The following is a 56759-nucleotide window of genomic DNA, read 5'->3' as shown; positions in this document are numbered from 1 at the left end:
CCCTGACAAGGAAGGTAGCAGCCCTAAATCGGCAGATCGCCAATGCGGGTCGGAGGAGGAAATCTCTTCCGGCCCGTCCATGCTTGGATACTAAAATCTGTGGCTTCAGTCTAGCTCACTGCACCCTATTAGCGTTGAGCTACCTCCGCCGCCTCTCCCCCGCCCCCTTCGGCCGCGATTCCGGCACCGGGCCCATCTCGTCGAGCGTCGGCTTCCGCACCCGTGAGGTGCCGGTGAGCAGCGGGTTCGGCTTCTCGCCGGCTTTCGGCTTGCCCTCGCCGCCGCCCCAGTTATGCGGGCCCATGCCCTCGTCCGTGGGTTTGCGGGCGCGGGTCGGCGGCAGGTTGGCGCTGGAGCCGTAAGAGCGCTCGCCCTTGTACTTGCCGGCGGAGGCCTCGACATCGCCCTGCCGGGCGAGCGGATCGTCCGCGATCGCCAGCTCCGTCGCCTGCAGGCGCTTGATCTCGTCGCGCAGGCGGGCCGCCGTCTCGAATTCGAGATCGGCCGCGGCCTCGCGCATGCGCTTCTCGAGATCGGCGATCGCGGCCTTGAGGTTGTGGCCCGAGGCCGGCGCCACCAGCCCCTTGTCGACCGTGACATGGTCGCGCTCATAGACCGAGCCGAGGATGTCGCCGATATTCTTCTTTACCGTCTGCGGCGTGATGCCGTGTTGCTCGTTATAGGCGACCTGCTTCTCGCGGCGGCGGTTGGTCTCCGCCATCGCCCGCTCCATCGAGCCGGTGACGTGGTCGGCATAGAGGATGACCTTGCCGTCGACGTTTCGCGCGGCGCGGCCGATGGTCTGGATCAGCGAGGTCTCGGAGCGCAGGAAGCCCTCCTTGTCGGCGTCCAAGATGGCGACGAAGCCGCATTCGGGGATGTCGAGGCCCTCGCGCAGCAGGTTGATGCCGACCAGCACGTCGAAGGCGCCGAGGCGCAGGTCGCGCAGGATCTCGATGCGCTCGATCGTGTCGATGTCGGAGTGCATGTAGCGCACGCGCACGCCGTTCTCGTGCAGGTATTCGGTCAGGTCCTCGGCCATGCGCTTGGTCAGCACGGTGACCAGCGTGCGGTAGCCGCGCTCGGTGACCTCCTTGACCTCGTCGAGCAGGTCCGCGACCTGATGCTTGGCGGGTCGGATCTCGACCGGCGGGTCGATCAGCCCGGTCGGGCGGATGACCTGCTCGGTGAAGACGCCGCCGGTCTGGTCCATCTCCCAGCCGCCGGGCGTGGCCGAGACATGCACCGACTGGGGCCGCATCGCGTCCCATTCCTCGAAGCGCAAGGGCCGATTGTCCATGCAGGACGGCAGGCGGAAGCCGTATTCGGCCAGCGTCGCCTTACGGCGGAAGTCGCCCCGGTACATGCCGCCGATCTGCGGCACGGTGACATGGCTCTCGTCGGTGAAGACGAGCGCGTTGTCGGGCAGGTATTCGAACAGGGTCGGCGGCGGCTCGCCCGGCTTGCGGCCGGTGAGATAGCGCGAATAGTTCTCGATGCCGTTGCAGGAGCCGGTGGCCTCGATCATCTCGATGTCGAAGGTGCAGCGCTGGTCGAGACGCTGCGCCTCCAGGAAGCGGCCCATGCGGTTGAGCTCGTCGAGGCGGGCCTTGAGCTCCTCCTTGATCGACTTCACCGCCTGGGTCAGCGTCGGGCGCGGCGTGGTGTAATGCGAATTGCCGTAGACCTTGATGAATTCGAGCTCGCCGGTCTTCTGGCCGGTCAGCGGATCGAACTCGGATATCGACTCGACCTCATCGCCGAACAGGCCGATGCGCCAGGCGCGGTCCTCATAGTGGGCCGGATAGAGCTCGATGACGTCGCCGCGGACGCGGAAGGTGCCGCGAGCGAAGTCGTGCTGCGTGCGCTTGTACTGGAGCGCGACGAGATCGGCGATGAGCTGGCGCTGCTCGATGCGCTCGCCGAGCTTCACCGAGAAGGTCATCGCCGTATAGGTCTCGACCGAGCCGATACCGTAGATGCAGGACACCGAAGCGACGATGATCACGTCGTCGCGTTCGAGCAGGGAGCGCGTCGCCGAATGGCGCATGCGGTCGATCTGCTCGTTGATCGAGGATTCCTTCTCTATATAGGTGTCCGAGCGCGGGACATAGGCCTCCGGCTGGTAATAGTCGTAATAGGAGACGAAGTACTCGACCGCGTTGTCGGGGAAGAAGCTCTTGAACTCCCCGTACAACTGGGCGGCCAATGTCTTGTTCGGCGCTAGGATCAGCGCCGGGCGCTGCGTCTCCTCGATGACCTTGGCCATGGTGAAGGTCTTGCCCGAGCCGGTGACGCCGAGCAGCACCTGATCGCGCTCCTGCCGGCGGATGCCGTCGACGAGATCGGCGATCGCGGTCGGCTGGTCGCCTGACGGGGAGAAGTCGCTCTTCATCGTGAAGGCGATGCCGCCTTCCGATTTCTCGGGGCGCTCGGGCCGGTGCGGCGTCCAGGGCTTGCCGGGCTGGATGAAGGGGCTGCCGGTTTCGAGCAGGTGCTGCAGCGAGCTCGCCGTCGCGGCCGCCGCGCCCTCGGCGCCGATGAAGGCGGAATCGGCCTTCTTGGAGAGCTTGCGCTTCGGCCTCTCCTCGCCGCCGGGACGTTCCAGCGCGTAGCTCGGGCTCGCCTCATAGCCGGCCTGCGGCCTGTCGCTGAAGCCGGACGCGCCGCCCGGCACCGCCGTGCCGCGGTTGATCGCGGGATTCAGCAGGTCGGCGAGATAGCCTTCGAGCGGCTTCAGCTCGGGCTTGGTCGCCTTGGAATTCGGCGTGCGCGCCGAAGAGGGCTTCTTCGCCGCTTTGGGCTTGGTCGCGGTGGTGTCGGAGCTTTTCGGCATGGCCGCAATATGGGGCGGAACGCGCGCTGATGCGAGAGGGCGCGACGCCCTGCCGGCATGATTGGTGACAGGAGATGGCAGGAAACAGCAGCGGGCGTGATGTTTCGCACGGCCCCACTCAAAGCCCGGTTGACGAAAGGAACGTCAGAAAAAGTCAGAACAATCTCACATATGTGATTTGCCCTTACTGAGATTTCATGCGCTCCTGCCCAATCTCCCTAATTGCGTTTTCTTGTTGCGTGATTTTGCGTCGCAGCAACCTTGCGATCCATCTTTACCTGTGTGGGGGACGCACGCCAATGGAGAAGGTGCCAAATTTAAATCGAAACAGAAACACACTCTACGAAGACAAATCCATATCAGCAGTTAATTTATGGAGAATCATCAACAGAGCCTACTTAAGCATGCAGATCAACGAAGGAACAACTTTATATAACGAATCAGATTGCGATTCAACTTACGATAAAAATGTAATACTTGCTGATGAAGCCCTTATCATAATTCCAACAACATGGATGGGCGTTCACAATTTTATAACAATGCTCCTTGACGACTTTATGTCTGACGACGCCGAACGACTACTGATCGGGATAAAGACCCTGTCGACGGCCCTTCAAAGACTCGCTCCAATCAAAGCTTGAACGCCGCTCCTCCGAGAGATGGCGACCAGAAGACCATCACGCCACCGACGAACAGATCGAGACACGACGTCGATCGGACCCGCTTGAAAGGGCGAGCTTAGCTTTGATCTGGAACGAGCCTCTATCGCTCGATCCAGATCATTACAGGCCTACACCACTAATAACCGGCTAGCAGGCGCCTCCAAAACGCTGGAACAAAACTTGCTTTGAAGGCGGCCGCCTCCGCGATCTTCGGCGCATTGCTGGCGCGGGCCGGTGAAATATCCATGCTCGATAGCGGATACCGCTTCGCGCGGGCTGGCAGCGAATGGCTCAGGCTCCGAGAACGACGGCCTGCCGACGCCCTACGGTCTCGCCAGCCACGTTTCGATGCCAGCCGCGGCTGCGACGCCCGTCGCGAAGCTTGCCTGCAGCAGGTACCCTCCGGTCGGCGCTTCCCAATCGAGCATCTCGCCGGCTGCGAAGATGCCCGGCAGGCGCTTGAGCATGAAGCCTGCATCGACCTCATCGCTGACGATGCCGCCTGCCGTCGAGATGGCACGCGCGATCGGCATGGGGGCATCGAGCCGCAGCTCGGCCGCCTTGATCAATCCCGCGAGCGCCTCCGGCTCATCGGGGAGAGCCGCCCCGGCCGCGTCCCGCAGCAGGGCGATCGCGACCGGCGCCAGACCTGCCGCCTTGCGCAGGTGGTTGCTCAGCGTCTCGCCCTTGCGGCGCCTCGCGAGGCGGACGGCAAGCTCCGGCGCCGTGAGATCGGGCCGCAGATCGATGCTGATTGCGGCGCGGCCATTGCGCGCGATCGCCTCGCGGATCGGTGCCGATAGCGCGTAGATCGCGCCGCCTTCGATGCCAGCGGCATCGATCATCGCCTCTCCGGCCGTCGTTTCGTCCCCGCACCGGATGACGATGCGCTTCAAGGGCTGACCGGCGAAACGCTCCTTCATCTGCGGCGACCAGGCGAGCGTGAAGCCGCCATTGGCGGGCCGCAGCGGTGCGATCGCGACGCCGCGCGCGGCGAGCATGGAAACCCAGCTGCCATCGGACCCGAGGCGCGGCCAGCTCGCGCCGCCCAGCGCGAGCAACGTGGCATCGGGGCGGGCCGTCTCGGTCTCTCCGCTCGCGAGGCGAAATGTCAGGGCTCCGTCAACATCCCAGCCGGTCCAGAGCCGGCCCGATGCCAGCCGGACGCCCAGCCCGTCGAGCCGGCCGAGCCAGGCGCGCAGCAGCGGGGACGCCTTCATCGCGCGGGGAAAGACGCGGCCGCTGGAACCCACGAAGGTTTCCGCTCCGAGTCCATCGGCCCAATCCCGGAGCGCCTGCGGTGGGAAGGCGCGCAGAGCCGACTCCAGCCAATCGCCCGCTTCGCGATAGCGGCCGAGGAACGCATCGAACGGCTCGGAATGGGTGAGGTTGAGGCCGCCGCGGCCGGCGAGGAGGAACTTGCGGGCCGGCGAGGCCATGCGCTCGTAGATCGTGACGCGATGCCCGGCGCCGGCCAGCCGCTCGGCCGCGATCAGGCCTGCGGGACCCGCGCCGATGATGGCGATATCGGACATGAGTTCTTCACTCCTCACCGGTCATCCCGGGCGACCGAAGGAAGACCCGGGATCCATTCCGGAACCTTTCCGAGGGAGGTTCAGGCATGGATCCCGGATCGACGCGGCTTCGCCGCTTGTCCGGGATGACCAAGTCTTTCCGTCTTGCGTAGCATGGCTTTAGACTGGTGGCCTCTGACCCGAAAGCCCTGAGCCCTCGCCGCCGTCATGCCGACCATCGCCGCCTATATCGGCGCCGCGCTCTTCGAGATTGCCGGCTGCTTCGCTTTCTGGGGCTGGCTCCGGCTCGGCAAGCCGGTCTGGTGGCTGTTGCCGGGGCTGGTCTCGCTCGGGCTCTTCGCCTGGCTCTTGACGCTGGTCGAGAGCGCCGCGGCCGGGCGCGCCTTCGCCGCCTATGGCGGGGTCTATATCGCCGCCTCGCTGGGCTGGCTCTGGGCGGTCGAGGGTATCAGGCCGGATCGCTGGGATCTGACCGGCGGCGTGATCTGTCTTGTGGGCGCGGCGATCATTCTGGCTGCGCCGCGCTGATACGAGCCACTCCATAGCCGTCATGCTCGCCCTTGTGGCGAGCATCCACGTCTTGAACACCGCATGGCTCTAAGGAAGACGTGGATGGTCGGGACAAGCCCGACCATGACGGAAAAGTGCGTTCGGAGTTTCTCACCCGCCCGAATGCGCGGCGGGGATGAGCACGGAGGGCATCTCGCGCTGCTCGGCCGCGGCCTTGGTCTCGCGCAGGCGGCTCTCGCGCAACTCGTTGGCGCTCTCCAGGATCGGGTAGGCGATCGAGACGATATGGCCGTGGATGCGCTTGAGATCGCGGATGATGTCGAGATGGATCGCGCTGGTCTCGATCGATTCCGGCCGGCCCGAGCGCAGGCGCTGGAAATGGCTGTCGGTGGCGCGGCGCTCGGCATCGCGCATCGCCGCCTTGTCGGCGAAGAGCTGGCGGGCGAGCACCAGATCGCGCGTCGCGAAGACGTTGAGCGCCAGCGCCAGCGCCGAGGCGACGCGGTGATGGAAGTCGCGGATCTCGGCCAGCCCCTCCGGCGAGAAGGAATAGCGCTTGCGGATCTTCTTCTCGGCGAGCTCGCGCAGGTTCTTGTCGATGATGTCGCCGATATGCTCGAGATTGGTGATCAGCGTGATGATCTCGAACAGGCGCCGGCTCTCCTCCTCGGAAAGCTCGTTGCGGGAGACCTTGACCAGATAGAGCTTGATCGACTCGTGGATCGTGTCGACGCCGTCATCGGCCTGGGCGATGGCGCGGGAGAGCTTGAGCTCGTCCTTCTCCAGCAGCGTCATCGTATCGCGCAGCATGCCCTCGACGCGGTCGCCCAGGCGCAAGGCCTCGCGCATCGCGCCGGCCAGCGCCTCGGTCGGGCTGTCGAGCGCGTTGGGGTCGAGATAGCGCGGCTGCACGGCCTCCGCCTTCTCGTCCTTGCCCGGCATGAAACGCTCGACCAGCGCCGAGATCGGCCCGACGAAGGGCAGGAAGACCAGCGCGCCGACGATGTTCAGCATGACGTGGAATTCGATGGCGAGCCGGGCATCGGCCGAGGGCAGGCTGATGAGCCAGGCCGAGAGCGGGCCGACGAAGGGCAGCACGGCGAGAGCCAGGATCAGGCGCGTGACGAGATTGCCGACCGCGGCGCGGCGCTGGGCGGCGGGCGCGCCGAGCTGGTCGAGCACCGGGATCAGCGCATTGCCGAGATTGGCGCCGATGACCAGCGTCAGCGCCGTCGCGGGCGGGAACAGACCCGAGGCCGCGAAAGTCGCGACGAGCAGGATGATCGCGATCGAGGAATGCACGATCCAGGTCGCGGCGATGGCGGCGAGGATGCCGAGAAGCGGCTCCGAGCCCATAGCGGCAAGGACGGTGCGGAAAGTCGGCGACTGCGCCAGCGGCGCCGCGGCGGTGTTGAGCTCGATCAGCGAGAGCAGGATCAGGCCGATGCCGACCAGCACGCGGCCGATATTGCGCGGGCGCTCCATCGCCTCGCTGGAGAGATACATGGCGACGCCGACCGCGACGCAGAGCCCCCAGAGCCAGCCCAGATCCATCGAGATGACGAAGGCCGCGAGCGACGTGCCGAGATTGGCGCCGAGCAGGACGGCGAGCGCCATGGCCGGCACGATGAGCGCCTGACCAGCGAAGGAAGAGACCAGCAGCGTCGTCGCCGTCGAGCTCTGCAGCACCATGGTCACGACGACGCCACTGCCGAAGGCGGCGAAGCGATTGCGGGTGAAACTCTGCAGCGCCTGCCGAAGCTGGGAGCCGAAGGCGCGCATCGCGCCGGTTCGCACCAGCCTGACCGCCCAGATCAGCAACGCGACGCCACCAACAAGATGGATCAGGATGGTGGTTGCGCTCTCGCCCGTGGCCATTTTCGTGCGGTCTTTCCCCGATTCAGGTGACGATTGTCAGCTGAATCTATCAATTTTTGATTAGCCAACTCAACAGAAATACACAGTGAAAGTGCTGAGAATGCGGCAGCCGCTGCTGCATTCTCCGTCTGCAAGCACCGAAACTCGGCTTCCAGCGTCGCTCAGGCCGGCGGAATCAGCGTCACGCCCTTGTTCGCGAAGGCAACGGAGACCGGGCTGCCCGGCTCCAGCATCTCGCGCCCGCCATACTGGACCACGAAGAGTTCGCCGACCTCGGTCTCGACCATGATGTCGAGATGGTTGCCGAGATAGGCGCATTTGCGGATCGTGCCGGGCAGCGAGCCGCCCTGCCCCGCCTCGCCGAGCAGCAGCGCCTCCGGCCGGATCGCCACCTTGGCCGGACCGACACCGAGCCCACGCGCCGGCAGGCTGACCGTGGCCGAGCCGATCGCGACATCGGCGCGGCCATCCGCCACCGCCTTCACGGTGACATCGACCAGATTGGCGTCGCCGATGAAGTCGGCGACGAAGGCATTGGAGGGCTGCTCGTAAAGGTCGCGCGGCGCGCCTTCCTGCGCGATCCGGGCGTTCGACATCACGATAATGCGGTCGGAGACGGCCAGCGCCTCCTCCTGATCATGGGTGACATAGGCCACGGTCAGGTTGAGATCCTGCTGCAGCTCGCGGATTTCCTCGCGGACGCGGCGGCGCAGCTTGGCGTCGAGATTGGAGAGCGGCTCGTCGAAGAGCAGCACCTGCGGCTCCAGCACGAGCGCGCGGGCAACCGCCACGCGCTGCTGCTGACCGCCCGAAAGCTCTGACGGATAGCGGTTCTCGAAGCCCTTCAGGCCGACCAGCGCCAGCTTCTCCAGCGCCATCTGCTTGGCCTCGTCCTTGCCGAGCCCCTTCACGGTCGGGCCATAGGCGGCATTGTCGAGCACGCTCATATGCGGGAAGAGCGCGTAGGACTGGAACACCATCGAGACGTCGCGGTCGGCGGCCGAGAGCTTGGTGACGTCGTTGCCGCCGATCAGGATCTGCCCGTCGCTGGCGATCTCGAGGCCTGCGATCATGCGCAAGGTCGTGGTCTTGCCGCAGCCGGAGGGGCCGAGCAGGGTCACGAGCTTGCCGGCCTCGATGGTGAAATTGATGTTGTCGACCGCCGTCACCGCGCCATAGCGCATGGAGACGTTGCGGAATTCGACGGAAGCGGGTCCGGCCTTGGCCATCTTAAGTCTCTGTCCTTATCCGATCGCGGGAGCGGGGGCCGGTGCGGCAACGGTGGCGGTGCGGGCCCGCCGGCCGAGCTTGCGCTCGCCGACGGTGAACTGGATGAGCGCGATGCCGAGCGCCATGAAGACGATCAGGACCGAGGAATAGGCGATGGCGAGGCCGAATTCGCCCGCCTCGACGCGCCCGACGATATAGGCGGTGGAGAGGTTGTACTCGGCCGAGACCAGGAAGATCACCGCGCTGACCGCCGTCATCGAGCGCACGAAGGAATAGACCAGCGCCGAGACCAGGGCGGGCTTCAGCAGCGGCAGCACCACGCGCCAGAGCGTGGTGAAGCTGCGGGCGCGCAGCGTGGTCGAGGCCTCGTCCAGGCTCTTGTCGATCTGCGACAGGCCGGCGATGCCGGAACGCACGCCGACCGGCATGTTGCGGAAGACGAAGGCGATGACGAGGATCAGGCCCGTGCCGGTAATCTCGACCGGCGGCACGTTGAAGGCAAGGATATAGGCGACGCCGAGCACCGTGCCGGGAATGGCGAAGGACAGCATCGTCGCGAATTCCAGCCCGGCCCGGCCGCTGAAGCGCTGGCGCGTCAGCAGATAGGCGGTGAGCAGGCCGATCATCGCCGTCAGCGGCGCCGAGATCGCGGCGACCTTCACCGTGGTGAAGAAGGACGGCCAGGCCGAGCCCTGGAAATAGATGCCGTTGCTGAAGTCGATGGCGAAGCCGGTGAGGTAATGCTGCAGCGTCGGCGTGAAGTCGCGGCCCATGTTGCGGACGAAGCCGCCGACGAGGATGACGACGTAGATCACCAGCGTCAGCGCGACCCAGGGCACGATCACTGCGGCCGAGAGCCAGGTGATGCGGCGCGGCAATGGCGTCGGCAGGCCGGCGTCGCCCTTGCCGGTGACCGTCGTGTAGGATTTGTCGCCGAGCCAGCGCTGCTGCACCCAGAAGGCGCCGAGCGTGAAGGCGAGCAGCACGATGGCGAGCACCGCAGCCTGCCCCTGATTGTAGGAAGCGCCGACCACCGCGAAGAAGATCTTGGTCGAGAGCACCTCGAAATTGCCGCCGAGCACCAGCGGATTGCCGAAATCGGCCATGCTCTCGACGAAGCCGAGCAGGAAGGCATTGGCGATGCCGGGCTTGAGCAGCGGCCAGGTCACGGTGCGGAAGGTCTGCCAGCGCTTGGCGCCGAGCGTCTGCGAGGCTTCTTCCAGGCTGGGCGAAATGCCCTGCACGACGCCGATCAGGACGAGGAAGGCGATCGGCGCGAAAGCGAGAACCTGCGCCAGCAGCACGCCCGGCAGGCCGTAGAGCCAGCGCGAGCGCGGGATGTCGAACCACTCGTAGAGCAGGGTCGAGACCGCACCGGCGCGGCCGAAGAGCAGGATCAGCGCAAGGCCGATGACGAAGGGCGGGGTGATGATCGGCAGAACCGTCAGCGCCCGCATGACGCGTTTGCCGGGCATGCCGGTGCGCAGGATCAGCAGCGCGCAGGCAAGGCCGAGCAGTGTGGTGATGACGCCGCAGAGCACGGCGAGGACCAGCGTGTTCCAGGCGACGCCACAGTTGGTGTTGCTGGTGACGCAGCCGAGCCCCCAGATCGAGGAATCGAGGAAGCGCTCGACGAAGGCCGCCGGCGCGAAGGCGCCATTCTGGTCGACCAGAGCGCTCTTCAGGATGATCGCGACCGGGAAGAAGATGAAGATGCCGATCAGCAGGACGACGAGGCCGATCGTCGAGGTCGTGAAGAGGTCGCCGCGGCAGACGCCGCGATAGGCAAGGCCGTGGCAGAGCAGGAAGAGCAGCGACAAAAGCGTCAGGAAGGCGCCGCCGCCGATGCCGCGCTGGGCAGCGCCGGCGCCGCCGAGCAAGGCGGCAAGCCAGGAAATGCCCTGGTCCTTCAGCACGATGGAGAAAGCCTGAGCGAAGAACAGGACCATGCCGAGCAGGCCGGCCCAGACCAGCACGCTGGCCGTGCGCTGCCGGTCGGCACTGCCCCAGAACGCCGTCGCGGCTGCGAGCGCGACGCCGACCGGCAGGAGCCAGGGCGTCTGGCCGGACAGCGAAAGCGCCAGCGCGCTGCCCGCCTTGCCGAACGGGTATTCGGCGAGCCAGGCCCAGTTCGTCAGGCTCATGCCCTCGACGAGATACCAGGGCATCAGCGCATAGCCGAGCCAGCCGATCAGCAGCACGAGTCTCGTCGCTGGCGCCATGGTTGCCCTGTTCCCTTGCCCTGATGCGGCCGACCGTTGTCCCGGTTCTGAAGGCCACGGAATTCGTTTCGCGATGGAACCGCGCCGTCATCCCGGGCTTGACCCGGGATCCATCGAAGGGCGTCGCGCTCTACGATGGATCCCGGATCTCCGCTACGCTGCGTCCGGGATGACGGCGGTGGTTCAGGAGTAATTGCCGATTTTTACTTCGGCAGCGCCTTGACTTCCTTGTCCCACTTGGCGAGCAGGCGGGTGCGCTCGGCCGAGGAGCCGTATTTCACGAAGTCGTAGTTGATCAGCTTCATCTGATCCATCTTCGGCGACTGCGCCGGCACCGGCGAGGCCTTGTTCGACGGGACCTGATAGGACTTCGCGGGGGCGGCGAGCGCCTGCGCGGCCGGAGTCAGCGCCCAGTCGTAGAACTTCTTGGCGTTCTCCAGATTGCGCGCGCCCTTGACGATCGACATCGAGCCGATCTCGTAGCCCGTGCCCTCGCAGGGCGCGACCGGCTTGATCGGGTCGCCCTGCACGGCGAAGACAACCGCGTCATGGATGAACACGATGCCGACGGCGGTCTCGCCGAGGCTCGCGGCCTTGGCCGGGGCGGCGCCCGACTTGGTGTACTGGCTGACGTTCTTGTGGAGCTGCTTCAGATACTCGAAGCCCTTGTCCTCGCCCATCAGCTGGATGACCGTCGCCAGCAGGTTATAGGCCGTGCCCGAGGAGTTGGGATCGGCGACCTGGACGTCGTCCTTCAGCTTGGCATTGAGCAGGTCGGCCCAGCATTTCGGCTCGGGGATGCCCTTGGACTTGATCTGCTCGGTATTGAAGCCGAAGCCGAGCGCGCCGGCATAGATGCCGACCGAACGCTGCTTGGCCGCCTTCCACTGGTCGAGCGCCCAGCCGTGCAATTCCTTGTTCTTCGGCGATTCATATTCGAGGGTGAGCCCCTCCTCCGCCGCCTGCAGATGCGGATCGCCGGTGCCGCCCCACCAGACGTCGCCGCGCGGATTGGAGGATTCGGCCTTGAGCTGGGCATAGATCTCGCCCGCCGACTTGCGGGTCATCGCGACCTTGATGCCGGTCTCCTTCTCGAAGGCCGTCGACATGGCGCGGCACCATTCTTCCTGGACGCCGCAATACATGACGAGCGAGCCTTGCGCCCGGGCCGGAGTGGCGGCGAGAGCCGCAGTGGCGAGCACGGCGAAGAGCCCCGCCTTGAGCCATGATTTCGTCTGCATGTGAACCTCCCTGTTCGGATCTTTCGTTTCTTGTCGCTTGAGACGAAGCTGAGATGAATTTTGTCGAAAGATCAATGAAATATGGTGCTGGCTAAACGATTCCGGTGATCTCCCGCAAAGGTGCGGCGAGTGCCGGCGTGCAGCACAGGATCGGGTTGCCCTTCGCGATCCCTTCGCCGGCGAAGAAGTCGTTGATCTGCGCGCCCGCCTCGCTGGCGATGACGATGCCGGCAGCGACGTCCCAGGCATTGATATGCAATTCGGCATAGGCGTCGCTCGAGCCATTGGCGACATGACAGAGGCCGAGCGTGCCCGAGCCGCCGCGCTTCATGGCGGCGCCAGCGGCATAGTTGCGCTCGATCACCTTCACATAGTTCTGCGCGGGAATGCGGGTCGACCAGCCGAGTTCGACCGAAGCGCGGCCGATATCGGTCGTATCGGACACCTTGATCGGATCGCCGTTCAGGGTCGCGCCGGCGCCGCGCCGCGCGGCATAGACCTCGCCCAAGGCCGGCGCCGCCACGACGCCGATCTCGGGCTTGCGGTTCGCGAGGAAGCCGATGGAAATGCACCAGTTGCGATCACCATGGGCGAAATTCGCGGTGCCGTCGATCGGATCGAGAATCCAGACCGCGTCCGACGCCTGACCACCGCCCTCCTCGCCGATGACGGTGTCATGCGGGAAGAGTTCGGAAAGCCGGCGGCGCAGGAAATCCTCGACCTTGCCGTCGGCGACGGTCAGCCAGTCCTGCGCGCCCTTCATGGTGATGCCGAGGGACTCGCGCTTGTTGAAATAGCCCAGCGCCAGATGGCTCGCCTCGCTGGCCAGGCCAAGCGCCGCACAATAGCGCAGGTCGCGCTCGGCCGGCGTCATCACTTCGTCTCCAGATCGACGCGCACGGGCTTGCCCGTCTGCGCGGATTCGGTCGCGGCATCGGCGAGGATCTGTGCCTTCAAGCCGTCGAGCCCGGTCGGCGAAGCCGCAGCCTTGCCGTTGCAGGCGGCGATGAAGGCGTCGAGCTCGGCGCGATAGGCCGCGGCATAGCGCTCCAGGAAGAAGTTCTGCACGGGGTCGGCCCGGAAGCCCTGCCCCGTCGCGATCTCCACCGTGGTCTCATGGATATTGCCGGCGCGCAGCATGCCCTTGGAGCCATGGACCTCGATGCGCTGGTCATAGCCATAGGTGGCGCGGCGCGAATTCGAGATCTGGGCGATCCGGCCCGAAGCCGTCTTCATGATCACGGCGGCAGTATCGACATCGCCGGCTTCGCCGATCGCCTTGTCGACGAGGGCCGAACCGAGCGCGAAGACCTCGACCGGCTCCTCGGCCAGGAGGAAGCGCGCCATGTCGAAATCATGGATCATCATGTCGCGGAAGAGCCCGCCCGAGCGCTTGACGTAATCGACCGGCGGCGGCGAGGGGTCGCGGGAGATCACCGTGACGATCTCGATCGCGCCCGCCTCGCCTGCACGCAGGCGCTTCTCCAGCGCGGCGAAATTCGGATCGAAGCGGCGGTTGAAGCCGATCATCAATGGCTTGCCGGACTTCTCGACCGTCGCGAGGCAGCGGCGAATGCGGGCGGCGTCGAGATCGACCGGCTTCTCGCAGAACACGGCCTTGCCGGCGGAAACCGCCTGCTCGATCAGATCGGCATGGGTGTCGGTCGGCGTGCAGATCAGCACGGCATCGATGGCAGCATCGGCGAGGATCGCCTCGGTGGTCGTAGCCTTGGCGCCTGCAGCGGCGGCGAGCGAGGCGGCAGCCTCCGGCATCGCGTCGGTGACGGCGACCAGCTCGGCATCGCCGCGCGCGGCGACGTTCAGCCCGTGGATGCGCCCGATGCGGCCGGCGCCCAGCAATCCGATCTTCATGGCCTTCGTCATTCCCGTGGTCGCGTCTCGTCAGGCAGTCTTGCGGCGCTGGCGCCGCGGTGGAAATCCGGCGCTAGTCGTGCGCGCCCAGGATGGTCTGGTCGAAATCGATATTGGAGCCGGTCATCAGCCCCGATTCGGCCGAGGCGAGATAGGCGACGGCCTTGGCGACCTCGCGCGGATCGATCAGGCGACCGAAGGGCTGCGAGGCGTTGGCCTCATCCAGCCAGCCGTCCTTGGCGTCATGGCGCAGCTTCATGATCGCATCCTCGCCCGGCGTCGCCATCCAGCCGATATTGAGCCCGTTGACGCGGATGCGGTGCTTCAGCAGGCCATAGGCCGCATTCCTCGTCAGCGCGGCGAGCGCGGCCTTCGAGACGCTGTAGGCGGAGAGGAAGGGCTGGCCGCCATGGGCCGACATGGACTGGATGTTGACGACGGCGCCCGGAATATCCTGCCGGCGCATCAGGTCGGCGGCATCCTGAATCAGGAAGAAGGGCGCGCGCAGATTGACCGCCATGATGCGCTCGTAAAGCGCGGGCGAAGTATCGAAGATGGTGCCGCGATCGGTGTCGCCGGCCGCGTTCACGAGAATGTCGAGATGCCCGAAAGCCTGCTCGGCTGCCGGCACCACCTGCCTGACGGCCTCGAGATCGGCGAGATCGACCTGATGGAAGCGCGCATCGCAGCCGGCCTTCCGCAGGCTCTCGGCCACAGCCTCGCCACGCTGCGCATTGCGCCCGGTCAGGAGAAGGCCACGGGCGCCGCGATCAGCGAATTCGCGGGCGATCGCCTCGCCCAGACCCTGGCTGCCGCCGGTGACGATGGCAACCTTGCCGTGGAGATCACGGCTGAACGAACCGGCTTGCGACAAAGACCCGCCTCCCGAAGCGAATGGCAGGAATTTTTTAGATCTCCCGCTAGTTGGAATAAACATTCCATTTCTGGCACGGGTGAGTCAAGACGAGCCGACAGGCGCTCCACCGGCGCCGCCAGGGCATTCCCACAAGGACGACGCCAGGTCGCTCACGGGGATAGGTCGGAAAGATGACGGCCCCGCGCGCGGCTGCCGCGGCGATATCGTTCTCAACGAAAAGAAAGCTGTCGTCTTCAGGGCGATCTCGGCATAAAATTGTGATCGCGACTTAAAAATGGGCATATTCATGCAACAATGCCCGTTTTGGGAAACCCTGCATCGCAGCAAACGCGCATCGGCCCTGCGCTGCACAGTTGACGCTTTCGTTGGCACATGCCTTGCTGGGCCCATCAACGAGAACACGGCGCGAAGGCGCCGGGGATCAATTTTGCTTTAAGGTGGAGGCTTTGATGATTGAGCAGGAAATCCGCGGCCTTGTCGCGGATGTGAAGGAAGGCACGCTGTCGCGTCGCTCCTTCATGCAGAGAATGGCGGCCGTCGGCATTGCCGCGCCGCTGGCAACCCAGATCCTGATCTGGAACGATGTCGCGATGGCGAATGCCACGCTGCAATACAAGCCGACCAAGGCCGGCGGCGGCGGGCCGCTCAAGATCCTGCTCTGGCAGGCTCCGACCCTGCTGAACCCGCATTTCGCTTCGGGCACCAAGGACCAGATCGCGTCGCGTATCTTCTACGAGCCGCTCGCCGGCTGGGACAAGGAAGGCAACCTCATCCCCTGCCTCGCGGCCGAGGTTCCCAGCAAGGCCAATGGCGGTCTCTCCGCCGACGGCCTGAGCGTCACCTGGAAGCTGAAGCAGAACGTGAAGTGGCATGACGGCAAGCCGCTGACCGCCGACGACGTCGTCTTCACCTGGGAATACGCCAAGGACCCGGCGACCGCCGCCTACACCACCGGCTCCTACAAGGACATCAAGGTCGAGAAGGTCGACGCCCACACCGTCAAGGTGATCTTCCAGCAGCCGACGCCGTTCTGGGCCGACCCCTTCGTCGGCACCGTCGGCCAGATCCTGCCGAAGCACCGGTTCGGCGACTATGTCGGCGCCAAGTCCCGCGAAGCCCCGGACAACCTGAAGCCCGTCGGCACCGGCCCCTACAAGTTCGTCGACTTCAAGCCGGGTGACGTCCTCACCGGCGAGCGCTTCGCCGACTACCACATCAAGAACCAGCCGCATTTCGACACGATCGAGGTCAAGGGCGGTGGTGACGCGGTCTCGGCGGCGCGCGCCGTCCTGCAGACCGGCGAATACGACTATGCCTGGAACCTGCAGGTCGAGGACGAAGTCCTGAAGCGCATGGAGACCGGCGGTCGCGGCAAGATCAGCGCCGTGGCTTCGGGCGATATCGAGTTCATCATCCTGAACACGACCGATCCGTGGACCGAGGTCGACGGCGAGCGCTCCAGCACCAAGACCAAGCACCCGTCCCTGTCGGACCCCAAGGTCCGCGAGGCAATCAACCTGCTGATCGACCGCGACTCGATCCAGAAGTTCATCTATGGCCGTGGCGGCACCGCGACCGCGAGCTTCGTGAACGAGCCCAAGCAGTTCAAGTCGGCCAAGCTCAAGTACGAGTTCAACATCGACAAGGCCAACAAGATCCTTGACGACGCCGGCTGGAAGAAGGGCTCCGACGGCATCCGCGAGAAGGACGGCAAGAAGCTCAAATACGTCTACCAGACCTCGATCAACGCTCCGCGCCAGAAGACCCAGGCCATCATCAAGCAGGCCGCCCAGCGCGCCGGCATCGATCTTGAGCTGAAGTCGGTGACGGCCTCGGTGTTCTTCTCGTCGGACGTCGCCAATCCCGACACGTACACCAAGCTCTATGTCGACATGGAGATGTACACGACCACGCAGCCGCAGCCCGATCCGGAGCGCTTCCTCAACCAGTTCGTCTCCTGGGAGATCGCCAACAAGGAGAACAAGTGGCTGGGCCGCAACGTCTCGCGCTACTCGGACCCGGCTGCCGACGAGGCCTACAAGGCCGCTCAGAAGGAGCTCGACCCGGTCAAGCGCGCTGCGCTGCTGATCAAGGTCAACGAGGTCTTCTGCGAGGCCAACGTCATCCTGCCGATCCTGTCGCGCACCCGTGTCGCGGCGTCGCTGAACAACCTCTCGCACGATCACTCGGGCTGGGACGTCGACAGCTGGAACATCGCGGCCTGGTATCGTAGCTAAGCCCGATCGTCCGTCACCGCGGCTCGCGCCACGGTGACGGAAGACAAACGTGCCGGCCCGCCCCCGCGGCTTCCTCAGCCACAGGGGCGGGCCGGCCGTCATCAACTCCAGTTCGCGGCCCGGCCGTGCGTACAGAGACTATTTCATGGCGACATATCTCATCAGGCGGTTATTGATCGCCATTCCAAGTCTACTCGGCATCAGCGTGATCCTGTTCACGATCCTGGCCCTGGCGCCGGGTGATCCGTTCTCGGAAATGGCGACCAATCCGAACGTGCCGCCTGAAGTGCGCGAGGCACTGCGCGCCAGCTTCGGCCTGAACGATCCGGTCATGGTGCGCTACCTGCGCTGGCTGTCGAACATGGCGCGGGGCGACTGGGGCTTCTCCTTCGCCAGCCGCATCAATGTCGACGACCTGATCCTGCAGCGCCTGCCCACGACGCTGTTCGTCGTCGGCTCGTCGCAGATCCTGGCGCTGTGCGTCGCACTGCCGGTCGGCATCTACGCGGCGACCCGGCCCTATTCGGTCTTCGACCAGATCGCCAACACGCTCGCCTTCGTCGGCTTCTCCCTGCCGACCTTCTTCACCGGCCTGCTCTTCATCCTGGTCTTCTCGGTCACGCTGGACTGGTTCCCCTTCGTCTACCGCTCCGACATCGCCGCCACCGGCTGGCGCTGGTACTGGGAGATGTTCCGGCAGGCGATCATGCCGATCACCGTGCTCGGCCTGTTCCAGGCGGCCTCCTATACGCGCTATGTCCGCTCGGCCGTGCTCGACGTCATCCGACTCGACTACGTCACCACGGCACGTGCCAAGGGCCTGAGCGAGAAGCGGGTCACGCTGCGCCACATCACGCGCAACGCGCTGATCCCGGTCGTGACGCTGGTCGCGCTGCAGATGCCGGCCGTGTTCGGCGGCGCTCTCGTCACCGAGCAGATCTTTCGCGTCCCCGGCATCGGATCGCTCCTGATCGACGCGATCCTGGCCAACGACACGCCGGTGATCATGGCCGTGACGTTCGTCTTCTCGTGCCTGGTCGTTCTCTTCAACCTCATCGCGGATGTTCTTTATGGCTGGCTCGACCCTCGCATCTCCTTCAGCTGATCCGGCTGCGGGCGCTGCCGTGAGCCAGGTTTCGGTCTCGCCCGGGCGTGAGACCTGGCGCCGCTTCCGCCGTCACCGCCTGGCCATGGCGAGCACCTTCGTGCTCGGCCTGCTGGTGCTGGGCGTCATCGTCGGCCCCTGGCTGTGGCCGGTGGCGATCAACGACATCGACTTCTCGGCGCAGCTCCAGGGCCCGTCCTGGTCGCATCCGCTGGGAACCGACGACCTCGGCCAGGATATCCTGGCGCGCATGATGTATGGCGGGCGCATCTCGCTCGCCGTCGGTCTCGCGGCGATGGTGGTGGCGACGATCGTCGGCGTCCTCATCGGCGCGCTGGCGGGCATGTCGCGCAAATATGCCGACCCGATCCTGATGTGGGTGACGGACCTGTTCCTGTCGCTGCCGCAGCTGCCGCTGCTGCTGCTCATCATCTACCTGTTCCGCGAGCAGCTGAAGGCGGTCTTCGGCGTCGAGGGCGGCGTCTTCGTGCTGATCGTCATCGTCATCGGCGGCCTGCGCTGGATGCCGGTGGCGCGCCTGGTGCGCGCGCAGTTCCTGTCGCTGCGCGAGAAGGAGTTCGTCGAGGCCGCCCGTGCCCAGGGCGCGACCAAGATGCGCCAGATGTTCCGGCACATCCTGCCGAACGCGCTGGGCCCCGTCATCGTCGCCTCGACGATCGAGGTGTCCTCGGCGATCATCGCCGAATCGACGCTCTCCTTCCTCGGCCTCGGCTTCCCGCCGGACATCCCGACCTGGGGTCGCCTGCTGTTCGACGCCAAGGACCAACTCGACACCGCGCCGCACTGGGCCCTGTTCCCGGGCGCCGCGATCTTCCTGACTGTGCTTTCGATCAACTTCATCGGCGACGGCTTGCGCGATGCGCTCGACCCGCGTCGCGTCATCTAGGGTCTGTCCTCATGATGGACGTTGTTTTGACGCGAGGCATTTTGGTCGGCGGGCAGGAGCGTGGCCGCAGCAAACCGTCCGGTTTGCAAGGCCGCGCGACGCACCGGCCGCCCAAAAGGCCCGCGCCCCTGCGGGGGCGGGCGAAAACGGCCGATAGCCGCGTCGGTCCTTTGCCCGATGCCCATGGCATCGGGCTGCAGGCTCCTCCTTGCTCTCGGCCGTTTTGGCCCGATCAGAACATCGCCCATCATGAGTACAGACCCTAATCCAGGGAAGGACTAGCCATGACCTCACCGATCCTGACCGTCTCGAACCTCACGACCTCCTTCCGGGTCGAAGGCCAGTGGAAGTCGGTCGTCCGCAACATCTCGTTCGATATCAAGCCGAAGGAGACCCTCGCGGTCGTCGGCGAATCCGGCTCCGGCAAGAGCGTGACCGCGCTGTCGATCATGCGCCTGACCCCGCCCGGCTCGAGCAAGATCGAGGGCTCGATCAAGCTCAACGGCAAGGAACTCCTGACCTTGCCGGATGCGGATATGCGCCATATCCGCGGCAACGAGATCGCGATGATCTTCCAGGAGCCGATGACCTCGCTCAACCCGGTGCTGACCATCGGCTTCCAGATCGCGGAAGCCCTGATCCTGCATCGCGGCCTGTCGCGCTCGGAGGCTGAGGCCGAGACGGTCCGCCTGCTGGAGAAGGTCCGCATCCCAGCGGCGAAGTCGCGCTTCCACGAATACCCGCACCGCTTCTCGGGCGGCATGCGCCAGCGCGTGATGATCGCGATGGCGCTGGCCTGCAAGCCGAAGCTCCTGATCGCCGACGAGCCGACCACCGCGCTCGACGTGACCATCCAGGCGCAGACGCTGGAGCTGATCAAGACGCTGCAGGAGGAGGAAGGCATGTCCGTCCTCTTCATCACCCACGACATGGGCGTCGTCGCCGAAATCGCCGACCGCACGGTCGTGATGTACAATGGCGACGAGGTCGAGACCGGCGCGACCGAGGACATCTTCGCCAGCCCGAAGAAGCCCTATACCAAGGCGCTGATCTCGGCCGTGCCGCGGCTCGGCTCGATGATCGGCAAGGGGCGCCCGATGCGCTTCCCGGTCGTCGACCGCAATACCGGCGAGTCCGACGTGCCGACCGAGGTGCCGGACACCGTCAAGGCGGCCGAGCGTCCTGTGCTCGAGGTTGCCGGCCTGACGACCCGCTTCGAGATACGCGGCGGCCTGCTCTCCTCGGTCAAGGGCCGGGTGCACGCGGTCGAGAACGTCTCGTTCAGCCTGAAGGCCGGCGAGACCCTGGCGTTGGTCGGCGAGTCCGGCTGCGGCAAGTCAACGACCGGCCGCTCGGTGATGCGCCTGATCGAGCCGCTCTCGGGCTCGGTGCTGCTCGACGGCGTCGACGTGCTGAAGCTCAGCCAGACGGAGCTCCGCGAGCAGCGCAAGCGGATGCAGATGATCTTCCAGGATCCGTTCGCCTCGCTGAACCCGCGCATGAACGTGGGCACGGCCGTCGCCGAGCCGCTGCTGATCAACAACCTCGCCACGCGCAACGAAGCGCGCGACAAGGTCGCCGATCTCTTGAAGCGCGTCGGCCTGCAGCCTGAGATGGCCAACCGCTTCCCGCACGAGTTCTCGGGCGGCCAGCGCCAGCGCATCTGCATCGCGCGTGCGCTTGCGGTCGAGCCGCGCCTGATCGTGGCGGACGAGGCGGTCTCCGCGCTCGACGTCTCGGTGAAGGCGCAGGTGGTCAACCTGATGCTCGACCTGCAGGCCCGCATGGGGCTGGGCTATCTCTTCATCTCGCACGACATGGCGGTGGTGGAGCGCGTCAGCCATCGCGTCGCGGTGATGTATCTCGGCGAGATCGTCGAGATCGGCCCGCGCGAGGCGATCTTCCAGAACCCGCAGCACCCCTACACCAAGCGCCTGCTCGCGGCGGTGCCGATCGCCGATCCGGCCCGGCGCCTGCAGAAGCGCCCGGTCTCGAACGACGAGATCAAGAGCCCCGTCCGCCCGGCCGATTACGTGCCGCCGGTGCGCCAGTATCGCGAGGTCTCGCCGGGCCATGCCGTGATGATCTGGGGCGAGGAATGGGAGAAGAAGGACCCGGCCGCGATCGCAGCCTGAGCCTGCTTACCCTCGAAACAATCAACCCGCGGCTCGCGCCGCGGGTTTTTTGTTGGGCTGCTGGAGTGGTCGATATGGGGTGTTCAGTGCCGTTCAGACTGCAGCCTTCGAGCTTTCGTGCTGCTGCGAAAACAGAATTCCGCAGCGCCGCTGCAGCTCACGGGAAAAGGCCGGCATGTCCCGGCCGCTGATGCCGTATCGAATGCGATGATCGGGAGAACGCTGCTGAGAAGCGGACGCTTCGAAGACCCGGGCGAAGCAGCCACCGCTGGCGCCGTAGATGCCGCGTTGCGCCGCTAGGCCCAGGCCGACGCGATAGGAAACGCTGCCGGCCCCATTCGCCTGGGCCGGGTTTCGCGCCACCCGCTCTTGCCGCTCCACCCGCTCGACGCGCCTTTGCCGCGCTGCGCAGGCGTTGATTTCGTCGGAGAGACGGTCGCTCCAATGGCAATATCCGTTGACGGACCGAATCCCGAACAGCATCTGGGCGCATCTGCAATGCGCCCCGCGCTCGACCGGTCGCGGATAGGGCTGCGCGACAGCAGACGTTGCGGTCATGACAAATAGCGCGGCGATCGCGGTCTTAAGCATGGAAGCCCCCCAGCATCTTTGCTCGATGCGATTGTGGGGCGACCTCCCGGCAAGTCAACTCGACGAAGGAAGGGGCCGGGTTTGAGGTCCACTATGGCCGACAGCTGACCCGACGACCCAGGCTTCTTCCCTCAGTCCGGAATCCGCTCCCAGTCCTTCAGCCACGGCGCCGCCGAGGCATCGCTCGGCGCGCGCCAGTCGCCGCGCGGCGAGAGCGAGCCGCCCGAGGAGACCTTCGGGCCGTTCGGCACGGCCGAACGCTTGAACTGGCTGGTTTCGAAGAAACGGCGGATGAAGACGCCGAGCCAGCGCTTGATCACCGGCAGATCATAGGCGACGCGTTTGCCCGCCTCCATGTTCGGCGGCCAGTCCCCTGCCCCGGCATCGCGCCAGGCATGCTCGGAGAGGAAGGCGATCTTGCTCGGGCGGAAGCCGTAGCGCGTGGTGTAGAACAGATTGAAATCCTGCAGCGCATAGGGGCCGACGAAATCCTCGGTCTTCTGCGCGGGCTTGTCGCCGTCGCCCGGCACCAGCTCGGGCGAGATCTCGGTCGCGAGGATGTCGAGCATCACGTCCGAAGCTTCCGCGCCGAAGCGACCGGACTGGGCAACCCAGCGGATCAGGTGCTGGATCAATGTCTTCGGCACCGAGCCGTTGACGTTGTAATGCGACATGTGATCGCCGACGCCATAGGTGCACCAGCCGAGCGCCAGCTCCGAGAGGTCGCCGGTGCCCATCACCAGGGCATTGTGCCGGTTCGCGAGGCGGAAGAGCACGGAGGTGCGCGCGCCGGCCTGCACGTTCTCGAAGGTGATGTCGTAGACGGGCTCGCCCCTGGCAAAGGGATGGCCGATATCGACGAGCATCTGCCGGCAGGCCGGCGTCATGTCGATCTCCTCGGCGCTGACGCCGAGCGCGCGCATCAGCCGCCAGGCATTGTCCTTGGTGTCCTTGCTCGTCGCGAAGGCCGGCAGCGTATAGGCGAGGATGTTCTCGCGCGGCAGGCCCAGCGCATCGAAGGTATGGGCCGCAACGATCAGCGCCTGCGTCGAATCGAGGCCGCCGGAGACGCCGATCACGACCTTGTCGAGCCGCGTGCTCTCCAGCCGCTTGCGCAGGCCATGCGACTGGATGTTGTAGGCCTCGAAGCAGAGCTCGTTCAGCCTCGCGTCGTCGTTCGGCACGAACGGGAAGCGCTCGACCTCGCGGGCAAGGCCGAGATCGCTCTCGCGGTCCGGCTCGACCGCGAAGGCGATGCGACGGAAACCGAGCCGGTCGCGGTTGAGATCGGCGCTGTCGCCGAAGGTGTTCTGGCGGATGCGGTCCATCGCCAGCCGTTCGAGATCGATATCGGCGAGGATGAGCTGCGGCTCGGCGGCGAAGCGCTCCGCCTCGACCAGAAGCGCGCCGTTCTCGTAGATCATCGCCTGCCCGTCCCAGGCGAGATCGGTGGTCGATTCGCCCGTGCCTGCGGCGGAATAGGCGTAGGCCGCGATGCAGCGGCCGGAATGCGCCTTGCAGAGCGCATGGCGCCAGTCCGACTTGCCGATGGTGACGTTGGAGGCGGAGAGGTTGAGCAATAGCGTCGCCCCGGCCAGCGCGGCATAGGAGGACGGCGGGATCGGCGTCCAGACGTCCTCGCAGATCTCCATATGGACGACGAAATCCGGGATATCGCTCGCCGTCAGCAGGATGTCGGTGCCGAACGGCACCTCCTGCCCGCAGAGGTCGATGTAGAGGGCGCTGGCCCGCTCGCCCGAGGCGAACTGACGGCGCTCATAGAACTCGCGGTAGTTCGGCAGATAGGTCTTCGGGACGGCGGCCAGAATGCGCCCGCGATGGATCGCAACGGCGCAATTGAACAGCCGCCCCTCGACGCGCAAGGGCGCACCGACCACCGCGACGCAGCGCAGGCTGCGGCTTTCCTGGACGAGCAGGGCCAGCGCATCGTTCACCGCATCGAGCAAGGCGTTCTGCTGCAGCAGGTCATCGATCGCATAGGCGCTGATGCCGAGTTCCGGGAACAGGCAGAGCGAGGCGCCGCCCTCCTCCGCGCGCCGCAGCATGGCGATGGTCTCGGCCAGATTGAAAGCGGGATCGGCGACCTTGAGCCGCGGCGCGGCGCAGGCGATGCGGACCAGACCGTGAGCGTGGATGTTGCGGAACGTCATGGAAACCCCGTCAGCAGGCGAAAGCCCGCCGGCGCAGCTTATCGCTCATCCCGGCGCCGGGCAGCAAGTTGTCTCGTGCGAACCGCGTGTTCGAGCGGGAAACCCGGCCGCCGCCACAAGCTCGCATGAAGCCGCCGCTCGCCCCGCGTCCGTGGAATACGTCGCAACCTGATGGCAACATCGACCGGATGCCGTTTCGCCCTTGTTCGCGAGCCGCAGCGCAGGTTGACATCGTTTTGGCCGGGCGGCAAAGCCTCCCGTCACATAGCTTCCGCGCCCCATGCGCCCCTCCGGCGGAAAGCCGCTCATGTCCTCTCCGGCGTCCCCTCGCCCCGCCACCAGCCCCATCCTTGCCGAGCAGCTGGCGCGCATCGCCGCGAAGCAATACCGCGTCGGCATCATCGGCCTCGGCTATGTCGGCATCCCGCTGGCGCTGACCGCCTGCAAGGCCGGCTTTCCCGTCATCGGCTTCGACATCGATGCCAAGCGCGTCGCCCAGATCAATCGCGGCGAGAGCTTCATCAAGCATATCCCGTTCGAGGCCATCGCCACGGCGATCCGGGAAGAACGCTTCCGCGCCACGGCCGATTTCGACGAGCTGCGCGATGTCGACGCGATCATCATCGCCGTGCCGACGCCGCTGACCAAGCACCGCGAGCCAGACCTCTCCTATGTCGAGAGCACGGCCCGCACCATCGCGCCGCGCCTGCGCAAGGGCCATCTCATCGTGCTGGAATCGACGACCTGGCCGGGCACGACCGACGAGATCCTGCGACCGATCTTCGAGGCGACCGGGCTGAAGAGCGGTGTCGATTTCTTCCTCGCCTTCTCGCCGGAACGCGAAGACCCCGGCAATCCCGATTTCGGCACCTCGACCATCCCCAAGGTCGTCGGCGGCGACGGCGCGGACGCATTGGAGCTGGCGAACGCGGTCTATGGCGCGCTCGTGGTCAAGACCGTGCCGGTCTCCTCCTCGGCCACGGCCGAGGCCGTCAAGCTGACCGAGAACATCTTCCGCGCCGTCAACATCGCGCTCGTGAACGAGCTCAAGGTGATCTACGGCAAGATGGGCATCGATGTCTGGGAGGTGATCGACGCCGCCAAGACCAAGCCCTTCGGCTTCATGCCGTTCTATCCAGGCCCCGGTCTCGGCGGCCACTGCATCCCGATCGACCCGTTCTACCTGACCTGGAAGGCGCGCGAGTTCGACGTCACCACCCGCTTCATCGAGCTGGCCGGGCAGATCAACACGGCCATGCCGCATTGGGTGGTCGACCGCATCGCCGAGGCGCTCGACCGCCAGCAGGGCCGCGGCCTGAGCCAGGCGAAGGTGCTGGTGATGGGCATCGCCTACAAGAAGAACATCGACGACATGCGCGAGAGCCCCTCGCTGCGCCTGATCGAACTGCTCGAGGAGCGCGGCGCCAAGGCCGATTATCACGATCCGCATGTGCCGGTGATCTCGCCAACCCGCCAGCATGCCGGCCTGACCGGCCGAGCCTCGGTGAACCTGTCGGCAGAGACCGTGGCCGGCTATGATGCCGTGCTGATCGCCACGGACCACGATGCGGTCGACTACAAGGCCCTCGCCACTGCTGCCCGCCTCGTCATCGACACGCGCAATGCCTGCGCCAGGGCCGGCCTGACCGGCGAGCACATCGTCAAGGCTTAGGGTCTGGACTGATCATGGACGAGGTTTTGACGCCTGACGTTTCCGTCGTCATCCCCAGCTACCAGCGCCCCGAGCAGACGGCCAGGGCCGTCCGCTCGGCGCTGCGGCAAAGCGGCGTCCGGGCCGAGATCATCGTCGTCGACGATGCCTCCCCGACACCGGTGAGCCTGGCCGACCCGCTCCTGTCCGGCGGGCAGGTCCGCATCCTGCGCCTGTCCGAGAATCGCGGCGCCGCGGGCGCCCGCAATGCCGGGGTCGAGGCGGCCAGAAGCGAGATCATCGCCTTCCTGGACTCGGACGATTTCTTCCTGCCGGATACGCTGGCGCAGCGGCTCGCGTTTTTCCGTGCGCAGGACAGCGCCGTCCCGTTCCTGTGCGCTGCCGGCGTCTGGCGCTGGTCGCCGCCCGACAGCGCGATCCTCGCCGATCCCGTGGGGGCGACCGACCTTGCGACGCTGGCGTCCGGCTGCTGGTATTTCCCGGGCTCCACCGCCCTGTTCTCCCGCAAGACCTGGGACCTCGTGGGGCCTTTGAACACCTCCCTGCGGCGACTGGAGGACCTCGAATGGGGCATCCGGCTCGGGCTTGCGGGCGGGCGCCTGCTGGTCGCGCCGCAGACCGCGGCGGTCGTCACCCGCTCCCCTCCCGCCGGATGGCAGACCGTGACGAAGGCCAGTGAGGCGATCGCTGCGGCCTTCGGCCCGACCTCGGCACGGCCTCTCCCACCAGCAGCCTGGAAACGGCTTCAGGCCTATCTCGAACTCGAGAAGGCCAATGCCGCACGGGGAGAAGGCCGCTATGGCAGCACGGCCGGGAGCCTTCTGCGCTCATTCGCGCATGTGCCGCGCCTGCAGCTTCACCAACAACGCTGGTGGGCGCAAAGACCCGCTCGACAGGACGAACTCGATCGGATCGCGGCCCTCTCGGCCGGGACGTCGGACCAAGCCATGGGAGCATGAGGAGGCGGGGCCCGGACGGGAGGTTCGCCGAAACGCCCGGACGGGTTTGGAATTTAGTGGCATTGTCGCCCGCCCCGGCTGCGCTTATCCCACAGGTACGACACGAAGCGGATCGCCATCCGCCACCTGCCGGGGAGCGCCATGACCGATCTCCAATCCACCGACCGCCGCCTGATCGGCTCGTTCGACTATGTCGTGATCGGGGCGGGCTCGGCCGGCTGTGTCGTCGCCAACCGGCTGGCGGCCAATCCGAAGAGCCGGGTTCTGGTCCTCGAAGCCGGCGGCATGGATGACTGGGTCTGGTTCCACATCCCCGTCGGCTATCTCTTCGCCATCGGCAATCCCCGCGCCGACTGGCTGTTCCAGACGGAGCCGCAGGCCGGGCTCGGCGGGCGGGCGCTGGCCTATCCGCGCGGCAAGGTCGTCGGCGGCTCATCCGCCATCAATGCCATGGTCTATATGCGCGGCCAGGCCGCCGATTACGACGGCTGGCGCCAGCGCGGCCTCACCGGCTGGGGCTGGGACGATGTCCTGCCCTACTTCCTCCGGCACGAGGACCATATGGCGCCGCCACCGGGCGGGCTGCACAAGGCAGGCGGGGAGTGGCGCGTCGAGCATCCGCGCGTGCGCTGGGCGATCCTCGACGCGATCCGCGACGCCGCGGAAGCTGCGGGCATCGCCAAGATCCCGGACTTCAACACCGGCGACAATGAAGGCTCCTCCTATTTCCAGGTGAACCAGCGGCGTGGGCGGCGCCTCAGCGCCTATCGCGCCTTCCTGAAACCGATGCTGGAACGGCATAACCGCGACAATCTCCGGCTGGAGACGGGCGTCCATGTCGAGCGCATCCTGTTCGAGAACGGCCGAGCGAAAGCCGTCGAGTTCACGCATGGCCTGGGCACGGCGAGCGAGGAAAGGCTGAAGGTCGAGATCAACGGGGAGGTCGTGCTTTCGGCCGGCGCCGTCGCCTCGCCGCTCCTGCTCGAACGCTCCGGCATCGGCAGCGGCGCGCGCCTGCAGGGCTTCGGCATCGAGACGCTGGTCGATGCGCCCGGTGTCGGCGAGAACCTGCAGGACCATCTCCAGATCCGGCCGGTCTACAAGGTCCATGGCGTCAAGACGCTGAACAGCGACTATGCCAAGCTCTGGCGCCGGCCGCTGATGGCACTGGAATGGGCGGCGCTCCGCACCGGCCCGCTGACGATGGCGCCCTCGCAGGTCGGCGCCTTCGCCAAATCCTCGCCGCAATACGCGACGGCGAACCTGCAATACCATTTCCAGCCGCTCTCGCTCGACAGCTGGGGCTCGGGCCTGCATCCGTTCGACGCCTTCACCGCGAGCGTCTGCAATCTCAGGCCGACCAGCCGCGGCAGCATCCATCTGCGCTCGGCCGATCCGCGCGACACTCCCGTCATCGCGCCGAACTATTTCGATACGGAGGAGGATCGGCAGGTCGCGATCGACGCGATGAAGCTGACGCGCCGGATCGTGCGCCAAGCACCGCTCGCCCGCTTCCGCCCGGAAGAGCACATGCCGGGCGATGCCGCCCAGTCCGACGAGGCCCTGCTGGACGCCGCCGCGAAGCTCGGCACCACGATCTTCCACCCCGTCGGAACGGCCCGGATGGGCAGCGACGACGATCCGGGCGCGGTTCTCGACGGGCGGCTCAAGGTGCGCGGCGTCGAGGGCCTGCGCGTCATCGACGCCTCGGTGATGCCGACGATCACCTCCGGCAACACCGCCAACCCGACGATGATGATCGCCGAGAAGGGCGTGGCGATGCTGAAGGAAGACGCGCGCCGCTAGAGCCGGATCCGATCAGACTGCGGTGCAGTCTCATCGGCGCGTGCTCTAGACGCTGGCGGGGCGGCATGGAATTGCCGCAAATCGCGATCTATGAATCGGATTGCGATGCCAGACGATCTCCAGCCCTCGCCTGCACCGGAACGCGGCCCGCTGATACGCGGGTTGCTCGCGGCCCTGCGCGCCGTCATCACCGTCTTCGTCATCCTCGACGAATTCCTGCGGCCGCTCTACCGGCCCCTGCTGCGCCGGCTCGCGGAGTTGCGCATCATGCGCCGGCTGGAGGAGAGCGTCGCCGCGCTACCGCCGCCGCTCGTGTTGCTGGCTTTGGCGATCCCCTTCGCCATCGCCGAGCCGTTGAAGCTGTTCGGCCTGCTGCTGTTCGCGCGCGGGCAGTTCTGGGCCGGACTCATCGTGACGGCCTTCGCGCATCTGATGAGCTTCGTCTTCGTCGAGCGCATCTATCATGCCGGCCGCGAGAAGCTGATGAGCTATCGCTGGTTCGCCTGGGTCATGGGCCAGATCGTGCGCGTGCGCGACAACGTGCTCGGCTGGGTCCGGGCCACCGCCGCCTATGACCTGGCGATGCGGACGCGCGACGCGGTGCGCCATTGGTGGCGGACGGTGCGAGCCTGAAATTCAGGCCGAGCGCCCGCGTGCCAGCAGCATGAGCGCGCCGGCGGCGAAAGCCGAGAAGGCGATCAGCAGCAGCGTCGAGAGCATGACGCCGCCACGTTCCAGCGCGATAGCGAAGACGAGCGGCGCCGCCGCCTTGATGACGAGGCCGGGCGCCGCGAGCTTGCCCATGGTCGCGCCGAAGCCGACCGGGCCGAAAAGCTGGAGCGGGACGGTGCCGCGCACGATCGAGCTCAGGCCCATGCTGATGCCGAAGGCGATGGCGAAGAGCCCGGCGACGGCCGGCAACGCACCGCCAACCAGGAGCAGGACGAGGCCGAACGGCATCAGCCAGGCCGAGACCCAGGCGGTGGTGACCGGCGCGACGCCGCGCCCGAACAGCATCTCGGTCAGGCGCCCGGCGACCTGAGAAGGCCCGAGCATCGCGCCGATGCCGACCGCAATGGCAGCGCTGAGGCCAAAGCCCTGCAGCAGCGCCAGCATATGCACGGCCATGGCCGAAACCACGAAGCCCTGCAGCGACAGGGCCAGCGCCAGCAGCAGGAAGGCGCGGCGGCGGGTATCGCCGGTGAGATAGGCCGTCTCCGGCTCCTGTGCGGCGGAAGGAGCCGCAGCGCCGGCCTCGGCGGTGATCGGGCGCTTCACCCGGCCGGGCAGGAAGACGAGATGCAGGGGCAGGCAGACCAGAATCTGCGAAAGGCCGTAGAGCCGATAGACACCGCGCCAGTCGAGGAAGGCGAGCAGGCTCGATGTCAGCGGCCAGAACAGGGTCGAGGCGAAGCCGCCGATCAGGGTAAGCTGGCTGATGGCGCGGCGTGCCTGGCTGCCGCGCGCCTGCGTCAGCGCTGCGAAGGCGGCGTCATAGAACACCGCGGTGGTCACCGCCTGGAGCGCGACCATCGCGAGCGTGTAGCTGACGATGCCGCGCGCCTCGGCCAGCGCGAAGAGCGAGAGCCCCGCCAGCCCGGAACCGGTCGTCATCACCAGCCGGGTGCCGTAGCGATCGATCAGGCTGCCGGTGACGGGAGCAACCGCGCCGCCCAGCAGAAGGCCGATCGCGAAACCGCCAAAGGTCCATTCCGGCGCCCAGCCGAACTCGGCGGTGATGCGCGGCGCCAGCACGGTGAAGGCGTAGAACAGCGTGCCGTAGCCGAAGACCTGCGTGATGCCGAGCGCCGGGATCAGCGACGGCCCGCCTGGCCGGACGAATCGCGGCGAAGCCATGGCCTCCCTCTCGCTCCCGCTCAGACGATCTGGTTGCGCAGGCTTGCCTCGCCGCGCGCCAGCCGGTCCAGATTGTCGAGGAGGATATCGACGACATTGCCTTCGTAGGCGCGGGTCTCGCCGGCGCTATGCGGGGTGACGATGACCTGCGGCATGCGCCAGAACGGCGAGATCGGCGGCAAGGGCTCCTCGTGGAAGCAATCGAGACCGGCACCGGCGATGCTGCTGTTGCCGAGCGCATCAAGCAGGGCCATCTCATCGACGACGCGGCCGCGCGCGACGTTGATCAGGAAGGCGGACGGCTTCATCGCGCCGAGGATGCGGGCATCGATCAGCCCTTCCGTCTCGGGCGTCAGCGGGCAGGTCAAGGCGACGAAATCGGCCCCGGCCACCGTCTCGGCGAGCTTGTCCGGATGGACGACCGCCTCGACATGCGGCTGCGGCTCGGTACTGCGGCGCACGCCGACAACGCGCATGTCGAAGGCGCTCGCGAGCTTTGCGAGCCTGAGGCCGATGCGGCCGAGCCCGACGATGACCAGCGTCTTGCCACCGAGCTCATCCTCGCGCAACGCACGGTCGCCGATCATCGGCCGCCAGACCTGCTTTACCTGATTGTCCCGCGTGAAATGGATCTGGCGGGTCAGCGCCAGGATCAGCGACATCGCATGCTCGGCCACGGCCCGCTCATTGCCGCCCTGGGCGCTGGCGAGACGGACGCCGGCCGCACCGATCGCCGGCTTGTCGAACTGGTCCGTGCCGGCGCTGATCGACTGGATGAAGCGCAGCTTCGGCAGGCGCGGCAGCAGATCGTTGCGCCACAGGCCGGACACGACGAGCACATCGGCTTCCGGCGCACGCTCGCGCAATTCGTCGAGGCTACGGACCTCGAAACTCCCAGCGGCACGGCCACGCGTCAGGAACTCGTCGCGGAGCTGATAGGCAGCGTGAGCGAAGCCGATCGTCAGGTCGCCTTCCGGCGGCAGGAATGCCATGCGTCTTCTCTCCCCGAATCCTTATTCGAGGGACGTTAGCCGGCCCGCCGGCTCCTGTCCCCGCATCCGCCGCATGCAAGCTTCACGCTGGCGGCGATGCTTCCGGGGCATCGAGGGTAAGCGCAGTGCGCAGGCGCGACCATTCGGCCTCATCGCCCGGCAGACCGAAGCGCAGACGATCCGGCGCGTTCTGGAAGCGGCGGACATAGATGCCGTTCCGGCCGAACCTTGCGAAGAGCGCTGCCGCTTTCGGCGTTTCGAGCAAGCGGAACAGGGCCGTGCCGCCGACGAGCCGGCCATGCGGCGCCAGCAGGGCGTCGAGGCGGGCGGCATCGCGGGCACGCTGCGCGCCGGTTTGCGCGAGCCAACCGGCATCGGCCAGCGCCATCGCACCGACATGGAGCGCGGGGCCGGCGACCGACCACGGACCGAGTGCCGCCTTGAGTCGCGCCATCGGCTCGGGCGCGCCGATGGCGAAGCCGAGCCGCAGGCCGGCGAGGCCATAGGTCTTGCCGAAGGAGCGCAGCACGACCGTGCCATCAGGCAAGTCCGGCACGATGCTGGCCTCCGGCGTGAAATCGGCGAAGGCCTCGTCGACGACGAGCAGGCCGCCGCAGGCGGTGCAACGCGCGGCGAGGCTGGCAAGCTTGGCCTGCGACAGCACGCGCCCGTCCGGATTGTTCGGATTGACCACGACGATGGTCGCGGCCGCCTCCGCTGGCGTCGCGGTTTCGGCGACGGCGTAGCCAGCCTTGCGCCAGGCATGGCCGTGCTCGGCATAGGTGGGACCCAGAATCGCGACCGGGCCGGCTGGCGCGAGGCGCGGCAGCAATTCGATCAGAATCTGCGTGCCGGGCGCCGCTACGATCTCTGCGTGAGCCGGGACGCGATAGGCCTCGCGCGCAGCCGCGATCAGCGCGGCTTCGTCATCGGCGCCGGGCAGGCGCGTCCAGAGGCTTAACGGCAGCGCCGGAAGCGGATAGGGGATCGGATTGATCCCGGTGGAGAGATCGACCCAGGGCTGCGGCGCCTCCGGAAAGAGCGCGCGGGCCGTGGCGAGATCGCCGCCATGCCAGATACCGTCCTCAGCCACGATCCTGCCCGCGCCCCCGCATGAACCTCTCCGCCAGCCTGCCTCTGCTCGTGCTCGCGCTGACCATCGAGGCGGCATTCGGCTATCCCCAGCGCTTCTATGCCGCAATCGGCCATCCCGTCACCTGGATCGGCTGGCTGATCGGCTGGCTCGACCGGGGCCTGAACCGGGAGGCGGCTTCCTTCCCAGCGCGCAAGGCGATGGGTGTGCTGGCGCTCGTGCTGCTGCTTGCCATCACAACCACCCTGTCGATGCTGATCCAGCGGCTTTGCCTTTCCTTCGGCCTCCTCGGCCTGATCCCGCTCGCACCCATCGCCTCCACCCTGATCGCCCAGCGCAGCCTTTACGAGCACGTCGCCCGCGTCGCCGAGGGATTGGAGCGCGACGGGCTTGAGGGGGGGCGCCGCGCCGTCTCGATGATCGTCGGGCGCAATCCGCAGACGCTGGACGAAGCCGGCGTGTCGCGCGCGGCGATCGAGAGCCTCGCCGAGAATTTCTCGGACGGCATCATCGCACCGGCCTTCTGGCTCGGGGTCGGCGGATTGCCGGGCATCGCCGCCTACAAGGCGATCAACACCGCCGATTCGATGATCGGCCACCGCACGCCGCGCCATCTCGCCTTCGGCTGGGCGGCGGCGCGGCTCGACGATCTCGTCAACCTGCCGGCCTCGCGACTGACGGCGTTGCTGCTGATCGTCTCGGGCATGCTAGACCGCAATGCCGATGCTGCCGGTGCCTGGCGGGCGTTGCGGCGCGATGCCGGCCAGCACCGCTCGCCCAATGCCGGCTGGCCGGAAGCCGCCATGGCCGGAGCGCTGGGCCTCAGGCTCGCCGGGCCGCGCGTCTATGGCGAGACCCGCATCGAGGACCATTGGATGGGCGAAGGCCGGGCGGGGGCGAATGCCGCCGATATTCGCCGGGCGCTCACGCTCTACAAGCGCTCCTGCGGCCTGCTCTGGGTTCTCGCCGCGCTATTGGCGGCCGTGGCCCTGCTCTAGAGCCTCAGTTCGGCACCGGCACGGCCCGCCGCGCGATCGCCTGCAGATCGACGCCCTGCGGCAGGGAGCCGAAATGGCCGGACCAGCCGCCGGCCAAGCGCGAGGCGACATAGGCATCGGCGACCGCGTGCGGCGCGTTGCGGATCAGCAGCGAGGCCGACAAGCCCAGCGCCATCCGCTCGACGAAGCGCCGCGCCAGATGTTCCTGCCTGAGCACATCGACCAGATCGGTCTCCAGCCCGGCCAGGAAGGCGTCGTAGCGCGGATCGCTGCCGCGGGCGGCGCGCAACTCGTCGAGCAGGGCCGGCACGCAATCGGGATAGCGGCGGATCGAGCGGAGCACGTCGAGGCAGACGACATTGCCCGTGCCCTCCCAGATGCCGTTGAGCGGCGCCTCGCGATAGAGCCGCGCCATCAGATGGTCCTCGATGAAGCCGTTGCCGCCATGGCATTCCAGCGCCTCGACCACGACCGGCGTCGCGCGCTTGCAGTTCCAGTATTTCGCAATCGGCGCTCCGATGCGGCCGATCAGCTTCTCGGCTTCGCTCCCGCTCTCCCGATCGAGCGCATGGACGAAGCGGAAGGCGAGCCAGGCGGAGGCCTCGACCTCGATTGCGAGATCGGCGACGACATTCGTCATGATCGGCTGGTCGATCAGCACCTTCTGGAAGGCGCGGCGATGCGCGGTGTGATGCGCGGCCTGCGCCACCGCATGGCGCATCAACCCGGCCGAGCCGACGGCGAAATCGAGCCGCGTGTAATGGTTCATCTCCAGCCCGGCGCGGATGCCGTGGCCGGGCTCGCCGATGAGATGCGCGATCACGCCGCGGAATTCGACCTCTGACGAGGCATTCGACTTGTTGCCGCACTTGTCCTTGAGCCGCTGGATCTGCAGGCGGTTGCGCGACCCGTCCGGCAGCCAGCCCGGCACGACGAAGCAGGAGACGCCCTCTTCCGTGCGCGCCAGCGTCAGGAACACGTCGGAATGCGGGACGGAGAAGAACCATTTATGGCCGGTGAGGGAATAGGTGCCGTCGGCATTGCGCGTCGCCACCGTCTGGGTCTGGCGCAGGTCGGAGCCGCCCTGCTTCTCGGTCATCGCCATACCGACCGTGCCGCCGCGCTTCTGCGACGCCGGCAGCGGGCGCCCGTCATAGTCGCTGGAGGTGATCAGCCGGCCGAACTCGGCCCAACGCGCAGGGTCGCGCTGCAGGACGGGAATAGCCGAATAGGTCATGCCGAGCGGGCAGCAGATGCCGTTCTCGCCCTGGTTCCAGAGATAGGAGACCGCCGCGCGCGCCGCCTGCGCACCGGGGCGCGGTTTCGTCCAGCACAGCGAATGGAACTCGTCGCGCATGGCGAGCCCCATCAACTCGTGCCAGGCGGGATGGAACTCGATCTGGTCGACGCGCCGGCCCCAGCGGTCATGCGTGCGCAGTTCCGGCAGGCTGCGATTGGCCTGCCGGGCCAAGTCCTGCACCGCTTTCGACCCGACATGGCCGCCGACCACGCTCGCCTGCTCACGGAACCAGCCGGCACCGAAAGCATCGAGGATCGACCCGAGCGCCGGATCGGCGGCGAAGGCGTCGTAATCCGCCAGTGCCGGCGCCTGGTTCAGCACTTCATGGGTATCGTAGCCGTAGGCATCGAGCGTGGTCATGCGGCCTGTCCTTCTCGGGAAATCAGCGCGGCAAGGGAGAGATCGGCCAGCGCCGTCGCGATCTCGCGGCCACGCTCGGGTGTGATCGGGCGGTCCGGCGAGAGCGGGCCGATCAGCGCCTCCATGAAGCCGCCGACGATCATCGCTGCGGCGGCATCGGGATCGACCGCGCGGAACGCGCCCTGCCCTTCACCTTCGACGACCAGCGCGCGAAAAATGCCGGCGATCTCGCGACGATAGTCGAGCCGCGTCGCGTCGACGGCCGGGTCGGCGGGCTCCGCGATCATCGACCAGGCGAGGCGGCGATTGGCGAAGGCACGGCGAGCGAAAGCCTCGACCGCAGCGGTCAAACGCTCAGTGACGGGCGCGTCGCTCGCGGCGATCTCGCGCAGCACGGCCAACTCGCGCGACGACACGGCCGCGGCGATCTCGGCCATCAACTCGGCCTTCGAGGCGAAATACGAATAGACACTGCCGGTCGAGACGCCGCTGGCGGCAGCGACCGTAGCGATCGAGGTTTCGTGGAAGCCGACCTCCGCGACGATGCCACGCGCCGCGGCAAGGATCGCTTCGCGCTTGCCGGCCTTGCGGGGTTGTCTCGGTTGCGTACCGGTCATGGACACTCTCAAATTGAATTTGAATTCAGATTCAATTTGAAGACCGGGTCGATTATCGTCAAGTGGATGAGTCGGTCGAGGTGATCGCTCCACATCGAGGATGGCGTATCGCAACGGGAGGGGTGCTGGCCCATACTTGGTCGTCCCGGGCTTGACCCGGCATCTATGCCGGAACGCCTTTCGTGCAGGTTCCGGAATGGATCCCGGATCTCCGCTTCGCTGCGTCCGGGATGACCCAATGCCACCGAGGCACAGAGCGGGCTTTCAGAACTCGATGCCCTGCTGCGCCTTCACGCCTGCCGTGAAATGGTGCTTCACCAGCGTCATCTCGGTGACGAGATCGGCGGCTTCGATCAATTCCGGCTTGGCGTTGCGGCCGGTGACGACGACGTGCAGGTCGGGCCGGCGGGCGACCAGCGTCGCGACGACCTCGGCGAGCGGCAGATAGTCGTAGCGCAGGGCGATGTTGAGCTCGTCCAGCACCAGCAGGCTGATCTCCGGATCGGCCATCAACTCCTGCGCCTTGGCGAAGGCGCGCCCGGCGGCGGCGATGTCGCGGGTCTTGTCCTGCGTCTCCCAGGTGAAGCCTTCGCCCATGCTGTGCCACGAGACCTGATCGCCGAAGGCCTCCAATGCCTTGCGCTCGCCGGTCGACCAGGCGCCCTTGATGAACTGCACCACGCCGATGCGCCAGCCATGGCCGAGCGCGCGCAGGATCAGCCCGAAGGCCGCCGTCGACTTGCCCTTGCCGGGGCCGGTATTGACGATCAGCAGGCCCTTTTCGAGCGTCTTGGAGGCGACTTCGGCGTCCTGCACCGCCTTGCGCTTCTCCATCTTGGCCTTGTGGCGGGCGGCATCTTCAGTGTCGATCATCACTTCACTCGCATCGGCAATCCGGCGACCATGAAGACCACGCTGGCCGCACGCGCCGCAAGCGCCTGATGCAATCGCCCGGCCTCGTCGCGGAAGCGGCGGGCCAGCGCGTTCTCCGGCACGATGCCAAGGCCGACCTCGTTGCCGACCAGCACGAGCGGCGCGGAGACACGCTCGCAGGCGGCGATCAGGCCCTCGCGGGCGGCAGCGGTATCGCGTTCCGCCAGGATCAGATTGGTGAGCCAGAGCGTCAGGCAATCGACCAGGATCGGCCGGCCCGCCGGCTGGGCGGCAATCGCGCCGGCCAGATCGAGCGGCGCATCGACCGTCTGCCAGCCGGCCGGCCGGCGGGCGCGGTGCTCGGCGATGCGCTCCCGCATCTCGTCGTCATAGGCCTGCGCCGTCGCGATATAGGCCCAGGGTGCCGGCAGCGCCTCGATCAGCGCCTCGGCATGGCGGCTCTTGCCGGAGCGGGCGCCGCCGAGGACGAGGGTGAGATGGGAAATGTCGTTCGGCATCGCATCACTGTGTTTCCTGAGCCCTCATCCTGAGGAGGCCCGAAGGGCCGTCTCGAAGGATGATCCAGGAGGCTCTGGAGGGAACTGGAGCATCCTTCGAGACGCCGCTGACGCGGCTCCTCAGGATGAGGGCTCACGAAGAAGAAGATCGCGCATTGCATTGCACAGCAACACGGCGATGGCTAATGATGATCCGTGACGGTGCCTCCGCGAGGAGGTGAAAAGGGAACGCGGTGCGAGACCGCGGCTGCCCCCGCAACTGTAAGCGGATGTCCTTCGCCATCGGCCACTGGAGCGCAAGCTCCGGGAAGGCGGCACAGGGCGCCAAATCCGCGAGCCAGGAGACCTGCCGTCGACCCGCAGAGATCCAACCGGCTGCCGGCGGGGCGGCCACGGAGAACGCCTATGAACACCGCTTCGGTTTCCACACCCACGCTCAGCGTTTCGGAACGCGTCAAGGCGGTCGCCGCCGCGCTCGTGATCGGCGTCGCGCTGATCTACACGACCGGCTTCGCGGCCTCGACCAATGTCCACAACGCCGCGCACGACACCCGTCACGGCCTCGCCTTTCCCTGCCACTGAGGGAAAGCATCCATGGTCACGCGTGTTCTCACGGTCAGCATCCTGGCCGGGCTTCTGGCTGGCTTGATCGTCGCCGCCCTGCAGCATGTCACCACCACCCCGCTCATCCTCAAGGCCGAGACCTATGAGGCGGCGCTGCGCCTGCAGGCTCCGACGCTCGCCGCCTTCGACGGCGAGGCGAAAATCATCCTCGCGCATGGCCCTGCCGGCGACGCACCCGGCCACGACCATGCCGAGTGGAAGCCCCAGGACGGCCTCCAGCGCACGCTCCTCACCAGCGCGGTGACGATCGCGACGGCGATCGGCTTCGCGGCGCTGCTGCTGGCGGGCATGATCGCAGCCGGCGATACGATCGACCAGCGCAGCGCCCTCGTCTGGGGGGCCTGCGGTTTTCTCGCGCTCGGGCTCGCGCCTGCCATGGGGCTCGCGCCGGAACTGCCGGGTGCGGCTTCCGCCGCACTGGAGCAGCGCCAGCTCTGGTGGCTGTGGACCGCCGTCGCCACCGCGGCCGGGCTCTTCCTGTTCCTGCGCTTCGAGCAGCCCTGGCTCAAGCTCGTGGCGGTCGTCCTGATCCTGCTGCCGCATGTCGTCGGCGCCCCGCATCCGGCCGCGCCGGAGAGCAAGGTGCCGGCCGAGGTCGCCGCGCATTTCGCGTCGCTCTCGCTCGGCATCCAGGCCGCGCTCTGGCTCGTGACCGCCTTCATGGCCGGCGTGCTCTGGCCCCGGGCGAGCCGCCGGGCCGCCGAAGCCTGAAGGCAAGCCAATGTCCGAGGGCGACCTCACCATCCATGTCTGCACGGCCTGCCGCCGTGCCCGCGCCGATCTCCCGGAGGGTTACGACCAACCCGGACTGGCGCTGGCCGAGCGGCTCGCCGCGCAGCTTGCAGCCAAGGGCAGCACGATCCCCGTGCTGCCCGTCGAATGCCTCGCCGTCTGCAAGCGGCCCTGCACCATCGCGCTCAGCGCCGATGGCAAATGGACCTATCTGATCGGCGATCTCGACACCGACACCCATCTCGACGAGATCGTCGGCGCCGCGGAGGCCTATGCCGCCAGCGCCAACGGCATCGTTCCCTGGAAAGAGCGGCCGCAGTCCTTCCGCAAGGGCGTGGTCGCGCGCGTGCCGCCTTTGCCGGCGCGCCAGCAAGGATGACATCATGAACGCTCCGCAGACCGCGAACCTGGGCAAGACGTCACTTAGCAAGACGCCTTGCACCATCATCACCGGCTTCCTCGGCGCCGGTAAGACGACGCTGGTACGTCACCTCCTCGAGAATGCGCAGGGCAAGAAGCTCGCCGTGCTCGTCAACGAATTCGGCGATCTCGGCTTCGACGGCGAGTTCCTGAAGGGCTGCGGCATCGCCGGATGCAGCGACGAGGACGTGGTCGAGCTGCCGAATGGCTGCATCTGCTGTACCGTCGCCGATGATTTCGTGCCGGCGCTTGAGAAGCTGCTCAACCGGCCCAATCCGCCCGAGCATATCCTGATCGAGACCTCCGGCCTCGCTCTGCCGAAGCCCCTCGTCACCGCCTTCAACTGGCCGGCGATCCGTTCGCGCGTCACTGTCGACGGCGTCATCGCCGTGGTCGACGGCCCGGCCGTGGCCGAGGGCCAGTTCGCGGATGATCCCGAGGCGCTTGCCGCCCAGAAGGCGGCCGACGCTTCCGTCGAGCACGACAACCCGCTGGAGGAGGTGTTCGAGGACCAGATCCTCTGCGCGGACCTGATCCTGCTCAACAAGAGCGACCTCGTCGACGAGGCGGGCCGCGCGCGGGTCAAGGCCGAGATCGCCGAGCATCTGCCGAAGGCGATCAAGATCGTCGAGACCGCCCATGGCAAGGTCGAGCCGGCGCTGATCGTCGGCCTCGGCGCCGCCGCCGAAAGCGACCTCGCCGCCCGCCCGTCGCATCACGGCGAGGGCGAGCACGATCACGACCATGACGATTTCGACTCGGTCGCGGTGCCGCTGCCGGCCGGTCTCACGCCGGAAGAGCTCACGGCGCGCGTCGCCAAGGCGGCCGAGGCCGAGGGCGTGCTGCGGCTCAAGGGCTTCACCGCCGTGCCGGGCAAGCCGATGCGGCTCGTCGTGCAGGGCGTCGGCCGGCGCGTCGGGCATCATTTCGACCGGGCCTGGGGCGCCGACGAGGCCCGTGAGGGACGCCTCACCGTGATCGGTCTCAAGGGCTTCGACCTGAAGGCCGTGGAAGCGGCTCTCGCGGGGGCGTAAACTGGCGCGATGCATCTTCTCCCGACCAGCGAGATCAGGCTCGACGATGGCGAGGACGCCGTCGATCTCGCCCTGCCGCGGGAAGACGTGCTCGTCCTGTCCTTCACCGACAGCGACCTTTCGGCGCTGGCGGTGGCGGCAACCGACAGCAGCCTGTCGGTGCGGCTCGCGCCGCTCCGACGCCTGAAGCACCCGCTCTCGGTCGATTTCCTGATCGAGAAGACGGCCGCGCAATGCCGCTTCGTGCTGCTGCGCTGCCTCGGCGGACTGGACTACTGGCGCTACGGCATCGAGCAGCTCGGCCTCGCCTGCCGCGAACATGGCATCCCGCTCGCGATCCTGCCCGGCGACGAGCGCGACGATCCAAGGCTGGGCGAACACGCGACGGTGCCGGCGGCGTTCGCAGGCGAGCTGCTGGCCTATTTCCAGGTCGGCGGCGGCGCCGAGAACATGCGGCGCTTGCTGGGGCGGATAGACGGTTATCTGGCGCAAGCCGCTGAAACCGCGGACCTCACGCCCCTCCCTCTACCGTCCTTCTTCGCGCTCGGAAGCGGTGGCACTCCGCTATCATGGCACGAGGCACTGGCTGCCTCGCCCCCCGACCGGCCGCTCGTCCCGGTCCTGTTGTATCGCTCCGGCGTCGCCTCCGGCGACACCGCCATGGGCGAGGCAGTTGCCGCCGCGCTGGCCGCGCGCGACCTCGCGCCTCTGCCCCTCGCGCTGACCAGCCTGAAGGACCCAGCCGTCACGGCCGAACTCGCGGCATTGATCGCGACGCGCAAACCGGCCCTGATCGCCACCACCACCGCCTTCTCCGCCCGCGAAGGCACGGCTTTCGTGCTCGACGGCGCCGATTGCCCGATCCTGCAAGCGGTGCCGGTCGGCAGCCCGCGCGAGGCCTGGGAGGCTTCGCCGCGCGGGCTCTCGGCCGCCGATCTGGCCATGCAGGTGGCGCTGCCGGAATTCGACGGGCGCATCGGCGCCATTCCCGTCGCCTTCAAGGCGGAAGAGACCGATCCGGCGACCGGGCTTTCCACCCGCCGGCTGGTGCCCGATGCGGCGGGCATTGCCGCGCTGGCCGATCTGGCGGCCGGCTGGATCGCGCTGGCGCGAAAGCCTGCGGCAGAGTGCCGGCTGGCGCTGGTGATGTCGGATTATCCCGCGCGCGGCGGGCGGGCGGGGTTTGCCGTCGGGCTCGATACGCCGGCCAGTGTGACGGCGATCCGGGAATTGCTGGCGGGAGCGGGATATCAGGTCGGCTCCACCACCTCCCGCGTCATCCCGAGCTTGACCCGGGATCCATTCCAGAGCGCCTCCGATGAAGGTTCAGGCATGGATCCCGGATCGGCGCCGCTGACGCGGCTTGTCCGGGATGACGGCGTTAATTTAGACGAGGGGGCCTTGCTGATGGCCTCGCTCACGGCCGGCCCGACCACACTGAGCATTTCGCTCGCTGCCTATCGCGACTGGCTCGATACGATCCCCGCCGCCGCCCGCGAAACCCTTGTCGCCAGCCACGGAGCGCCGGAATCCGATCCGGCCTGCCGCGATGGCGCCTTCCATTTCCGCGCCGTGCGCCATGGCCATCTCACCGTCGCCCTGCAGCCGGCGCGCGACGCCACGCCCGATCGCAAGGCGCGCTATCACGATCCGGACGCCCCGCCCGGCCATGCTTATCTCGCCTTCTATCTCGCATTGCGCGAGGCCGAGGCCGTCGATGCGCTGATCCATCTCGGCACGCATGGCACCATGGAGTGGCTGCCGGGCAAGGCCGTGGCGCTCTCGGCGGGCTGCTGGCCGCGCTTAGCCGTCGGCGGACTGCCGGTGATCTATCCCTATGTCGTGGATGACCCCGGCGAAGCGGCGCCGGCCAAGCGGCGGCTCTCGGCCGTCACGCTCGGCCATCTGCCGCCGCCGCTGGCCGAGACGGAAGCGGCCGGCGAGACCGCCCTGCTGCGCGATCTCGTCGAGGAATTCTCGCAGGCGCAGGTGCTCGACTCGCGCCGCGCCGATATCGTCGCCGGCGAAATCCGGGCGCGGGCCGAAGCGAGCGGGCTCGCCGCCTCCTGCGGCGTCGCCGCCGATACCGAGATGAACGAGGCGCTGACGCGGCTCGACGCCCATCTCTGCGATATCGCCGAACTACCCTTCCGCGACGGCCTGCACATATTTGGGCAGTCCGAGATTGATCCGGGTTCCGCCAGCAACGAGCGCGAGAACCTGCTCGCCGCGCTCGCTGGCCGCTTCGTCGCCCCCGGCCCGGCTGGCGCACCGCATCGCGGACGACCCGACGTGCTGCCGACCGGACGCAATCTCTCGACGCTCGATCCGCGCGCGATCCCGACGCGCGCCGCCGCCCGGCTGGGCAAGCTCGCGGCTCAGGCGGTGGTCTCGCGCCATCTGCAGGATCATGGCGACTATCCCCGCCGGATCGTGATGGACCTCTGGGCCTCGCCGACGCTGCGCTCGGGCGGCGAGGATATCGCGCATGCGCTCGCGCTGATGGGCGCCGAGCCCGTCTGGGACAAGGCCTCGACCCGCGTCACCGGCTTCAGCATCATCCCGCAGCCGAAACTCGCCTACCCGCGCCTCGATGTGACCGTGCGCATCTCCGGCACCTTCCGGGACACGTTTCCGGGGCAGATCGCCCTGATCGACCAGGCGGCACGGGCAGTGGCTGCGCTGGGCGAGCCGGACGACTGGAACGAGCCCGCCGCCGCCCGCCGCCGTGGCGCGCATGGCGCGCGCATCTTCGGCGCCGCGCCCGGCCGCTACGGCGCCGCCATGGCCGACCGGGCGCTCGATGGCCACTGGACCGCGCGAGATGAACTGGGCGCCGCCTATCTCGCGGCTTCGGACCATGCCTATGGCGGGCCGGAAGGCGCAGGCACGGCCGATGCCGGCTTCGCCGGCCGTATCCGCGCCTCCGACGCCTTCATCCATGTCAGCGACACTGCCGGGCGCGATATCCTCGAAGCCAGCAGCGCCGCCGATGTCATCGGCGGGCTCGCGGCGGCAGCCAAGGCGCTCGGCGCCGATCCCGCGCTCTACAGCCTCGACAGCGCGAACCCGGAGGCTCCGAAGGCGCGCACGCTGGCCGAGGATATCGCCCGCATCGTCCATGGCCGCCTGACGCATCCGCGCTGGATCGCCTCCCAGCTCGCCCATGGCTGGCGCGGCGCGGCGGAACTGGCCGAGGCGGTCGATACCCTCTTCGTCTTCGCAGCGAGCACGGACGCCGTCGCGGACGGGCTGTTCGATGCCGTGTTCCAGGCTTATTGCGCCGATCCGCAGGTCTGGTCCGCGCTGGAAACCGCCAATGCGCCGGCCGCGGCTTCCATCCGCTCGCGTCTGACTGATGCCGCGCGACGCGGGCTCTGGACCAGCCGGCGCAACTCGGTCGGCGCCTTCCTGGCGCGGGAAGCGGCGGAATGAGCGCCCTTCCCCAGGAAGCTTTGCGCCGCGGCTGGTGCCCGAGCACGCTGAAGCCGATGGAAACCGGCGATGGCTGGCTGGTGCGCCTGCATCCGCCCGGTGCACAGCTGGCGCCTGCGCAGTTGCGGCGGATCGCGGCGCTGGCCGTGGAACACGGCAACGGGCTGATCGAAATCTCCGCCCGCGCCAATCTGCAGATCCGCGGCGTGACGCCCGACACTCATCCGAAACTGGTCGAGCGGCTGCTGGCAGAGCATCTCGTCGACGAGCACGAGGGCGACGGACCGCAGCGCGTGACGCTGGTCTCGCCGCTGGCCGGACAGAACCCGACCGACCTGATCGACGCCGTCGCTCTGGCCGCCCAGATCGAACAGCGTGCCCGCGCCATCCCCGGCCTGCCGGCCAAGCTCGCCGTCGTCGTGGACGATGGCGGCGCACAGGTGCTGGATAAGTTTCCTTGTGACATCCGGCTCGTCGGTATCGCGGCCGGGCAAGCGGCCTTGTGCCTCGGAGACTGCCTCTGGCGCGGCCCGATCGCCGAGGCGGGAGCTGCTGCGGCGGTCGAAATCGCTTTGCGCCGCTTCACGGCCTTGCGCAAAGCCGCTCCTGATCGCATCCGCCGCCTGCGCGACCTCTCCCCCGAAAGCTTGGCGAACCTGAGCGTCTTGCCCGAAACGGCCGCTCCAACGCCACGGATGCCGCCCCGACGCGCCGGACTGTTCGCTCTGGAAAGTGCCCAACACGCCGCGCTCATCGGCCTGCCGTTCGGCCGCTGCGATGCTGCGGTGCTCGACAGGCTCGCCGCTGGGACCGAGACGAGCGCGGCCGCGATCCGGCTTTCGCCCTGGCGCGGGCTCGCCTTCCGCAATCTCGGCCGTGCTGAAGCCGAGAGCCTGCTATCGCTTGCGGACGATCTCGGCCTGATCACCAGCGACGACGATCCACGCCTCTCGGTGCAGGCCTGCGCCGGCAGCCCCGCCTGCTTGCGCGCCGAGGCGCCGACCATGACCGATGCGGCCGCGCTCGCCGAAACCGCCGCCGGCCTGCTGGCGCAGGACGTGACGCTGCATGTCTCCGGCTGCGTCAAGGCCTGCGCCCATCCGGCGGCTGCCGATCTCACGCTGGTCGGGCGAGCGGGGCGCTACGATGTCGTTCTGAACGGCACGACGCGGGACAAGCCGATCGCGACGCTTGACCTTTCGGCGCTGCTCACGCGATTGCAGCCCGGACAGGATATTCACGCCCGGCTGAAGGCCGCGCGTTCGACGGGATCGCAGGGTTGAGCAAGGCATACGACTACATTCAGGACGGCGCGGCGATCTATGAGCGCTCCTTCGCCATCATCCGCGCCGAGGCCGATCTTTCCCGCTTCAGCGGCGCGGCCGAGCGCGTCGTCGTGCGCATGATCCATGCCTGCGGCATGACGGACCTGCCCGGGGACGTCGAGATGTCCGCTGGTTTCGCCGAGGTAGCGCAGACGGCCCTCAGGAACGGGGCGCCGATCCTGTGCGATGCCAAGATGGTCGCCAACGGCGTGACGCGCGCCCGCCTGCCGGCGAGTAACGAGGTTCTCTGCACGCTCGACGATCCGCAGGTTCCGGCACTGGCAGCTGAGATGGGCACGACCCGCTCCGCCGCCGCGATGGAGCTCTGGAAGCCCCGGCTGGCCGGCGCGATCGTGGTGATCGGCAATGCGCCGACCTCGCTGTTCCGCCTGCTCGAGATGCTCGATGCCGGCGCGCTGAAGCCTGCTGCCGTGATCGGCATTCCCGTCGGCTTCGTCGGCGCGGCGGAATCGAAGGAAGCGCTGTCCAAGGACGGGCGCGTGCCCTTCGTCGTGGTGCATGGCCGCCGCGGCGGCTCGGCCATGGCCGCGGCAGCGGTCAATGCGCTGGCCCAGGACAAGGAATAAGCGATGAGCGGGACGAACAGGACCCTGCTCTATGGCGTCGGCCTCGGGCCGGGGGCGCCGGACCTGATGACGGTGAGGGCACGCGAGATCATCACCACGGCCGACCGGCTGGTGCATTTCTGCAAACGCGGCCGGCGCGGCAATGCCCGCAGCACGGCGGACGCGATCATCGCGCCCGATCCGGCCCGCGAGATCGAGCTCGCCTTCCCGGTGACGATCGAGGCCAGCGTCGGCGAGCCCGATTATGACGGACCGATCGCCGCCTTCTACGAGGAGGCGGCAGAGCGTCTCGCAACGGAGATGCAGGCCGGGCGGACGCTCGCCGTGCTCTGCGACGGCGACCCGTTCTTCTACGGCTCCTTCATGCATCTGTGGCGGCGGCTCAGCCACCGCTTCCCGACCGAGGTGGTGCCCGGCGTCACCGGCATGACCGGTGCCTGGGGCGAAGCCGGTGCGCCGATCACCTGGGGCGACGACGTCATGACCGTGCTGCCCGGCACGCTGCCGGAGGCGGAGCTGGCGCGGCGGCTTGCCGATACCGATGCCGCCGTGATCATGAAGCTCGGACGCAACCTGCCGAAGGTGCGACGCGCGCTTGTCGCCGCCGGGCTGGAAGGGCGCGCGATCTATGTCGAGCGCGCGACGATGGCGCGGCAGGTGGTGGCGCGGCTGAGCGACAAGACCGATGACGAGGCGCCCTATTTCGCGATGGTGCTGGTGCCCGGCGAAGGGCGGCGCCTGTGACGGGCTCGCTGACCATCGTCGGCCTCGGCCCGGGCACGCCGGACTGGATCACGCCGGCCGCGCAGGCGGCACTCGAGGCCGCGACCGATATCGTCGGCTACGGCCCCTATGTCGACCGGGTTCCCGAACGGACGGGGCTGACCAAGCACGCTTCCGACAATCGCGTCGAGGTCGAACGGGCCTCCCATGCCCTGCAACTGGCGGCGGAAGGCCGGACGGTGGCGGTGGTCTCGGGCGGCGATCCCGGCGTCTTCGCCATGGCGGCAGCGGTATTCGAGGCGCTGGAGGCCGGGCCGGCGGCATGGCTGGGCATCACGATCGCGGTCGAGCCCGGCATTACCGCGATGCTGGCAGCGGCGGCAAAGGCCGGCGCGCCGCTGGGCGGGGATTTCTGCGCGATCTCGCTCTCGGACAATCTGAAGCCCTGGGATGTCGTGACGGCGCGGCTCGAAGCCGTTCTCGCCGCCGATTTGGTGATCTGCCTCTACAATCCGATCTCGAAGGCCCGGCCCTGGCAGCTCGGCAAGGCGCTGGAGTTGGCGGCGACGCAGCGTGCATCCGAAACGCCGGTGCTCTTCGCCCGCGCCGTCGGACGGCCGGACGAGAACCTGCGCATCCTGACGCTGGCGGAAGCCGTTGCGGCCGCGAGCACGGCCGACATGGCGACGCTGGTGATGATCGGGGCTTCGAGCACGCGATTGATCGCGCGCGAGGGCGCGGCGCCTTACGTCTATACGCCGCGTTCGGTGGCGAAGATGCCTTGCGCCACGAGCCAGGGCAGGACCTGATCGATATGATCGACGGTCTCGACAGCGGGCTTGGGCGGGCGCTCCACCATCACCACCGGCAGGGAAAGCCGGCGCGCCGCCACGAGCTTGCCGACCGTGGCCGGGCCGCCGGAATTCTTGCTGACCAGGATCTCGACGCCCTCGCGGCGCATCAGATCCTCCTCGTCATCGGCATCGAAGGGTCCGCGCTGCTGGATGACGTCGACATGCGGCACCGGCAGGCGATCGCCGATCGGCTCGATGGCGCGGACGAGATAGCGATGATGGGGCGCATCCGCGAAAGCCGGCAGTTCGAGCCGGCCGACCGTGAGGAAGACGCGCCGCGGCTCGTCGCCCAGCGCCTGCGCGGCCGCCTCGATATCGGGCACGGATTTCCAGCGATCGTCGGCGCGCGGCTTCCAGGAATCGCGGCGGATCGCCAGCAGCGGCACGCCTTCCGCCTTGCAGGCATGCTCGGCATGGAAGGGCATGATCGCGGCGAAGGGATGGGTCGCGTCGACGACAGCGACAATGCCTTCCTCGACCAGATAACGCCTCAAGCCCTCGACGCCACCGAAGCCGCCGGTGCGGACCGGCAGGTTGCTCGGACGGGGATCGACGGTGTGCCCCGCCAGGGAGATAATGGCGCGAATATCGGGAGCCTGATCAGCCAGGTGCTGGTCAAGCGCAGCAGCTTCGCTCGTTCCGCCGAGGATGAGGACGGTCATGTCGCCAGTTTTGCGTGAATCGGATGTTCTGTCGAGCCGTGAGACGCCGGCCCCCTGGCTCGCGCTGATCGGGCTGGGCGAGGACGGAGCCACCGGCCTTTGCCGGGAGGCGCTCGCGGCACTGAACGAGGCCGAGATCGTCTTCGGCGGCGAGCGGCATATCGCCCTGGTCGGCTCCGTGCCCGGAGAGTTGCGCCCCTGGCCGCAGCCCTTCCGCAACGCGCTGCCGCAGATCCTGGCCGAGCGCGGCCGCAAGGTCTGCGTGCTCGCGACCAGCGACCCGTTCCACTACGGCATCGGCAACAGCCTGAGCCGCGCCATTCCCGCCGCGGAAATGCGCATCATCCCGCAGCTCTCCTCCTTCTCGATGGCCTGCACGCGGATGCGCTGGCCGCAGGAGGAATGCGCGCTGGTCTCGCTGCATGGCCGGACGCTCTACCGGATCGTGCCGCATCTCCAGCCGGAAGCCCGCATCCTCGCCCTCTCCTGGGACGAGACGACGCCGCGCGCTGTGGCCGAACTCATGACCGCGCGCGGCATGGGCGCAAGCCGGATCGTGGTGATGGAATCGCTCGGCGGGCCGCAGGAGCGCATCCGCGAATGCCGCGCCGACGCCTTCGCCCTCGACGACATCGTGCCGCTCAACCTGATCGCGGTCGAGGTCACGGCGACCCGCGATTCCCGCATCCTGCCGCTGGCGCCGGGGCTCGACGAGGAGTGGTTCGCCCATGACGGGCAGATCACCAAATCGGAAATCCGCGCGATCACGATCTCGGCACTGGCCCCGCGCGGAGGCGAACTGCTCTGGGATGTCGGCGGAGGCTCGGGTTCGGTCGCCGTCGAATGGTGCCAGCGGCACCTCCGCAACCGCGCCGTCGCCTTCGAGGCCAAGCCGGAGCGGGCCGAGCGGATCAGGCGCAACAAGCTGGAGCTCGGCGGATTGTCCGTCGAGGTGGTCGGCGAGGCACCGGCCGGCTTCGTCGGGCGCGAGGCGCCGGATGCGGTCTTCATCGGCGGCGGCCTGACGGAGGATGGCCTGTTCGACGCCGCGTGGACGGCATTGAAGCCGGGCGGGCGGCTCGTCGCCAATGTCGTGACGATCGAGGGCGAGGCCAGGCTCGCCGCGCTCCATGCCGAGCATGGCGGCTCCTTGCGCCGTATCTCGATCGACCGGCTGGCGCCCGTCGGCGGCAAGCACGGCTGGCGCCCGGCCATGCCGGTCACACAATGGCGGGTCGAGAAGCCTTGAGCGCCGGCCGCCTCGTCGCCGGCATCGGCATCAGGCCCGGGACGGAGGCCGCCGAAATCCTGGCCTGCCTCGACCAGGCGCTGGCGAGCGCCGGGCTTGCCGGCGCGCAAACGCCGCGCTTCGCCACGCTGGCGAGCCGCGTCGCGGAAGCCGGCATGGTCGCGGCCGCCCATGAGCGCGCGGCCGAGCTCGTTGCCATCCCCGACGAAGCGCTGAAGGGCTTCGAGGCCGCCTGCGCGACGCGCTCGACCCGGATCGCCTCGCTCTACGGCGTCGGCTCGGTGGCGGAAGCCGCCGCGCTGGCCGCGGCTGGACCCGGCGGCGAACTGGTGCAGCCGCGCATCGCAACCGCGCGCGTCACCTGCGCGCTCGCCAGAAGCTTCGCATGACCATCCATTTCATCGGCGCCGGCCCCGGCGCGCCCGATCTCATCACGCTGCGCGGGCGCGATCTCATCGCCGCTTCGCCGATCTGCCTCTATGCGGGCTCGCTGATCCCCAGGGCGATGCTCGCCTGGTGCCCGCCGGGCGCGCACATCGTCGACACCGCCCCGCTCGATCTCGATGCGATCATCGCCGAGATGGCGGCCGCCCATCGCGCCGGGCAGGATGTGGCGCGATTGCATTCCGGCGATCTCTCGATCTGGAGCGCCTGCGGAGAGCAGATGCGCCGGCTCGACCAGTCCGGCATTCCCTATACGGTGACGCCGGGCGTGCCCGCCTTCGCGGCGGCCGCGGCCGTGCTGAAGCGCGAACTGACCTTGCCGGGCGTCGCACAATCGCTGGTGCTGACGCGCACCTCCGGCCGTGCCTCGGCCATGCCGGAGAAGGAGAAGCTCGCGACCTTCGCCACTTCCGGCACGACGCTGGCGATCCATCTCTCGATCCATGTCGTCGAGCAGGTCGTGGCGGAACTGACGCCGTTCTACGGCGCCGATTGCCCGGTTGCGGTGGTGTTCCGCGCGACATGGCCGGACGAGACCGTCCTGCAAGGCCGACTCGCCGATATCGCGGAGAAGGTTCGCGCCAGCGCACTCGAGCGCACGGCGCTCATCCTCGTTGGCCCTGCGCTGGCCGCCGATGATTTCGGCGAAAGCGCGCTCTATTCGGTCGATTACGACCGGCGCTTCCGGCCGCGGGGCGGGCCATGACGGCGCGCGGGCTCCTCATCGCCGCGCCACGCTCCGGCTCCGGCAAGACCACGATCACGCTTGGATTGCAGCGCGCTTTGGCGCGCCGGGGCCTCACCGTGCGCGGACTGAAATGCGGGCCGGACTATATCGACCCGGCCTTCCACGCCGCCGCGACGGGCGCGCCCAGCGCCAATCTCGACAGCTACGCGATGACGGGCGGGTTGCTCGGCCAGATCGCCGGGGAAGCGGCCCGTGCCGCCGACATCGTCATCGCCGAGGGCTCGATGGGGCTGTTCGACGCCGTGCCGGGCGAGATCGGGCATACCGGTGCCAGCGCCGACATCGCCGCGCTGACCGGCTGGCCTGTCGTGCTCGTCGTCGATGTCTCCGGCGCGGCGCAATCGGTGGCCGCGGTCGCGCTCGGCTGCAAGCTCTACGATCCGCGCATCCGCGTCGCCGGCGTGATCCTGAACAAGGTCGCAAGCCCCCGGCATGAGCGCTTGGTCCGGCTGGGCATGGAGCGTATCGGCCTGCCCGTGCTGGGCGCGCTGCCGCGCGAAGCCAGCCTGATCCTGCCCGAGCGCCATCTCGGGCTGGTCCAGGCCGGCGAAACCGCCGACCTGCACGCGCGACTCGATGCGCTGGCGGAAGCGGTCTCGAAGGCGGTCGATCTCGATGCGGTCATGGCAACGGCCGGCGCGACCACGCTTCCGGCGACTCCGGATGGGGCCGCCCCGCCCCTGCCCGCGCCGGGACGGCGGATCGCCATCGCCCGCGATGCCGCCTTCTCCTTCGTCTATCCGCATGTCGAGGCGGGCTGGCGCGCGGCCGGTGCGGAACTCGTGCCGTTCTCGCCACTCAACGACGAGGCGCCTGCAGACGGTTGCGACACCTGCTGGCTGCCGGGCGGCTATCCTGAACTCCATGCCGGCACGATCGCGGCGGCGGGGCACTTCCTGAACGGCCTCCGCGCCTTCGCCGAAACCCGACCCGTCCATGGCGAGTGCGGCGGCTACATGGTGCTGGGCCGCAGCCTGACCGATGCCGACGGGGTGACCCATGCCATGGCGGGCCTGCTCTCGGTCGAAACCTCCTTCGCCAGGCGGAAGATGAACCTGGGCTATCGCCGGGCGGTTCTGGAAGCGGATGGCCCGATCGGGCCGGCCGGAACTGCGCTGACCGGCCATGAATTCCACTACGCGAGCATCGTCGCACAGGGCGAGGATCCGCCCTTCGCCGTCGTCACCGATCCGCATGGTTCGGCGCCAGCTCCCGCCGGCAGCCGCCGCGGGCTGGTCACCGGCTCGTTCTTCCACGCCATCGCCACGGCGGACAGCGCGTGAGCCAGCCGCCGGTCTTCGACGAAGCTTTCGGCCGGCAGTTCGAGGAATTGCTGCGCTGGCGGCGCGATGTGCGGCGGTTCAAACGCGACCCGGTCCCGGTGGAGCTGATCGAGGCGCTGCTGGCGCAAGTCAGGCTTTCTCCCTCCGTCGGACATGCGCAGCCCTGGCGCTGGGTCGCCGTTGCCGAACCGGCGCGGCGCAGCGCGGTGCAAGAAAGCTTCAGCCGCTGCAATGCCGATGCGCTTGCGTCCTACGAGGGCGAGCGGGCGGCGCTCTATGCCCGCCTCAAGCTGGAGGGGCTGCGAGAAGCCCCGGTTCAGTTCGCAGTGTTCTGCGATCATGGCACCGAACGCGGCCACGGCCTCGGCCGACGGACCATGCCGGAAATGCTGGACTATTCGGTGGTTGCGGCGATCACGCAGTTCTGGCTGTCCGCACGCATCCACGGACTGGGCGTCGGCTGGGTCTCGATCCTCGATCCCGGCGCGGTCGCCAGCGTTCTCGATGCGCCGCCTGAATGGAAGCTCGTCGCCTATCTCTGCATCGGCTGGCCGGAAGAGGAATGCGACGCCCCCGAGCTGGTCAGGGCGGGCTGGGAGCGCGGCTGAGCGTCAGCTTCTCGGCCGGGAGAGGCCCGCGAGGTCGCTGCGCAGCCCGAACGAGGTCAGCATGGCGAGAAGGGCGAGGACCGCGACCAGCGCGGCGGCGCTCGTCCAGCCGATGCCCGAGATCACCAGTCCGACCACGGCCGGGCCCAGGACCTGGCCGAGATTGCTGCCCTGCATCAAGAGGCCGATGCTGGCCGGAACCAGATTGGGGCGCGGCGCGAGCGCGGCGGCGGTCGAGAGCAAGGTCGCGGGGATGAAGCCGCCAGCCGTCGCGAACAGGATGCCGGAGAGAAAAGCGCCGGCCGGCGGCAGGAGCGGCAGGAAGACGAAGACGGCTGCCAAGCCCATCGCGAAGCTCGCTCCGGCGAGGACCGTGAGCCGCGACACGCCGCGAGCGAGCAGCACCCCCGCGATCAGGTTGCCGACGATGTTGCCGGCGGTGGCGAGCCCGCTGAGCAGCCCCGCAATCGCCAGCGAGCTATGCATCCGCTCGATCAGCAGAACCGGCAGGAAGCTCAGCACCGCGAAGAACATCATCGCGTAGAGCGCGAAGCACAACGACAGAAGCAGCGGCCCGCGCGTCCTGAACATGCCGCCGGCATCGATGGCGAGCTGTCGCCACGATACGGCCGCACCGGCCGCCGAGGCCGGTACCCTCGATGCGACCGCGATCTCGCAGGCCAGCGCGAAACCTGCTCCGCCCAGCCAGATCGCGCGCCAGCCGCCGAAGAGCGGGCCGAGCAGCATCGCCAGCGCCATGCCGGCCGGCATGAAGCAGCTCCACAAGGCCATCGCGATCTCGCGATCATGCTCGCCGACGCAACGGCGCAGCAGGGCCGGGCCGGAGACGCTGACCATCAGGAAACCCGAGCCCTCGACGACACGGCAGGCCAGCAAGAGGCCGAAGCCGGATGTGGCCGCGCCGAGCGCGCTGCCCAGTGCGAGCAGCATCAGGCCGAGCAGCAGGATGCGCCGGTCGCCGAAGCGCGTCGCCAACGCGCCGACGGGCACGCCGCCGAACAGGCCGAGCACCGCGAAGATCGAGCTGACCCAGCCGAGCACGGCGAGGTCGCGCCCCGTCTCAGCCTGCAACAGCGGGATCGCGATCGCCGCCTTGCCGATCTGGAGCGAGGCGGCGATGCCGGCCGCGACGACCAGAACCACCACCCACCAGTCGGTTCGGGCGGCTGTCATGCCTCCCGCCATCTCATCGCTCTTGCGCAAGCTGCGTCACCTCGTTGGCGCAGCTGTGATGCACCGTCGCGCCAATCGACAGAAGTGAGATAATTCTCATCGAATTGATCTATAAGATCGATCATGCTCGACAATCTCTCCCTCGATCAGATGCGAATGTTCCTCGCGGTCTGCGACAGCGGCAGCTTCCGCGCCGCGGCGAAGGAACTCGGCCGCGTCCAGTCGGCCGTCAGCCATGCCATCGCCAAGCTGGAAGACGAGCTCGGCGTCAGGCTGTTCGACCGCTCCGGCCACCGGCCGGTGCCGACGCCGGAAGGCCGGGCCCTGCTCGCGAATGTGCGCGACGTCCTGCTGCGCGTCGATGCGATGCGCGCCCGGGCGCGGGGGTTACGCGAAGGCGTCGAGCTGGAATTGTCGCTGACGATCGACGTGCTGTTCCCGCCCTTGCTGGTCGGCGCGGCGCTGGCCGAGATGAGTCTGGCCTATCCGTCAGTGGCGATCAGAATTTCGGCCGAAGCGCTCGGCGGCCCGATAACGGCGCTGCTGGAGCAACGCAGCCAGGTCGCGGTCATCGTCGGCGAGAGCTTTCGCGATCCGCGCATCGCCATCGAGGCTCTGGCATCGATCGAGATGATCGCGGTGGCGGCGCCCTCGCACCCGCTTGGACAGGCAAGTGGGCTGGCGCTCGATGCGGCGGCGCTCGCCGACCATCTCCAGATCGTGCAGTTCGACCGTTCGCCCCTGACCGACCAGCGCGATATCGGCGTGATCTCGCCGCGGACCTGCCGCGTCGGCGGGCAGGACATCAAGCACGCGATGATCCGGGCCGGCCTGGGCTGGGGCCGGCTACCGGGCTGGCTGGCAGAAGAGGATCTCGCCAGCGGCCGGCTGGTTCGCGTCGAGACCGGCATTCTGGGCCGACGCGGGCAGCTTCCCGCCGAAGCCTATATCGGACACAGGCTGGATGCGCCGCTTGGACCCGCTGCCCGCGGCTTCACGACGGCGCTGACCCGGCTCTGCGCTCCCGCCTAGATCGCCGCAGCCGGCCAAAATGAAAAGGCCGGCCCGAGGGCCGGCCTACCGGATTGCTGGAGCCGGGGGCGATCCGTCAGCGGCGGAAGCCGCCACCGATCGCGCCGCCGAGAACACCGCCGACGATGCCGCCGAAGATCGCGGCGCCGGCGCTGTCACCGGCATCGCCATCACGCGTCCGGACACGGCCCTGATAGCCGGTGCTGGTGGTACCGCGACGCGGCGTCGTGGTCGTGCCCTGATAGACCTCGCCACGCTCGCGGGCGAGGTCGCGCCGGTACATCTCGTCGCCATCATAGGAGGTAACGTTGCGGGTCGCAGCCTTGCCTTCGCCGGCGGTCTTGGTGCTGCGCTTCTTCTCGGCCGCGGCCTTCTCCTCGGCGAGGACAGCCTGATAGGCCGTCTCGCTCTGGCTGCGAAGGGCACTGACCTGCATCGCGGTCAGGAAGCCGGTCTCCGGGATGCTGCGCGACTTCTGCCAGGCCTGGATCGCCTTGCGATGGCTCGGGCCGAAGGTCGTCGCGGCCTTCCCGGGCTGGAAGCCGCTGACGCGCAGACGGGTCTGCACTTCGCGCCGACCAGCATTGTCCAGCTTCATCGCGGTCTCGGTCTGCGCCGTGCCGATCTCCTTCTTGAGCGCCTCGTCATTGACGCCGGGAGGCGTCGCGAGGAAGCCGCTCGCCGGCTTCGCCGCGTCGAGGCTGGCGAGGCGGTTGCGGGCGAAGGTCGCGAACTGTCCCGACGGGAAGGCGTCGAGATAGGCGCGGTAGTCGGCGGCCGAGTTGCCGCGCTCGGCGACTTCCCAGGTCTTGACGTCGAGCTGGGCGCGATCGAGCGAAGGGGCCACCGGCATGGCCGGCATCGGCACGGCCGCGTCGATGGTCTTGGTCGCGGCCACGCCCGGATCGACGGCAGCGAGCTTCAGCGTCGGGTTCATCTTGAACTCGCCGATGATCGAGGAATTGGTCCAGGGCTTCTGCTTCTTGCCGGTGGTCTCCCAGACATCGGCGCGCACGCGGTCCATCACCGTGGTGATCGACACTTCGGGCGTCTCGATATGCTTGAGCAGCGCGCTGGTGAAGGGGCTGTTGCCGTCACGCTCGCCGTCGAGCGCGGTGGCGCGCGGATCGGTGGCGAAGGCGATCAGGATGCCCGACGCCGATTGCGTCTCGATCGCGGTCAGGCCGCGGGTGACGGCGCGCGACTTCGCGGCGAGCTGGGCGGCGAAGGGATTGTCGCGGCAGGCGTCGAGGATGACGATGTTGACGCGCTCGTCGCGCTGCATCTGGCGCAGCACGAGCTGGACGTTCACGGCGCGGAAGTCGAGATCGGCTTCCGAACGCAGCGAGGCATCGACGGGGATCAGGTAGTTCTCGTCGCCGACGGCGATGCCGTGGCCGGCATAATAGACGAGGCCGGCCTTGGCGCCGTCGAGCTTCTGCGCGAACTCGCGCACGATACCCGTCATCTCGTCCATCTTGAGGTCGTAGCCCTCGACGACGTCGAAGCCGAGGCGCTTGAGCGCAGCCGAGATGCCCTTGGCATCGCGCTGCGGATTGGCCAGCGGCGGCACCGCCGTATAGGCGCTGTTGCCGATGACCAGCGCGACCCGCCGCTCAGGCACGGCCGCAGAGCCAGGAGAGGCCAGCGCCACCGCTGAGAGAACCAGCGCAAAGGCGACAGCCATTCGGGCACGGAACCCTGGAACCAGAGACGCGAAGTTCACGACAACCTCCCCAATTCGGCAATCGGCTGCCCGCCCGCAACGGTCGGCGCAGCGCACGATCAAAAACACGGCGGCAATATGGACGAAAGATGACCGCCATTTTTACCGCAACACGCTCCGATGGTAAACCGGAACATCACTATCGTCGCGCCAACCGCGATGCAGGTTCAAACAACCTTCATCTTTCCGGCGGTCGCGCGCCCGGTCGCGAGCCATGAACGGCCGCGCGGGCGTCCGCATCCTCCAATCGCATGAGATGAGCGGCATAAGACGAAGGGATGAGAGCGCGTCTGCCAAGACCGCTTTGAAAGCCGCGAACGTTGACTTATGCCCGGAGCGCGGTGCAGCATGACATGCAAGGGGAACCGCTTAAAAAAGAAAGATAAAGCTGATGAAGGCTGGCAACCGGCATGTCTGAGGATACTATTCTTTCGACATCAGGTCTTACAAAAGAATTTGCCGGCTTTACAGCTGTGAACGGCGTCGACCTGAGCGTTCGTCGGGGCTCTATTCACGCGCTGATCGGCCCGAACGGCGCGGGTAAGACGACCTGCTTCAATCTGCTGACGAAATTCCTCGCGCCCACGCGCGGCGCGATCGTCTATAACGGCCGCGACATCACCCGCGAGAAGCCGGCCGAGATCGCAAGGCTCGGGCTGGTGCGCTCCTTCCAGATATCGGCGGTGTTTCCCCAGCTTTCGGTGCTGACCAATGTCCGCATCGCGCTGCAGCGGCGCAAGCGCGGCGATTCGTTCGACTTCTGGCGCTCGGAACGCTCGCTGAAAGAACTCGATGCGGAAGCCGCCGCCCTGGTCGATGCCGTCGGCCTGACGCCCTTCCTCGGGCTGACCGCCGGCGAGCTCTCTTACGGCCGCAAGCGCGCGCTGGAGATCGCCACGACGCTGGCGCTCGACCCGGAGATGCTGCTGCTCGACGAGCCGATGGCCGGCATGGGCCGCGAGGATGTCGAGCGCATCGAGGCCCTGATCCGCAAGGTCTCGAAGAACCGCACCATCCTGATGGTC

The 56759-nt window shown here is 67.7% G+C and carries 48 protein-coding genes and 1 riboswitch; of the genes, 27 read left to right on the top strand and 21 right to left on the bottom strand.

Going from position 1 to position 56759, the window contains the following annotated elements; genetic code table 11:
• Positions 1 to 139: 139 nt before the first annotated feature.
• Positions 140 to 2836 (bottom strand): excinuclease ABC subunit UvrB, encoded by a 2697-nt coding sequence (gene uvrB / locus WFK61_RS21055; RefSeq protein WP_336814030.1) that lies wholly within the window; start codon positions 2834 to 2836, stop codon positions 140 to 142.
• A 404-nt stretch (positions 2837 to 3240) separates the two neighbouring features.
• On the opposite strand from uvrB, the gene WFK61_RS21050 reads away from it, so the two are divergent.
• Positions 3241 to 3477, top strand: a complete 237-nt coding sequence (locus WFK61_RS21050; RefSeq protein ID WP_336814029.1) for a hypothetical protein — start codon at positions 3241 to 3243, stop codon at positions 3475 to 3477.
• A gap of 344 nt (positions 3478 to 3821) precedes the next feature.
• Here WFK61_RS21050 and WFK61_RS21045 read toward each other — a convergent pair whose 3' ends face one another.
• Entirely contained in the window at positions 3822 to 5033 is a 1212-nt protein-coding gene (locus WFK61_RS21045) for a BaiN/RdsA family NAD(P)/FAD-dependent oxidoreductase (protein ID WP_336814028.1), read from the bottom strand.
• 207 nt (positions 5034 to 5240) lie between these two features.
• Between WFK61_RS21045 and WFK61_RS21040 the strand changes: the two genes are divergently transcribed.
• Positions 5241 to 5561, top strand: a complete 321-nt coding sequence (locus WFK61_RS21040) for a YnfA family protein (protein ID WP_336814027.1) — start codon at positions 5241 to 5243, stop codon at positions 5559 to 5561.
• A gap of 132 nt (positions 5562 to 5693) precedes the next feature.
• Here WFK61_RS21040 and WFK61_RS21035 read toward each other — a convergent pair whose 3' ends face one another.
• The 7 genes from WFK61_RS21035 to WFK61_RS21005 form a co-directional block, all read right to left on the bottom strand.
• Positions 5694 to 7421: a Na/Pi cotransporter family protein gene (locus WFK61_RS21035; protein ID WP_336814026.1), complete on the bottom strand. Its 1728-nt coding sequence runs from the start codon at positions 7419 to 7421 to the stop codon at positions 5694 to 5696.
• A 161-nt stretch (positions 7422 to 7582) separates the two neighbouring features.
• A complete protein-coding gene (locus WFK61_RS21030; protein WP_336814025.1) occupies positions 7583 to 8650 on the bottom strand; it encodes an ABC transporter ATP-binding protein in 1068 nt (355 codons plus the stop codon).
• 15 nt (positions 8651 to 8665) lie between these two features.
• The gene (locus WFK61_RS21025; RefSeq protein WP_336814024.1) at positions 8666 to 10873 is read right to left on the bottom strand and encodes an ABC transporter permease; all 2208 of its coding nucleotides are present in this window, start codon (positions 10871 to 10873) and stop codon (positions 8666 to 8668) included.
• Between the two features lie 203 nt (positions 10874 to 11076).
• Complete coding sequence (locus WFK61_RS21020; protein ID WP_442896346.1) at positions 11077 to 12114, bottom strand: ABC transporter substrate-binding protein; 1038 nt, start codon at positions 12112 to 12114, stop codon at positions 11077 to 11079.
• Between the two features lie 91 nt (positions 12115 to 12205).
• On the bottom strand, positions 12206 to 12988 hold the full coding sequence (locus WFK61_RS21015; RefSeq protein ID WP_336814023.1) for an inositol monophosphatase family protein: 783 nt from the start codon (positions 12986 to 12988) through the stop codon (positions 12206 to 12208).
• Entirely contained in the window at positions 12988 to 13998 is a 1011-nt protein-coding gene (gene iolG, locus WFK61_RS21010; RefSeq protein WP_336814022.1) for an inositol 2-dehydrogenase, read from the bottom strand. The genes WFK61_RS21015 and iolG overlap by 1 nt, the downstream gene beginning before the upstream one ends.
• 61 nt (positions 13999 to 14059) lie before the next feature.
• Positions 14060 to 14860, bottom strand: a complete 801-nt coding sequence (locus WFK61_RS21005; RefSeq protein WP_336814021.1) for an SDR family oxidoreductase — start codon at positions 14858 to 14860, stop codon at positions 14060 to 14062.
• Positions 14861 to 15312: 452 nt separating this feature from the next.
• On the opposite strand from WFK61_RS21005, the gene WFK61_RS21000 reads away from it, so the two are divergent.
• The 4 genes from WFK61_RS21000 to WFK61_RS20985 all read left to right on the top strand — a co-directional run bounded on the left by WFK61_RS21000 (position 15313) and on the right by WFK61_RS20985 (position 21247).
• On the top strand, positions 15313 to 17100 hold the full coding sequence (locus WFK61_RS21000) for a peptide ABC transporter substrate-binding protein (RefSeq protein WP_336814020.1): 1788 nt from the start codon (positions 15313 to 15315) through the stop codon (positions 17098 to 17100).
• A gap of 145 nt (positions 17101 to 17245) precedes the next feature.
• The gene (locus WFK61_RS20995) at positions 17246 to 18205 is read left to right on the top strand and encodes an ABC transporter permease (RefSeq protein WP_336814019.1); all 960 of its coding nucleotides are present in this window, start codon (positions 17246 to 17248) and stop codon (positions 18203 to 18205) included.
• Positions 18171 to 19112, top strand: a complete 942-nt coding sequence (locus tag WFK61_RS20990) for an ABC transporter permease (protein WP_336814018.1) — start codon at positions 18171 to 18173, stop codon at positions 19110 to 19112. The genes WFK61_RS20995 and WFK61_RS20990 overlap by 35 nt, the downstream gene beginning before the upstream one ends.
• Positions 19113 to 19396: 284 nt before the next feature.
• Positions 19397 to 21247 (top strand): ABC transporter ATP-binding protein, encoded by a 1851-nt coding sequence (locus WFK61_RS20985; protein WP_336814017.1) that lies wholly within the window; start codon positions 19397 to 19399, stop codon positions 21245 to 21247.
• A 93-nt stretch (positions 21248 to 21340) separates the two neighbouring features.
• Here WFK61_RS20985 and WFK61_RS20980 read toward each other — a convergent pair whose 3' ends face one another.
• A complete protein-coding gene (locus WFK61_RS20980; protein WP_336814016.1) occupies positions 21341 to 21838 on the bottom strand; it encodes a hypothetical protein in 498 nt (165 codons plus the stop codon).
• 131 nt (positions 21839 to 21969) lie between these two features.
• Positions 21970 to 24009 carry an NAD(+) synthase gene (locus tag WFK61_RS20975; protein WP_336814015.1) on the bottom strand — a complete coding sequence of 680 codons (2040 nt, stop codon included), beginning with the start codon at positions 24007 to 24009 and terminating at the stop codon, positions 21970 to 21972.
• A gap of 307 nt (positions 24010 to 24316) precedes the next feature.
• On the opposite strand from WFK61_RS20975, the gene WFK61_RS20970 reads away from it, so the two are divergent.
• The 4 genes from WFK61_RS20970 to WFK61_RS20955 all read left to right on the top strand — a co-directional run bounded on the left by WFK61_RS20970 (position 24317) and on the right by WFK61_RS20955 (position 29079).
• Complete coding sequence (locus WFK61_RS20970) at positions 24317 to 25681, top strand: nucleotide sugar dehydrogenase (RefSeq protein WP_336814014.1); 1365 nt, start codon at positions 24317 to 24319, stop codon at positions 25679 to 25681.
• A gap of 14 nt (positions 25682 to 25695) precedes the next feature.
• On the top strand, positions 25696 to 26640 hold the full coding sequence (locus WFK61_RS20965; protein WP_336814013.1) for a glycosyltransferase family 2 protein: 945 nt from the start codon (positions 25696 to 25698) through the stop codon (positions 26638 to 26640).
• Positions 26641 to 26781: 141 nt separating this feature from the next.
• Entirely contained in the window at positions 26782 to 28446 is a 1665-nt protein-coding gene (locus WFK61_RS20960; RefSeq protein WP_336814012.1) for a GMC family oxidoreductase, read from the top strand.
• Between the two features lie 105 nt (positions 28447 to 28551).
• Positions 28552 to 29079 carry a hypothetical protein gene (locus WFK61_RS20955; RefSeq protein WP_336814011.1) on the top strand — a complete coding sequence of 176 codons (528 nt, stop codon included), beginning with the start codon at positions 28552 to 28554 and terminating at the stop codon, positions 29077 to 29079.
• A 3-nt stretch (positions 29080 to 29082) separates the two neighbouring features.
• Here the strand turns inward: WFK61_RS20955 and WFK61_RS20950 are convergent, their stop codons facing one another.
• The 3 genes from WFK61_RS20950 to cobD form a co-directional block, all read right to left on the bottom strand.
• The gene (locus WFK61_RS20950; protein ID WP_336814010.1) at positions 29083 to 30303 is read right to left on the bottom strand and encodes an MFS transporter; all 1221 of its coding nucleotides are present in this window, start codon (positions 30301 to 30303) and stop codon (positions 29083 to 29085) included.
• 20 nt (positions 30304 to 30323) lie between these two features.
• Positions 30324 to 31295 (bottom strand): D-2-hydroxyacid dehydrogenase, encoded by a 972-nt coding sequence (locus WFK61_RS20945; protein WP_336814009.1) that lies wholly within the window; start codon positions 31293 to 31295, stop codon positions 30324 to 30326.
• Positions 31296 to 31377: 82 nt separating this feature from the next.
• Positions 31378 to 32391, bottom strand: a complete 1014-nt coding sequence (gene cobD / locus WFK61_RS20940) for a threonine-phosphate decarboxylase CobD (protein ID WP_336814086.1) — start codon at positions 32389 to 32391, stop codon at positions 31378 to 31380.
• Between the two features lie 17 nt (positions 32392 to 32408).
• Between cobD and cbiB the strand changes: the two genes are divergently transcribed.
• Positions 32409 to 33386: an adenosylcobinamide-phosphate synthase CbiB gene (gene cbiB / locus WFK61_RS20935; protein WP_336814008.1), complete on the top strand. Its 978-nt coding sequence runs from the start codon at positions 32409 to 32411 to the stop codon at positions 33384 to 33386.
• 4 nt (positions 33387 to 33390) lie between these two features.
• Here cbiB and WFK61_RS20930 read toward each other — a convergent pair whose 3' ends face one another.
• From WFK61_RS20930 to cobU, 4 genes are all read right to left on the bottom strand, one after another.
• Positions 33391 to 35046: an acyl-CoA dehydrogenase family protein gene (locus tag WFK61_RS20930; protein WP_336814007.1), complete on the bottom strand. Its 1656-nt coding sequence runs from the start codon at positions 35044 to 35046 to the stop codon at positions 33391 to 33393.
• Positions 35043 to 35663: a TetR/AcrR family transcriptional regulator gene (locus tag WFK61_RS20925; RefSeq protein WP_336814006.1), complete on the bottom strand. Its 621-nt coding sequence runs from the start codon at positions 35661 to 35663 to the stop codon at positions 35043 to 35045. Before WFK61_RS20925 ends, WFK61_RS20930 begins: the two co-directional genes overlap by 4 nt.
• Positions 35664 to 35927: 264 nt before the next feature.
• A complete protein-coding gene (gene cobO / locus WFK61_RS20920) occupies positions 35928 to 36536 on the bottom strand; it encodes a cob(I)yrinic acid a,c-diamide adenosyltransferase (protein WP_336814005.1) in 609 nt (202 codons plus the stop codon).
• The gene (cobU, locus tag WFK61_RS20915; RefSeq protein WP_336814004.1) at positions 36536 to 37054 is read right to left on the bottom strand and encodes a bifunctional adenosylcobinamide kinase/adenosylcobinamide-phosphate guanylyltransferase; all 519 of its coding nucleotides are present in this window, start codon (positions 37052 to 37054) and stop codon (positions 36536 to 36538) included. Before cobU ends, cobO begins: the two co-directional genes overlap by 1 nt.
• Positions 37055 to 37236: 182 nt before the next feature.
• Positions 37237 to 37422: riboswitch (cobalamin riboswitch) on the top strand.
• Positions 37423 to 37459: 37 nt separating this feature from the next.
• On the opposite strand from cobU, the gene WFK61_RS20910 reads away from it, so the two are divergent.
• Genes WFK61_RS20910 through cobJ form a run of 9 tightly spaced genes read left to right on the top strand, consistent with a single transcriptional unit; the run spans position 37460 to position 46743 of the window.
• The gene (locus WFK61_RS20910; RefSeq protein ID WP_257734273.1) at positions 37460 to 37636 is read left to right on the top strand and encodes a CbtB domain-containing protein; all 177 of its coding nucleotides are present in this window, start codon (positions 37460 to 37462) and stop codon (positions 37634 to 37636) included.
• 12 nt (positions 37637 to 37648) lie between these two features.
• Complete coding sequence (locus WFK61_RS20905) at positions 37649 to 38389, top strand: CbtA family protein (RefSeq protein ID WP_336814003.1); 741 nt, start codon at positions 37649 to 37651, stop codon at positions 38387 to 38389.
• A 10-nt stretch (positions 38390 to 38399) separates the two neighbouring features.
• Positions 38400 to 38789, top strand: a complete 390-nt coding sequence (locus WFK61_RS20900; protein ID WP_336814002.1) for a DUF1636 domain-containing protein — start codon at positions 38400 to 38402, stop codon at positions 38787 to 38789.
• A 4-nt stretch (positions 38790 to 38793) separates the two neighbouring features.
• Positions 38794 to 39864: a cobalamin biosynthesis protein CobW gene (gene cobW, locus WFK61_RS20895; protein ID WP_336814001.1), complete on the top strand. Its 1071-nt coding sequence runs from the start codon at positions 38794 to 38796 to the stop codon at positions 39862 to 39864.
• A gap of 9 nt (positions 39865 to 39873) precedes the next feature.
• Positions 39874 to 43299 carry a cobaltochelatase subunit CobN gene (gene cobN / locus WFK61_RS20890; RefSeq protein ID WP_336814000.1) on the top strand — a complete coding sequence of 1142 codons (3426 nt, stop codon included), beginning with the start codon at positions 39874 to 39876 and terminating at the stop codon, positions 43297 to 43299.
• Positions 43296 to 44582, top strand: coding sequence for a precorrin-3B synthase (gene cobG, locus WFK61_RS20885; protein ID WP_336813999.1), 1287 nt, complete (start codon positions 43296 to 43298; stop codon positions 44580 to 44582). Before cobN ends, cobG begins: the two co-directional genes overlap by 4 nt.
• The gene (locus WFK61_RS20880; protein WP_336813998.1) at positions 44579 to 45211 is read left to right on the top strand and encodes a precorrin-8X methylmutase; all 633 of its coding nucleotides are present in this window, start codon (positions 44579 to 44581) and stop codon (positions 45209 to 45211) included. Before cobG ends, WFK61_RS20880 begins: the two co-directional genes overlap by 4 nt.
• 3 nt (positions 45212 to 45214) lie before the next feature.
• Positions 45215 to 45955: a precorrin-2 C(20)-methyltransferase gene (locus tag WFK61_RS20875; RefSeq protein ID WP_336813997.1), complete on the top strand. Its 741-nt coding sequence runs from the start codon at positions 45215 to 45217 to the stop codon at positions 45953 to 45955.
• The gene (gene cobJ / locus WFK61_RS20870) at positions 45952 to 46743 is read left to right on the top strand and encodes a precorrin-3B C(17)-methyltransferase (RefSeq protein ID WP_336813996.1); all 792 of its coding nucleotides are present in this window, start codon (positions 45952 to 45954) and stop codon (positions 46741 to 46743) included. Before WFK61_RS20875 ends, cobJ begins: the two co-directional genes overlap by 4 nt.
• Here cobJ and WFK61_RS20865 read toward each other — a convergent pair.
• The gene (locus tag WFK61_RS20865; protein ID WP_336813995.1) at positions 46686 to 47450 is read right to left on the bottom strand and encodes a cobalt-precorrin-6A reductase; all 765 of its coding nucleotides are present in this window, start codon (positions 47448 to 47450) and stop codon (positions 46686 to 46688) included. The genes cobJ and WFK61_RS20865 overlap by 58 nt on opposite strands.
• On the opposite strand from WFK61_RS20865, the gene cbiE reads away from it, so the two are divergent.
• Genes cbiE through bluB form a run of 5 tightly spaced genes read left to right on the top strand, consistent with a single transcriptional unit; the run spans position 47449 to position 51782 of the window.
• Complete coding sequence (cbiE, locus tag WFK61_RS20860; protein WP_336813994.1) at positions 47449 to 48699, top strand: precorrin-6y C5,15-methyltransferase (decarboxylating) subunit CbiE; 1251 nt, start codon at positions 47449 to 47451, stop codon at positions 48697 to 48699. The two genes, WFK61_RS20865 and cbiE, sit on opposite strands and share 2 nt — an antisense overlap.
• Positions 48696 to 49088, top strand: a complete 393-nt coding sequence (locus tag WFK61_RS20855) for a cobalamin biosynthesis protein (protein WP_336813993.1) — start codon at positions 48696 to 48698, stop codon at positions 49086 to 49088. The genes cbiE and WFK61_RS20855 overlap by 4 nt, the downstream gene beginning before the upstream one ends.
• Positions 49085 to 49849 carry a precorrin-4 C(11)-methyltransferase gene (gene cobM, locus WFK61_RS20850; RefSeq protein WP_336813992.1) on the top strand — a complete coding sequence of 255 codons (765 nt, stop codon included), beginning with the start codon at positions 49085 to 49087 and terminating at the stop codon, positions 49847 to 49849. Before WFK61_RS20855 ends, cobM begins: the two co-directional genes overlap by 4 nt.
• The gene (locus WFK61_RS20845; protein WP_336813991.1) at positions 49846 to 51174 is read left to right on the top strand and encodes a cobyrinic acid a,c-diamide synthase CobB; all 1329 of its coding nucleotides are present in this window, start codon (positions 49846 to 49848) and stop codon (positions 51172 to 51174) included. The genes cobM and WFK61_RS20845 overlap by 4 nt, the downstream gene beginning before the upstream one ends.
• Positions 51171 to 51782, top strand: a complete 612-nt coding sequence (gene bluB, locus WFK61_RS20840) for a 5,6-dimethylbenzimidazole synthase (protein ID WP_336813990.1) — start codon at positions 51171 to 51173, stop codon at positions 51780 to 51782. The genes WFK61_RS20845 and bluB overlap by 4 nt, the downstream gene beginning before the upstream one ends.
• Positions 51783 to 51785: 3 nt before the next feature.
• On the opposite strand, the gene WFK61_RS20835 is transcribed toward bluB, so the two are convergent.
• Positions 51786 to 52976 carry an MFS transporter gene (locus WFK61_RS20835; protein ID WP_336813989.1) on the bottom strand — a complete coding sequence of 397 codons (1191 nt, stop codon included), beginning with the start codon at positions 52974 to 52976 and terminating at the stop codon, positions 51786 to 51788.
• Between the two features lie 123 nt (positions 52977 to 53099).
• Here WFK61_RS20835 and WFK61_RS20830 point away from each other — a divergent pair, with 123 nt between their 5' ends.
• Positions 53100 to 54008: a LysR family transcriptional regulator gene (locus tag WFK61_RS20830; RefSeq protein WP_336813988.1), complete on the top strand. Its 909-nt coding sequence runs from the start codon at positions 53100 to 53102 to the stop codon at positions 54006 to 54008.
• A gap of 76 nt (positions 54009 to 54084) precedes the next feature.
• Here WFK61_RS20830 and WFK61_RS20825 read toward each other — a convergent pair whose 3' ends face one another.
• The gene (locus WFK61_RS20825) at positions 54085 to 55695 is read right to left on the bottom strand and encodes a caspase family protein (protein ID WP_336813987.1); all 1611 of its coding nucleotides are present in this window, start codon (positions 55693 to 55695) and stop codon (positions 54085 to 54087) included.
• A gap of 449 nt (positions 55696 to 56144) precedes the next feature.
• Here WFK61_RS20825 and WFK61_RS20820 point away from each other — a divergent pair.
• On the top strand, positions 56145 to 56759 hold a 615-nt coding region (locus WFK61_RS20820; protein WP_336813986.1), incomplete at its 3' end, for an ABC transporter ATP-binding protein.

Origin of the sequence: Allobosea sp. MMO-172 (genome assembly GCF_037147855.1) — a bacterium.
Classification (GTDB): domain Bacteria; phylum Pseudomonadota; class Alphaproteobacteria; order Rhizobiales; family Beijerinckiaceae; genus Allobosea.
This window is presented reverse-complemented; position numbering and strand designations above follow the sequence as displayed.

Excerpts from the sequence above, each read along its gene's own strand:
- cobW (WP_336814001.1), top strand. The coding sequence starts at position 38,794 with ATGAACGCTCCGCAGACCGCGAACCTGGGCAAGACGTCACTTAGCAAG.
- cobU (WP_336814004.1), bottom strand. The coding sequence starts at position 37,054 with ATGCCGAACGACATTTCCCATCTCACCCTCGTCCTCGGCGGCGCCCGC.
- WFK61_RS20905 (WP_336814003.1), top strand. The coding sequence starts at position 37,649 with ATGGTCACGCGTGTTCTCACGGTCAGCATCCTGGCCGGGCTTCTGGCT.
- WFK61_RS20980 (WP_336814016.1), bottom strand. The coding sequence starts at position 21,838 with ATGCTTAAGACCGCGATCGCCGCGCTATTTGTCATGACCGCAACGTCT.
- WFK61_RS20910 (WP_257734273.1), top strand. The coding sequence starts at position 37,460 with ATGAACACCGCTTCGGTTTCCACACCCACGCTCAGCGTTTCGGAACGC.
- cbiB (WP_336814008.1), top strand. The coding sequence starts at position 32,409 with ATGAACCTCTCCGCCAGCCTGCCTCTGCTCGTGCTCGCGCTGACCATC.
- WFK61_RS21045 (WP_336814028.1), bottom strand. The coding sequence starts at position 5,033 with ATGTCCGATATCGCCATCATCGGCGCGGGTCCCGCAGGCCTGATCGCG.
- WFK61_RS20970 (WP_336814014.1), top strand. The coding sequence starts at position 24,317 with ATGTCCTCTCCGGCGTCCCCTCGCCCCGCCACCAGCCCCATCCTTGCC.
- WFK61_RS21030 (WP_336814025.1), bottom strand. The coding sequence starts at position 8,650 with ATGGCCAAGGCCGGACCCGCTTCCGTCGAATTCCGCAACGTCTCCATG.
- cobM (WP_336813992.1), top strand. The coding sequence starts at position 49,085 with ATGACCATCCATTTCATCGGCGCCGGCCCCGGCGCGCCCGATCTCATC.
- WFK61_RS20990 (WP_336814018.1), top strand. The coding sequence starts at position 18,171 with ATGGCTGGCTCGACCCTCGCATCTCCTTCAGCTGATCCGGCTGCGGGC.
- cobO (WP_336814005.1), bottom strand. The coding sequence starts at position 36,536 with ATGATCGACACTGAAGATGCCGCCCGCCACAAGGCCAAGATGGAGAAG.
- WFK61_RS21020 (WP_442896346.1), bottom strand. The coding sequence starts at position 12,114 with ATGCAGACGAAATCATGGCTCAAGGCGGGGCTCTTCGCCGTGCTCGCC.
- iolG (WP_336814022.1), bottom strand. The coding sequence starts at position 13,998 with ATGACGAAGGCCATGAAGATCGGATTGCTGGGCGCCGGCCGCATCGGG.
- WFK61_RS20930 (WP_336814007.1), bottom strand. The coding sequence starts at position 35,046 with ATGACCACGCTCGATGCCTACGGCTACGATACCCATGAAGTGCTGAAC.
- cobN (WP_336814000.1), top strand. The coding sequence starts at position 39,874 with ATGCATCTTCTCCCGACCAGCGAGATCAGGCTCGACGATGGCGAGGAC.
- WFK61_RS20925 (WP_336814006.1), bottom strand. The coding sequence starts at position 35,663 with ATGACCGGTACGCAACCGAGACAACCCCGCAAGGCCGGCAAGCGCGAA.
- WFK61_RS20900 (WP_336814002.1), top strand. The coding sequence starts at position 38,400 with ATGTCCGAGGGCGACCTCACCATCCATGTCTGCACGGCCTGCCGCCGT.
- WFK61_RS20830 (WP_336813988.1), top strand. The coding sequence starts at position 53,100 with ATGCTCGACAATCTCTCCCTCGATCAGATGCGAATGTTCCTCGCGGTC.
- WFK61_RS20835 (WP_336813989.1), bottom strand. The coding sequence starts at position 52,976 with ATGACAGCCGCCCGAACCGACTGGTGGGTGGTGGTTCTGGTCGTCGCG.
- WFK61_RS20825 (WP_336813987.1), bottom strand. The coding sequence starts at position 55,695 with ATGGCTGTCGCCTTTGCGCTGGTTCTCTCAGCGGTGGCGCTGGCCTCT.
- WFK61_RS20865 (WP_336813995.1), bottom strand. The coding sequence starts at position 47,450 with ATGACCGTCCTCATCCTCGGCGGAACGAGCGAAGCTGCTGCGCTTGAC.
- WFK61_RS21015 (WP_336814023.1), bottom strand. The coding sequence starts at position 12,988 with ATGACGCCGGCCGAGCGCGACCTGCGCTATTGTGCGGCGCTTGGCCTG.
- WFK61_RS20975 (WP_336814015.1), bottom strand. The coding sequence starts at position 24,009 with ATGACGTTCCGCAACATCCACGCTCACGGTCTGGTCCGCATCGCCTGC.
- WFK61_RS21000 (WP_336814020.1), top strand. The coding sequence starts at position 15,313 with ATGATTGAGCAGGAAATCCGCGGCCTTGTCGCGGATGTGAAGGAAGGC.
- WFK61_RS20955 (WP_336814011.1), top strand. The coding sequence starts at position 28,552 with ATGCCAGACGATCTCCAGCCCTCGCCTGCACCGGAACGCGGCCCGCTG.
- cbiE (WP_336813994.1), top strand. The coding sequence starts at position 47,449 with ATGTCGCCAGTTTTGCGTGAATCGGATGTTCTGTCGAGCCGTGAGACG.
- WFK61_RS20960 (WP_336814012.1), top strand. The coding sequence starts at position 26,782 with ATGACCGATCTCCAATCCACCGACCGCCGCCTGATCGGCTCGTTCGAC.
- WFK61_RS20985 (WP_336814017.1), top strand. The coding sequence starts at position 19,397 with ATGACCTCACCGATCCTGACCGTCTCGAACCTCACGACCTCCTTCCGG.
- WFK61_RS20965 (WP_336814013.1), top strand. The coding sequence starts at position 25,696 with ATGGACGAGGTTTTGACGCCTGACGTTTCCGTCGTCATCCCCAGCTAC.
- WFK61_RS21050 (WP_336814029.1), top strand. The coding sequence starts at position 3,241 with ATGCAGATCAACGAAGGAACAACTTTATATAACGAATCAGATTGCGAT.
- WFK61_RS20995 (WP_336814019.1), top strand. The coding sequence starts at position 17,246 with ATGGCGACATATCTCATCAGGCGGTTATTGATCGCCATTCCAAGTCTA.
- WFK61_RS20950 (WP_336814010.1), bottom strand. The coding sequence starts at position 30,303 with ATGGCTTCGCCGCGATTCGTCCGGCCAGGCGGGCCGTCGCTGATCCCG.
- uvrB (WP_336814030.1), bottom strand. The coding sequence starts at position 2,836 with ATGCCGAAAAGCTCCGACACCACCGCGACCAAGCCCAAAGCGGCGAAG.
- WFK61_RS20945 (WP_336814009.1), bottom strand. The coding sequence starts at position 31,295 with ATGGCATTCCTGCCGCCGGAAGGCGACCTGACGATCGGCTTCGCTCAC.
- WFK61_RS20845 (WP_336813991.1), top strand. The coding sequence starts at position 49,846 with ATGACGGCGCGCGGGCTCCTCATCGCCGCGCCACGCTCCGGCTCCGGC.
- WFK61_RS20875 (WP_336813997.1), top strand. The coding sequence starts at position 45,215 with ATGAGCGGGACGAACAGGACCCTGCTCTATGGCGTCGGCCTCGGGCCG.
- cobG (WP_336813999.1), top strand. The coding sequence starts at position 43,296 with ATGAGCGCCCTTCCCCAGGAAGCTTTGCGCCGCGGCTGGTGCCCGAGC.
- WFK61_RS21025 (WP_336814024.1), bottom strand. The coding sequence starts at position 10,873 with ATGGCGCCAGCGACGAGACTCGTGCTGCTGATCGGCTGGCTCGGCTAT.
- WFK61_RS21040 (WP_336814027.1), top strand. The coding sequence starts at position 5,241 with ATGCCGACCATCGCCGCCTATATCGGCGCCGCGCTCTTCGAGATTGCC.
- WFK61_RS21035 (WP_336814026.1), bottom strand. The coding sequence starts at position 7,421 with ATGGCCACGGGCGAGAGCGCAACCACCATCCTGATCCATCTTGTTGGT.